The organism is Nocardioides zeae (assembly GCF_030818655.1).
GTDB lineage: Bacteria > Actinomycetota > Actinomycetes > Propionibacteriales > Nocardioidaceae > Nocardioides > Nocardioides zeae_A.
In genome coordinates this window covers 114,792-172,462 of sequence record NZ_JAUTAN010000001.1, presented here as the reverse complement: position 1 = coordinate 172,462, position 57,671 = coordinate 114,792, and the positions used below count along the sequence as shown (strand labels likewise).

The 57,671-nt window shown below is 68.5% G+C and carries 43 protein-coding genes, 1 other RNA gene and 1 pseudogene (1 of these 45 only partly in view); 8 read left to right on the top strand and 37 right to left on the bottom strand.

Annotated features, from left to right (window positions below; all coding sequences use genetic code 11):
* Positions 1–133: 133 nt before the first annotated feature.
* The 3 genes from QE405_RS00735 to QE405_RS00725 form a co-directional block, all read right to left on the bottom strand.
* A complete protein-coding gene (locus QE405_RS00735; RefSeq protein WP_307198317.1) occupies positions 134–2,485 on the bottom strand; it encodes an alpha/beta fold hydrolase in 2,352 nt (783 codons plus the stop codon).
* Positions 2,486–2,651: 166 nt separating this feature from the next.
* Positions 2,652–4,166, bottom strand: coding sequence for an amino acid adenylation domain-containing protein (locus QE405_RS00730; protein ID WP_307198316.1), 1,515 nt, complete (start codon positions 4,164–4,166; stop codon positions 2,652–2,654).
* Between the two features lie 112 nt (positions 4,167–4,278).
* Positions 4,279–4,587 carry a hypothetical protein gene (locus tag QE405_RS00725; RefSeq protein WP_307198315.1) on the bottom strand — a complete coding sequence of 103 codons (309 nt, stop codon included), beginning with the start codon at positions 4,585–4,587 and terminating at the stop codon, positions 4,279–4,281.
* A gap of 479 nt (positions 4,588–5,066) precedes the next feature.
* Between QE405_RS00725 and QE405_RS00720 the strand changes: the two genes are divergently transcribed.
* Positions 5,067–6,644 carry an amino acid adenylation domain-containing protein gene (locus tag QE405_RS00720; protein ID WP_307198314.1) on the top strand — a complete coding sequence of 526 codons (1,578 nt, stop codon included), beginning with the start codon at positions 5,067–5,069 and terminating at the stop codon, positions 6,642–6,644.
* Positions 6,645–7,258: 614 nt separating this feature from the next.
* Here QE405_RS00720 and QE405_RS20855 read toward each other — a convergent pair.
* The 7 genes from QE405_RS20855 to QE405_RS00690 all read right to left on the bottom strand — a co-directional run bounded on the left by QE405_RS20855 (position 7,259) and on the right by QE405_RS00690 (position 23,648).
* Entirely contained in the window at positions 7,259–7,384 is a 126-nt protein-coding gene (locus tag QE405_RS20855; RefSeq protein ID WP_373459477.1) for a transposase family protein, read from the bottom strand.
* 625 nt (positions 7,385–8,009) lie between these two features.
* Positions 8,010–10,145, bottom strand: a complete 2,136-nt coding sequence (locus QE405_RS00715) for a penicillin acylase family protein (protein WP_307198313.1) — start codon at positions 10,143–10,145, stop codon at positions 8,010–8,012.
* Between the two features lie 635 nt (positions 10,146–10,780).
* Positions 10,781–11,854, bottom strand: coding sequence for a class I SAM-dependent methyltransferase (locus tag QE405_RS00710; protein WP_307198312.1), 1,074 nt, complete (start codon positions 11,852–11,854; stop codon positions 10,781–10,783).
* Positions 11,851–13,533, bottom strand: coding sequence for a carbamoyltransferase N-terminal domain-containing protein (locus tag QE405_RS00705; protein ID WP_307198311.1), 1,683 nt, complete (start codon positions 13,531–13,533; stop codon positions 11,851–11,853). Before QE405_RS00705 ends, QE405_RS00710 begins: the two co-directional genes overlap by 4 nt.
* A 17-nt stretch (positions 13,534–13,550) precedes the next feature.
* The gene (locus QE405_RS00700; protein ID WP_307198310.1) at positions 13,551–16,814 is read right to left on the bottom strand and encodes a type I polyketide synthase; all 3,264 of its coding nucleotides are present in this window, start codon (positions 16,812–16,814) and stop codon (positions 13,551–13,553) included.
* A gap of 10 nt (positions 16,815–16,824) precedes the next feature.
* The gene (locus QE405_RS00695) at positions 16,825–22,080 is read right to left on the bottom strand and encodes a non-ribosomal peptide synthetase (protein WP_307198309.1); all 5,256 of its coding nucleotides are present in this window, start codon (positions 22,078–22,080) and stop codon (positions 16,825–16,827) included.
* Between the two features lie 260 nt (positions 22,081–22,340).
* Complete coding sequence (locus tag QE405_RS00690) at positions 22,341–23,648, bottom strand: condensation domain-containing protein (protein ID WP_307198308.1); 1,308 nt, start codon at positions 23,646–23,648, stop codon at positions 22,341–22,343.
* A 113-nt stretch (positions 23,649–23,761) separates the two neighbouring features.
* Between QE405_RS00690 and QE405_RS00685 the strand changes: the two genes are divergently transcribed.
* On the top strand, positions 23,762–24,502 hold the full coding sequence (locus tag QE405_RS00685) for a phytanoyl-CoA dioxygenase family protein (RefSeq protein ID WP_307198307.1): 741 nt from the start codon (positions 23,762–23,764) through the stop codon (positions 24,500–24,502).
* A gap of 354 nt (positions 24,503–24,856) precedes the next feature.
* On the opposite strand, the gene QE405_RS00680 is transcribed toward QE405_RS00685, so the two are convergent.
* The 9 genes from QE405_RS00680 to QE405_RS20850 all read right to left on the bottom strand — a co-directional run bounded on the left by QE405_RS00680 (position 24,857) and on the right by QE405_RS20850 (position 36,831).
* Complete coding sequence (locus QE405_RS00680) at positions 24,857–25,378, bottom strand: GNAT family N-acetyltransferase (RefSeq protein ID WP_307198306.1); 522 nt, start codon at positions 25,376–25,378, stop codon at positions 24,857–24,859.
* 11 nt (positions 25,379–25,389) lie between these two features.
* Positions 25,390–26,340: an aldo/keto reductase gene (locus tag QE405_RS00675; protein WP_307198305.1), complete on the bottom strand. Its 951-nt coding sequence runs from the start codon at positions 26,338–26,340 to the stop codon at positions 25,390–25,392.
* Positions 26,341–26,791: 451 nt separating this feature from the next.
* A complete protein-coding gene (locus QE405_RS00670; RefSeq protein WP_307198304.1) occupies positions 26,792–28,402 on the bottom strand; it encodes a condensation domain-containing protein in 1,611 nt (536 codons plus the stop codon).
* Entirely contained in the window at positions 28,399–30,258 is a 1,860-nt protein-coding gene (locus tag QE405_RS00665) for an ATP-binding cassette domain-containing protein (RefSeq protein WP_307198303.1), read from the bottom strand. Before QE405_RS00665 ends, QE405_RS00670 begins: the two co-directional genes overlap by 4 nt.
* Entirely contained in the window at positions 30,255–31,868 is a 1,614-nt protein-coding gene (locus QE405_RS00660) for an ABC transporter ATP-binding protein (protein WP_307198302.1), read from the bottom strand. The genes QE405_RS00665 and QE405_RS00660 overlap by 4 nt, the downstream gene beginning before the upstream one ends.
* Before the next feature lie 230 nt (positions 31,869–32,098).
* Positions 32,099–33,649 carry a condensation domain-containing protein gene (locus QE405_RS00655; protein WP_307198301.1) on the bottom strand — a complete coding sequence of 517 codons (1,551 nt, stop codon included), beginning with the start codon at positions 33,647–33,649 and terminating at the stop codon, positions 32,099–32,101.
* Between the two features lie 389 nt (positions 33,650–34,038).
* Entirely contained in the window at positions 34,039–35,250 is a 1,212-nt protein-coding gene (locus QE405_RS00650; protein ID WP_307198300.1) for a MupA/Atu3671 family FMN-dependent luciferase-like monooxygenase, read from the bottom strand.
* 166 nt (positions 35,251–35,416) lie between these two features.
* Positions 35,417–35,992 carry a thioesterase II family protein gene (locus QE405_RS00645; protein WP_307198299.1) on the bottom strand — a complete coding sequence of 192 codons (576 nt, stop codon included), beginning with the start codon at positions 35,990–35,992 and terminating at the stop codon, positions 35,417–35,419.
* A 149-nt stretch (positions 35,993–36,141) separates the two neighbouring features.
* Positions 36,142–36,831: a 4'-phosphopantetheinyl transferase superfamily protein gene (locus QE405_RS20850; RefSeq protein WP_373459432.1), complete on the bottom strand. Its 690-nt coding sequence runs from the start codon at positions 36,829–36,831 to the stop codon at positions 36,142–36,144.
* 482 nt (positions 36,832–37,313) lie between these two features.
* Between QE405_RS20850 and QE405_RS20845 the strand changes: the two are divergent.
* Positions 37,314–38,342: pseudogene (locus QE405_RS20845) on the top strand (recombinase family protein); the annotation flags it as partial.
* Between the two features lie 33 nt (positions 38,343–38,375).
* Here the strand turns inward: QE405_RS20845 and QE405_RS00640 are convergent.
* From QE405_RS00640 to QE405_RS00600, 9 genes are all read right to left on the bottom strand, one after another.
* On the bottom strand, positions 38,376–38,510 hold the full coding sequence (locus QE405_RS00640; protein WP_307198298.1) for a hypothetical protein: 135 nt from the start codon (positions 38,508–38,510) through the stop codon (positions 38,376–38,378).
* An 81-nt stretch (positions 38,511–38,591) separates the two neighbouring features.
* The gene (locus tag QE405_RS00635) at positions 38,592–38,807 is read right to left on the bottom strand and encodes a hypothetical protein (protein ID WP_307198297.1); all 216 of its coding nucleotides are present in this window, start codon (positions 38,805–38,807) and stop codon (positions 38,592–38,594) included.
* Between the two features lie 148 nt (positions 38,808–38,955).
* Positions 38,956–39,326: a transfer-messenger RNA gene (gene ssrA / locus QE405_RS00630) on the bottom strand.
* 75 nt (positions 39,327–39,401) lie between these two features.
* Positions 39,402–40,463, bottom strand: a complete 1,062-nt coding sequence (locus QE405_RS00625) for an alpha/beta hydrolase (protein ID WP_307198296.1) — start codon at positions 40,461–40,463, stop codon at positions 39,402–39,404.
* A 64-nt stretch (positions 40,464–40,527) separates the two neighbouring features.
* Positions 40,528–41,472 carry an NADP-dependent oxidoreductase gene (locus QE405_RS00620; RefSeq protein ID WP_307198295.1) on the bottom strand — a complete coding sequence of 315 codons (945 nt, stop codon included), beginning with the start codon at positions 41,470–41,472 and terminating at the stop codon, positions 40,528–40,530.
* 82 nt (positions 41,473–41,554) lie between these two features.
* A complete protein-coding gene (locus tag QE405_RS00615) occupies positions 41,555–42,340 on the bottom strand; it encodes an ABC transporter ATP-binding protein (protein ID WP_307198294.1) in 786 nt (261 codons plus the stop codon).
* Positions 42,341–42,347: 7 nt separating this feature from the next.
* Positions 42,348–43,400 carry a taurine ABC transporter substrate-binding protein gene (locus QE405_RS00610; RefSeq protein WP_307198293.1) on the bottom strand — a complete coding sequence of 351 codons (1,053 nt, stop codon included), beginning with the start codon at positions 43,398–43,400 and terminating at the stop codon, positions 42,348–42,350.
* A gap of 3 nt (positions 43,401–43,403) precedes the next feature.
* The gene (locus QE405_RS00605) at positions 43,404–44,225 is read right to left on the bottom strand and encodes an ABC transporter permease (protein ID WP_307198292.1); all 822 of its coding nucleotides are present in this window, start codon (positions 44,223–44,225) and stop codon (positions 43,404–43,406) included.
* A 52-nt stretch (positions 44,226–44,277) separates the two neighbouring features.
* Complete coding sequence (locus tag QE405_RS00600; protein ID WP_307198291.1) at positions 44,278–45,252, bottom strand: AraC family transcriptional regulator; 975 nt, start codon at positions 45,250–45,252, stop codon at positions 44,278–44,280.
* A gap of 141 nt (positions 45,253–45,393) precedes the next feature.
* Here QE405_RS00600 and QE405_RS00595 point away from each other — a divergent pair, with 141 nt between their 5' ends.
* The 4 genes from QE405_RS00595 (at position 45,394) to QE405_RS00580 (ending at position 49,532) form a co-directional block, all read left to right on the top strand.
* Positions 45,394–47,181, top strand: coding sequence for an FAD-dependent oxidoreductase (locus tag QE405_RS00595; RefSeq protein ID WP_307198290.1), 1,788 nt, complete (start codon positions 45,394–45,396; stop codon positions 47,179–47,181).
* Positions 47,178–48,227, top strand: a complete 1,050-nt coding sequence (locus QE405_RS00590; RefSeq protein WP_307198289.1) for a maleylacetate reductase — start codon at positions 47,178–47,180, stop codon at positions 48,225–48,227. The genes QE405_RS00595 and QE405_RS00590 overlap by 4 nt, the downstream gene beginning before the upstream one ends.
* Positions 48,224–49,129, top strand: coding sequence for an intradiol ring-cleavage dioxygenase (locus tag QE405_RS00585; RefSeq protein ID WP_307198288.1), 906 nt, complete (start codon positions 48,224–48,226; stop codon positions 49,127–49,129). The genes QE405_RS00590 and QE405_RS00585 overlap by 4 nt, the downstream gene beginning before the upstream one ends.
* A 253-nt stretch (positions 49,130–49,382) precedes the next feature.
* Positions 49,383–49,532 carry a hypothetical protein gene (locus QE405_RS00580; protein ID WP_307198287.1) on the top strand — a complete coding sequence of 50 codons (150 nt, stop codon included), beginning with the start codon at positions 49,383–49,385 and terminating at the stop codon, positions 49,530–49,532.
* 254 nt (positions 49,533–49,786) lie between these two features.
* Here QE405_RS00580 and QE405_RS00575 read toward each other — a convergent pair whose 3' ends face one another.
* From QE405_RS00575 to QE405_RS00550, 6 genes are all read right to left on the bottom strand, one after another.
* On the bottom strand, positions 49,787–50,548 hold the full coding sequence (locus tag QE405_RS00575) for a DUF6036 family nucleotidyltransferase (protein ID WP_307198286.1): 762 nt from the start codon (positions 50,546–50,548) through the stop codon (positions 49,787–49,789).
* A complete protein-coding gene (locus QE405_RS00570) occupies positions 50,548–51,054 on the bottom strand; it encodes a helix-turn-helix domain-containing protein (protein WP_307198285.1) in 507 nt (168 codons plus the stop codon). The genes QE405_RS00575 and QE405_RS00570 overlap by 1 nt, the downstream gene beginning before the upstream one ends.
* 221 nt (positions 51,055–51,275) lie before the next feature.
* Positions 51,276–52,142 carry a hypothetical protein gene (locus tag QE405_RS00565; RefSeq protein ID WP_307198284.1) on the bottom strand — a complete coding sequence of 289 codons (867 nt, stop codon included), beginning with the start codon at positions 52,140–52,142 and terminating at the stop codon, positions 51,276–51,278.
* Between the two features lie 385 nt (positions 52,143–52,527).
* Positions 52,528–52,809 carry a hypothetical protein gene (locus QE405_RS00560; protein ID WP_307198283.1) on the bottom strand — a complete coding sequence of 94 codons (282 nt, stop codon included), beginning with the start codon at positions 52,807–52,809 and terminating at the stop codon, positions 52,528–52,530.
* On the bottom strand, positions 52,806–53,597 hold the full coding sequence (locus tag QE405_RS00555) for a ParA family protein (RefSeq protein ID WP_307198282.1): 792 nt from the start codon (positions 53,595–53,597) through the stop codon (positions 52,806–52,808). The genes QE405_RS00560 and QE405_RS00555 overlap by 4 nt, the downstream gene beginning before the upstream one ends.
* Before the next feature lie 3 nt (positions 53,598–53,600).
* Positions 53,601–54,269, bottom strand: a complete 669-nt coding sequence (locus QE405_RS00550; protein WP_307198281.1) for a hypothetical protein — start codon at positions 54,267–54,269, stop codon at positions 53,601–53,603.
* On the opposite strand from QE405_RS00550, the gene QE405_RS00545 reads away from it, so the two are divergent.
* A complete protein-coding gene (locus tag QE405_RS00545) occupies positions 54,220–55,218 on the top strand; it encodes an isopenicillin N synthase family dioxygenase (RefSeq protein ID WP_307198280.1) in 999 nt (332 codons plus the stop codon). The genes QE405_RS00550 and QE405_RS00545 overlap by 50 nt on opposite strands.
* 25 nt (positions 55,219–55,243) lie before the next feature.
* On the opposite strand, the gene QE405_RS00540 is transcribed toward QE405_RS00545, so the two are convergent.
* The 3 genes in view from QE405_RS00540 to QE405_RS00530 are tightly spaced (at most 43 nt apart) and all read right to left on the bottom strand, a layout consistent with a single transcriptional unit that may run on beyond the window.
* Positions 55,244–56,206 (bottom strand): amidohydrolase family protein, encoded by a 963-nt coding sequence (locus QE405_RS00540; protein ID WP_307198279.1) that lies wholly within the window; start codon positions 56,204–56,206, stop codon positions 55,244–55,246.
* Complete coding sequence (gene smpB / locus QE405_RS00535; RefSeq protein ID WP_163772209.1) at positions 56,203–56,685, bottom strand: SsrA-binding protein SmpB; 483 nt, start codon at positions 56,683–56,685, stop codon at positions 56,203–56,205. The genes QE405_RS00540 and smpB overlap by 4 nt, the downstream gene beginning before the upstream one ends.
* Positions 56,686–56,728: 43 nt before the next feature.
* Positions 56,729–57,671, bottom strand: the 3' portion of a protein-coding gene (locus QE405_RS00530) for a M23 family metallopeptidase (protein WP_307198278.1). It continues 431 nt past the right edge of the window; 943 of the gene's 1,374 nt are visible here — the last part of the coding sequence; its start codon lies off the right edge, out of view — the gene reads right to left on this strand; the stop codon is at positions 56,729–56,731.

Below are 57,671 nucleotides of genomic sequence, written 5' to 3'. Positions count from 1 at the left end.
CGTCGGCGAGGAACGGGCGTGGCGGCGTCGTCACGCCACCGCAGTCGCCGGGTCGTCGGTATCCCATCCCACCCGGGGACCAGAATGTCCTCCAGGTGCGCATTAGCCTGAAGGTGTCCGGACTTGAGATGGACTACCCCCGCAGCAGTTTACGAAGGATAGGACCCGTAACGGCAACGGTGTTGGTGTCCATAACCTCCTCGTGCAGACAGTCGAGAGGGAAGAACTCGGTGTGGCCGGCTGTAAGGCTCGACCATCCCACCCCGACCTGCGCGCGGGTCAGACCAGAGTCCCTTGTCTCGAAGCTGACCACGTTGCCGCCGTAAGCCCGCGAGCTGTGTCGACTCAGAAGATCAAGACAATACTCGGCGACCTTGGTCTGGTCGCGCAAAACCGTTTCGTCCATATCCCGGGAGCCAATGCCGACGGAGCCCTGGATGGACTCCCGGATGGCATTGCTGGATTCGGACGCCGTCGCCGTGACAGTCATCCCGTCACACTTGGCCGGCACGGAGTCAAGCAGCACCAAGTGGCTGACTTCGCCTCCAGACTCCTCGGCCACCACGGCGACCTCCTGGGCAAGGACTCCGCCGAAGGACCAGCCCACGAGCGCGAGCGGTCCTTCGGGGCAGCGCTCGACAATCTGCTCCCAGAAGGTCCGCGCCAACTCTCCCAATGTGTTGGGGCGACCGGACGCGAACGTGAGCAACGTTGTCTGGAACGCATACACAGGGTGTCCCTTGGGAATGTAAGGCAGGAATCGAGCGTAGCTCCAGCCAAGCCCACCGATGGGTGGCAAGAAGAAGACCGGCTGTCGAGTGCCCCCAGCGCGCAGAGGCAGCAGTGGCGCGAAGGAGTCGCCTACGCGCCCCTGCAGCATCAAACCGGACAGCTCGGCGACCGTGGGCGCCTCGAAGACGTGATGAACGGCGCACTCAACACCCAGCACCGCGCGGATACGTGAGGCCATTCGGCCAGCGAGCATTGAGTGGCCGCCGAGTTCGAAGAAATCGTCGTCGATCGTGACGGTCTCGACTCCAATCACCTCACAGAAGAGCTGGCAAAGCACCTCCTCCATGGTGTTTCGCGGCTCGCGTCCGCGGAATGGGCCAACTTGCGCGGGCGGGGCCGGTGCGAATGCTTCGACTTCGCTCGCTCCAGCGTCGGATAGCTCCTTCCCGACCAGTGCATCCAACGCAAGGTCGGGGTCGGCGACGGCCCTGACGAGGATGTCAACGAAGTGCCGAGCCATCGCGGTAACGAAAGGGCGACCATACAGCGCCTCCCGGTAGACCATCGTCACTCCGACTGCTTCGTCAGACCACCAAGTCGAGACGGCCACATTGAACTGGGCGGTGACGGGCTCGGTGTCGATCAGGGTCACGTCAAGCCCGGGCCAGCCCTTGGGCCTGGATACCGCGAACTCGATTGACAGCACGCTGTCAAAGAAGGTCGAACGACGCCCCTCGATGCCCGGTCGGACCTTCGCTACAACTTGCGGGTATGGGTAATTCTGGTGTTCTAGTACATCGATCAACCCGCCCCGCACGCGGCGCAGCAGGTCCCGGAAGGTGACGTCGGCTGTGGAGTCGACACGAATCGCCACCATGTTGACAAAGTAGCCGATCGCGTCCTGCATTAGGCCCTCGCGGACCGCAGCCGGGCTGCCAACCACGGTGTCGCGCTGGCCAGACGAGGCGGCCAGAACCAGATGGTAGACGGCGTGCATCAGCATGAACGGCGTGACCCGCTCGGTGGTGAGCAGCTCCTGCAGCCCAGCGACCGCCGCGGCCGGCACCTCTCGGTCGACCCTCGCTGCCGCGATCGAGTTGCTGATCGCGCTACGGTGATCTGCCGGCAAGGCCGGTTGCTGAGCGCCAGCGAGGTTCTCGCGCCAGAACTCGAGGGCCTCGCCACCCTCGGTCGATTCCAGCCACTCCCACTCGGATCGGGCAAAGTCCTCGAACTGGCCGGCGGCCGGGGCCTCGTAATCGGGATCACGGTAGAAGTCGCCGATCTCCTGCAGGAGGACTTCGACAGAGTGCCCGTCGAAGACGATGTGGTGGGCCGCAAACAGCAGCACATGCTGCTCGGGCGCTACTCGCAATAGCGTGGTCCGAAGCATTGGGCCGCGCTCCAGGTCGAAGCCCAGTTCGTTCTCGGCGCGCAGCCTTTCGCGGAGTGCGGGCTCGCCCTCGGCGAGATCCTCCTGGCGCAGCGGCACGTCCAACCGGTCAAGCACTACGAGCCGGGGTCGACCGTCGGTCTCTATGAACTTCGATCGAAGGGCTCCGTGGCGGCCAACGACCTTATTGATGGCCCACTCTAGCGCCGTCGGATCGACAAGTCCCCGAAGGTCAAGTGCAAAGACCATGGAGTACTCGGTCGAACCACCGTTCAACTGGTCGATGAGCCAAAGGCCCTCCTGCCCCGCCGACGCTGGCCCCACCGATGCTGAGATGCCGTGGCCTACCTGCTCGCTCACCGGTCCCCCGTTGAAGTCGTGAACACCTGGTCCCCCCACAACACAAACGTCGCCCACATCGTAACCGGCCCGCGGAAACGCCGATCGCTCAGACAGCAGCCTCCTGGTGGAAGCCGGTGGCGATCGCGCTTGGCCCAACCTGGTTTGCGACGCCGCGTCCGCGGTGTTATTCAGCGTCGATAACTAGCCCCCCGACGGCCGCCCGATCGAGTTTGCCGGACGTCGTAAGTGGGAGCCGGCCCACTTGCACGATCCGCCGCGGGACCATGTGACCGGGCAGCGATTTCTGTAGCATCTGGCGGACCGCCACAATCGGGATATCCACCCCCCGGGTCGCAGGGGTCACGCACGCCACCAGTTCAGGGCCAACCGCCGTCTCCACGATGCTCACTGCGCTGGCGTGCACGAGAGGGTGGAGGTCGAGCGCGGCCTCAATCTCGGGCAGCTCGACTCGCGACCCCCGGAACTTCACCTGGGCGTCGTTGCGGCCGAGGTAGTCGAGCTCACCGTTGTCGAGTAGCCGCACGAGGTCACCAGTTCGGTAACAGCGCAGCGGCGCAGCGTCGGGTCCCAATGGCAGTACGACGAATCGCTCAGCGGTAAGCTCCGGACGGTTCCAGTACCCCCGGGCGAGACCGGTGCCGGAGAGCCACAACTCTCCGGTCTCTCCTACATTCACCGTCCTCAGCTCAGGGTTGAGGACGTGGGCGCGCAGGTGCGGCAGCGCCCGCCCAATGGGGGAGCCGACCGGACCCTCAAGTGCCGAACGATCGAGTAACTTGCCGGTAGCCATGACAGTCGACTCAGTCGGCCCGTACACGTTTATCACGCGGGGTGGGTTCGGGCCGGCGTGGTCCAAGTACTCCAACACCACGGAGCGGTTGACACCCTCACCGCCGACCAAAAGGCTCGTCAGATGCAAGCGCGGGTAGCCCTCGTCGGCTAACGCGTCGACCGTGTAGCGCAGAATCGAAGGAACTTGGAACAGGATCGTGATCTCCTGCACCCGTAAGAGATCCACGAGGTCCTCAGATGACATGACGCACGACCAGGGAACCACCACTGCGGTCGCACCGGACTCAAAAGTGCACCACAACTCCATGACCGACACGTCGAAGCACAGCGAGGCAAATAGCGCCCACCGGTCCTGCGAGGCCAGGCCATAGAGGTCGCGCATGCTGGCCACGAGCGCGAGCACGTTGGTGTGGGTGACGACGCAGCCCTTTGGTCGGCCCGTCGACCCACTTGTGTAAAGCACGTAGGCGGTGCTGTCGGGCGTTGGTTCAAACCCGGCGGGCCGACGTGGAGAAGATGGTCCGCGCCGGTCACCGGGGTTGATTAGGTGTCGATCGATCAGCCCGACGCGCGCGGCCGTGGTCCGATCGCCGACAACAATCGAGAGCCCCGCATCATCGGCGATGTATCTGACCCGGTCCTGAGGGTGGCTTGGATCGAGTGGCACATAGGCCGCCCCTGCCGCCAGGATCCCCAGCAGCCACACAAGGGTGTCAAGATCGCGATCTGCGAGTAGGCCGACGAGCTGGTTCGGTCGCACTCCGTGCGTTACTAGATGGTCGGCCGCTTGGTCGACAGCCACAGTCAGCTCGGCATAGGTCATACGGTTCGGGCCGTCGATGAGAGCGACGGCGTCGGGGTGCACCTGCGCACGCGAGTCGAGCAACTGGGATAGCGTTCTCAATGGCTCCTCCGAGGTTGCGTCACCGGATCCGCGGGGTCCAGCTTATCGCGAACGGCCGTCAAGGACGCGCGCGGTCGAGGGTTTGCGGAGGGTTTCAGCGGAACTCGGATCCGACCCCGTCACCGATCAATCGGGACCAGCTGCCTCGACTCGGTGAGCTCGCGGGCCTGTTCACCCGGCGGACCAGCATCATCCAAGCAGAACTGCCGATCTGGCGGGCGAGGGGTCTGCCGGCAAGGTCGACCAAGACTTCGACCGCGAGAATACAGCGATCCACCTTGTACCGGTTCTCGTTGCTCGTCTCGATCTTGGCGCGCAGGACCTCCTGCAGGCGCATGAGCGTCGCTAGGCCTTTACGAGGTCGCCCGACCTTCAGGTCTCGCGCCAACTCGATCTGGGTCACGTCGTGGTAACCCAAGAGCCGAGTATCGATCATCCTGGCCAGTCCGACGCCCTGTATGGTCGCTGTCAGAGCGATGGCTGGGGGCGTTGCTTGCCCGTGGATCACGCAGTTGCCGCAGAATCCGCTCACGATGTCCGTTTTGACCTGAACGAGGCACGACGCTCATCCTCCGACCGCCTCCCGAGAAGCGGAAAACCTAGTCGCGAGCGCACGAGACAGTACCTGTCTGCGGCCCTGACATAGTTGTCATTCAGTTTCCTTGTAGTCTTACTACGTGAAGGGCAGGTCGTGATCGGCAACGAACCGCTTGAAACCGACGTCCCGGCCACTACGGCCGTGATCGTGCACCGGCTAGCGCCAAAACTGGCCGCAGTCACAAGCATAGTGACCATCCGTCACGACCACGTCGTGCTTACCAGCCCGGCAGTTTCCTCTCCGCAGTCGCGGCGTGCCGTCGCAGTCGCATCGCAACTGGACCTATGAAAAGCGCAACTCCATCGCAACCGCCGTGGACCTCAGTCCGCACACTGCCTGAGCTGCTACTCGCACGAGCCGACCTCACTCCAAATGCTCCCGCGCTTCGCGCGCCCGGCATTGACCTCGACGCAAAAGCCCTGCTGGGTGTCGTACGCCGCTTGGCGGCCGAGTTTGCAAACCGAGGCGTGTCCCCAGGAGACCAAGTCGGCCTGTGCGTCCCGCGCGGCCACCTCCCTTTCCTCACCTCGGCGGCGCTGCTGTGGCTGGGAGCTTCCTATGTCCCCCTGGACCCGAGCCACCCGGCAGAGCGCTTGCAGTACGTCCTCCGCGATGTCGGTGTGCGTCGGATTTTCGTCGCCGACGCCGCCGCCGATGTCGTGGCACCTCACGGCCGCGACATCCAGCTCGTTCCCGACCTGACGCTGGATACCGCTCACGAGCACACGGAGGTTCCCATGAGCGCGATCGGCGACGGGCTCGCCTACGTCCTGCACACCTCAGGCTCCACCGGTCGGCCGAAGGGCGTGCCGATCCGGCATCGGAACGTCCTGGCCATGATCAGGGGTTTCTGCCCGCTCTTCACCTTCGATACAGACGAGGTGTGGCCGCTACTTCACGCCTACACCTTTGACGTGAGCGTCTGGGAGATGTGGGGAGGGGTGGCGGCGGGTGCCTGCCTCGTCACGGTCGACGACCGCCAGGCCCGTGATCCCTGGGCGCTGGCGATGCACCTCGCCAACGCCGGCGTCACCACGCTGCACATCGTCCCTAGTGTCTTCCGCCATGTCGCCGAGACCGTCGTCGAGGAGTCACTTGAGGTCCCCCTTCGCAAAGTGGTGTTTGCGGGCGAACGCCTCAACAGGGCCGCAGTGCGGACGTGGCGGAATCACGGATCAGGGTCGGCCACGTTCTGGTTCAACGTATATGGCATCACCGAAACTACGGTCTACAACTCCTTCCACGCGGTGAGGCCGGCGGATCTCGACACCGACCGGCCGACCACGCCAATCGGACGTCCTGCGCCCGGTTCCTCTATGCGCGTTGTCGGCGAGGACCTTCGTGAGCTGCCCCCGGGAGAAGCTGGCGAGCTGCTCATCAGTGGCCCGCAGCTGAGCGAAGGCTACGTCGGCCTGCCTGACTTAACGCGCGAGCGGTTCGTGACGGCGCCTGATGGCTCCGGCCCGTGGTATCGGACTGGCGACGTCACGGTCGCGGATGAAGCGGGCGTGCTCCACTTCGTTGGTCGGCTCGACGACCAGGTGAAGGTTCGGGGAGTGCGCATCGAGCTGGGCGAGATCGAGCACGCTCTCCGGTCGCTGCCGTGGCTGCGCGACGCCGCGGTAGTCACGACTGTCAGCAGGCGGGGCGAGGTGCAGCTCGCAGCTGCCATCGTCCCGACGCATGGCGTCGGAGGAGACATCGACCTGACTGAGCGGGACTGGGCGGCCAAGGTCCGGGAAGAGTTGGCGAACATCCTCCCGTGGGGCATGTTGCCCCAGCGAATCATCGCCGTCGACAGGCTTCCTCAGAACTCGAGCGGCAAATTGGACCGCCCGGAGGTCACACTCCTCTTTGGCTGAGTGAGTAACTCTCGACGGGTTGGTCCCAGAAAGGGTCGCGCCGCTCGTGGCGCAAATCGACGCGCTCAGCGACGGCGATAGATGCCCGGTTGCTGCCGGGCACGATCATCTCTGTCAGCTTCGGGACGGACCGGTCGAGGCTCGTAGCCAGGACGGGCACGCCTTCGCCGCCTCCGCCGTGAAGGCGCGCGCCCGCGCAGATTTCTGAGTGCCGACCCAGCCTCGGTCTCACCAGCGACGCCCATCTCGGACCAATAGCCGAAACGGCACCGTCCCAAGGATTGCTGCCTGGCGGTCTCAATGGCAAACCTCACGTACCCTAGCTCTGCCGGCTGCTCCTCAAACCGGCTCTTCGCAGATCAGCATGGTTCGGGCGTGATTCTTGGGCGTCGTCGGTAGGGGCGTGAGCCACCGATGGCGAGTAGGATCCAGATCTGGCACGCCGCCGGTAGCGAAGTACGCGAGGATCTCTTCGCACCAACGGCGCCAACCTTCGCCTGAGTCGCTTCACCTCGGCGATCGACCATCTCGTTGCGCGGATGGTTAGCTTGGCTCTGGCCGGCGCGTAGGGGTGGTCCTCGGTCCAAGTCGCCCGGCGGGCAGGGCGGCTCGGGTTAGCGCCAGGTCCGCTTGCGCCAACGCACCCGCACCGGACGGCCGAAGCACGGTAAGTCGCGCAGGACCTGAACCCGGCCGCCGTGGCCGATTGCGACCACCCCGCAGTCGGGGCAGCCAACCATGCCTGCGCCGGACTCGACGTCGGACTCGGCGTCGGGGACTATCGTGCCGTCGTCGCGGCCGGACATATCGAGAACGTGGACCTCGACACCGAAAAATTCATCAGCCGGAGGAAAGCACCGAGAAGAGGGCGACGCCACGCAGGCGCACGTAGAGCGTGTCAACTACAGGGTCCACTAGGAGAAGCAGCTTGGTCGCCCGCCACTGATCCTCCGGGGCCTGACGCCTTCCGCCCCTCCGCCTGACGGGCTACCCCTCAACGATTCTCACTTGCGAAGGGGCCTCAAACCGCCGTTGCATCATAATTGATGCAGCCAGCTGGGCTGGGAAAGCCAGCGTCGATACGACAGCTGGATGACGAGTTGCACCCCAACAAGGGGGTTGAGGGCACGTGGTCCGTCGCGGCCCTGCCTGCGAATTTGGTGTGCGGTCAGCAGGCCGACCCGGTCGGTTCGGAGCGCCCGTCGAGAAGCCTCGACACGGCACTGGACGAGCGTTCTGTGAGTGTGATGCCACAATCAGAACCAGCCGTTCGGCCAAACTAAGACTGGCTGTCAAAGCCGATTGCCAAGTCCCCAACCCCGATCTCGCTAACCACTGGGCCAGGCGCACCGAGGCGTCGATACCTCACGAGATGCCGCTCTCGAACAGTGGTGAGGTCTCGCCCCGCGCCCAGCGTCGCACCGCATGTCCCGTCTCCCGAATCGGGCGTTCGCTCGCCATGCCGGGGATCGAGATCGTCCCTCCCCGGGTGCCAGGTGCGGCCGTGATTCGGATCGAGGCGCCGAAGTCGGGCGCGGCCACAAGAACCGACTCCATGCAGCCAGCCAGCTCCACTGCGAGACCGTCGACTAGGGCGGGATGGCCCACCGCGACGTCGGGCGACCATCGGTTCACTGACCCCCATCTGACCGGCCCCGGACCGCCAGAGCGGCGGGCAAGGACGTCACGGGCCATGAGGAGGTGAGCACCGACGAAATGCCGTGCGTCCCGCCACGGCGGCGGGTGCAACCCCGCAGCCAGCCCTTCGCTCAAAAGCTGCCGCAGGACCGCCTCATGGCCGTGGTGAACGTATACGAACTCGGGGTCGTACGCCCTCGCGCGCACCGTCAGAGCTCGAAACAGCGACTCGCGCAGCACTTCTCGAAACGCTACCAGGAGGGCTAGTCCCACCTCGTCGCACTCTGCGGTCATCCGCCACGACCGCAGTTCGGACAACAATTCTGCGAAGACCCCGCGATCAGGGAGGTACCTCTGGGCTAAATCCCGATAGAAGCAGAAGAACCGGGCATCGGTGTCGAGCTGCAGGAGAGCATGTGAATCGACCGACCCGGGGGTCTCCACGCTGCGGAGCAGCCCGCTGATCCGCAGCGCCCGGCCGCTGGAGAACCAGTTCCATCCCAGCCCGGCATCGCGCGTCGACTCCGGGGCGTTGTTCGCATTCAAGACAAGACCGTCGCGACGCACCAAACGAGGCAGTTCCGATGCAGCTAGGCGGTCCGGCTCCGTCGCAGTGGCAGACGAGAAGCCGCGGGGCGCTCCGGACCGGCGCCGGTGTCGGCCACCAACCGTGACCCCGACCACGCCCGCCGCGTCAGCCAACACCACGTTGACAGGTGGAAGCCCGCTGTGCGTCACGACATCGATACCCTCCTCAACCGAACCAGCTTCCCCAAGACCAGCGCATCCGAAGTCGAGTGCCGACGGGTCGAGCAGGGACGAGCGGAAAGCCAAGGCCCGACCAGCCAGGGTGCCCACCACGGGGCCGTACATGGTGTCGCGCACGGTGAGCTGGACCGGCTCCGCGCCCAGGACGTGGATCGTCTCGATCCGCTCGGCATACTCGCCCGGGAGCGTAGGTCGTCCTGGCACCTCGCGGAGCTCGGCCGGCAGTTCGACGAGGTCAGCGTTGTCGCTGGCCAGACGGGTGAATCCCCACGCCAATCGATCATGCGTGCCGACGACCAAGAAGGGCAGGCCAGGCACGGTGGCGCCGGCCACAGCGCGACCCGCCACCTCGGCTTCGAACGGATACCAGATCGGCGGTTCGGTCAACGGAAGGTGCATATCGTTCGCGAGTACCGTTTGCCGACCGTCCGAAACCGCCCAGGCGTTGCTCCCCGCGGGTCGCGTATCGCGGACGACGAGGCGATGCCCGGAGGTCGCGATTGGAGCACTCTCAAATAGCGACCGCAGCTGGTCGAATGGCAGTTCAGGCCAGGGCCTATCGACCTCCTGCCCTGAGGCATCCACTCCCCCCGGATCAGCGCCGCACAGCAGAAACTCCACGACGCTCGGATGGAGCGTGCGTCTCAGCACCTCGGTCATACGAAGCTCAGACCCGTCGGAGCTCAGTTGCTCGAAGAACAGCTGCGCAACCGAGACGGAGTCCACTGGGGCCCAGTCGCGCAGGCTCGGCGGGCCAACGGCCTTGACCCCCCGTGCGAACGCCGCCGCGAGCTCCACCTGACTCGTGGGCAGCCCCTCTAGGACCTTTCGGCCCAGCCGGCCAAGACCGAGCCTTCGGTGGTAGACATCCGAGTCGACCGCAGACGAACCGCGCACCTCGGCCAGGCGCCCTTGAGTCGTCCTGCGGAGCACGTCGAGCTGACGCGGACGGTCAATAGCGACGCACCAGCCCAACGCATGGGCGAGGTCGACCCAGCTACGCACCCGTATGCGCCGGATCCCGTCGGACCGGGTTGTCACCTTCACTTCGCCGTGCTGACCCTCAAACCGGTGCGGATGGCTGGTAGCGCTCATCCGAGATCGGCTAAGTCGCGGAGTTCGTGCACAATCCCGTCGGCGAGCGCGGTGGCCTCAGGCGCCGCCTGGTAATCCAAGGCGACGTCCACCTCGCCACCCGCGCGGCGGCGGGCAGGACCTGCTGCACGAGGAACAGGACAGCTATAGCGCCCACGGCCCACCACACCCTGCTCGAGGCGAGACCCGAGCCACCTCCGGGAAGATCGGCGAACGCGTCGAACAGTCGGCCGCTGGCCAAGGCGATCCCGGGTGCGACAGCGCACGCCACCCCGACGGTCTTGGCCGTCATCGCGGCGGTCGTCCCGGCGACACACACGGCGGCGCCGGCGAGGCGTATCGCGGGCGGCACCGGACGGACGGACCGACGGGGCATTCGACGTGCGCCTCATCGTGCAACCTCCAGTGTGCGCTCTCCCAAACATCAGCGCGTGTCTCCGGCGGGCGGTGCCGCCTCGCTGCTTGCCGGAGACACGCCGCCAGCCATTTCGAGAGCTTGCACGGTCGAGGGGCAGCTCGGGGAGCACGGTGTCCTCTCCTCCGCGTCGAAATCTTCGTCAAGTGCCGCCAGCGACTCGATGTAGAGCGTGGCAACGTCCGGGAGCTCTTCCTCACTTGGGAACCGGGAGAACGAACTAGGCACCCTTCACTCCTGCTGCGGGGTTGGGTCCGGGGTGCGTCTGGTCGTGGGGCACAGCGAGCTGCGGCGTGCTCTTCGCGCCATCCGAGCCCACTAGGACGTTGTCGACAATGCGCTCGGCGCAGTCCCGTATGGAGTCGCCGCGCCCTGCGACGACGGTGACACCGGTGGGCTTGGTCATCAGCTCTATTACGCGCAGGCGGGCCACAGGGCCGAGGGTCTCGTAGCGCTCGCGCAACAGCCCATCTGGCAAGACGGCCGAGCCGGAGACCGCGAGGTCGCCAAGGGGATGGCGGCCGGTCAGGTCGACCAGCCGGCTGGAACCGTCGTTGTTGATGCTCACGACGGAGAGCCAGTCGACGCACTGCCCCGCGAACAGCTCGATGATGTCGTCGAATCGGACGGCGTTCACGATCGGGTTGAGGTAGGCGTCAGCGTCCACCGACGCGACCGCAGCCGTCGAGGCGGCATCCCCACGCGACGTGTCGCCGTACTGAGCGCTCGGCAGCGAGAGACCCAGCTCGCGCACGATGGCCAATCCCCCGGCGTCAGTGTCGGGTCCAGCCAGCTCGCGCACCAGCTCGCGATCAAGCAGGCGGTCGTGCTCGCCGAGCGCGCCGTACATCCACACGTATATGAGGCCGTCGTCAGCCAGCTGGTCGATGGCCCAGCGCAACGCGGCCTTCGGCTCGGGTAGGTGGTGCAGCACTCCTGTCGACACGACGAGGTCGAAGTCCGTCGTGAGCTCTGCGTCGGGGACGGACCCGTGCACAAGCTCGACGTTCGAAACACCGTGACGCGCTACCAGCTCCGTTGCGACCTCGATCGACCGCGCACTCGCGTCCAGGCCGACGAAGTCGGCCTCCGGATGCTGCAGAGCGGTCGCGACGAGGCGATGGCCCGTGCCGCACCCCAGGTCGAGGACCCGCCATCCGGTCAACTCCGACCCACCGAAGACCGCCGCCAGCCCGAGCGCGGTGTCGGAGATCAACGGCCCGGCGGGATCCGGCGACGGGTAGGGGAACGACTCGTAGAGCGCGGACGTGCTGCCCGCGGTGGGTGCGGTCACGAGACCTCCTTCTCGTAGAGCACCCCGTCGCTCCAGAGCCGCGAGACGGCGCCCCACTCGGCAGCCGACCTCACGTCCGGGAAGAACCCGCGGCCGTTGTAGTTGGCGCTGGTGTTACACAGCACCGGAACTCCGCTCGCCTGTTCGTATGCGCGAAGTAGTTCGGCCAGCACCGGATCGTCGTTGCCGTCAACAGTCTGCAGCCTCGCCGTTCCGTCGAGGTGCAGAATCGCCGGGATCCGCTCCACCCACTCCTCGCGTACGACGTGGTCGAAGAGCATATACGGGTCCGGAACCCCAGGGTCGAAGATCTGGGGAGCGCGGTCCACCATGCAGATGGGGGCCACGGGGCGGTAGTGCTCACGCTTCTTGATGTCGTTGAGCAACTGCTTGGTGCCAGGGTTCGTGGCGGGCGCGATGATGCTCCGCCCGCCCAGGGCTCGCGGGCCTAGCTCGGCGCGACCGTAGAGAACCACAACCGGCTCACCGGTCTCGTGAAGAAGTCGGCCGAGCTCTGCAGGGGTGACCGGACCGGACCTGGTCCAGCCGGGCGGGATATCACTCGGGACGACTGCCGGACCGCTGCGCACATGCCAGGCGACGGCCGAGGTCTCCCCCCGCGCCGCGCGGTGCGCGCACGCCGCGCCAAACGCCGATCCGGAGTCGTTGGGGAACGGCGGCACCCAGACGTCACGGAAGATCGACTGGGCACGGAGCTGGCTGTTCCACTTGATGTTGAGCGCGCACCCGCCGACGAAGCAGAGGTTCCACGGACCCTCCCCCGCTTGGGCGGTGTCCCAGCCGCGCACAGCCTGCGACACCCTCTCGACTAGAAGGTCGCCGAGAAACTCGTGCACGGTCGCCAGCACATCCTCGTCAGTGGCCTCAACCGCGCCCCGGAGGTCCCGGTAGAAGGCGTGGACGAACCTCAAGGACGGCTCGGCGTTGGACCCGACGCCGTTGATCGTGCTCCGGTATGCCTGGGCCTGCTCACCCGAACCCTCGAAGTGGCGGCCGAACAGCTCTGCGAGCACAACACGGACCGCGGGGTCAGGCGTCCCGAGCGCAATATAGGCCATGAGCTTGCCTGCCACGGAGAGGTCGTCGACCGTTGTGGCTTCGTTGTCGCGGCGAAACGGACCGAAGTGGTGCGCGGCGGACGCGTAGGCGTGCCCGATCAGGGGGAACATCGCGCCGCCCAGCGAGACCCGACCGTCGGACCCAACGTGATACAGCCTCGGGAACAGTCCGCCGTCCCAGATCAGCACAAAGGCGGGCTCGCCCACGAAGGGGCTGGTCCAGTAGGCACTCGCGAGGTGGCCGGCTACATGCACGTAGCTCACAAACGGAACCTCCGTCGCCCCCAGGGCGAGCGTTCCACGAGCACCGGGCTCGAGCAGATTGGTGATGGTGTCGTTCTCCCGGTAGGGCGCCACGACGAACTCCTGCTCCCGCCCGTCGTTGACGATCCTCACCGAGCCATGTTCGTGACCGTCCCACCCGTCGACGACCCACTCATCGACATCACCGGGCTTGTAGCCGAAGGCTGCCAGGATCTCGACGATCGTCTTGGTGTCCTCGATCTCGGAGTAGCGAATGCCGTTGGCCACCTTCTCCACTTCAACGCTAAACACGAGTCGCCCGTCCTCGAGCAGCGCGACCGCGCCGTCGTGGGTCAACTTGAGACCACAAGTGATCATCGCGACTCCTGGTCGATCTCGTCGAAGATGCTCTGCAACTCCTCAGGGTCCATCTGTGACAACAACTCGTCGAGCTCCTGGTCTGCCGACACGGTCCCTTGTTCTCCCGTGTCCCCTGTTACGGGCGGTGCGAGCGACGACGAAGGGTGAGTGCCATTGGTCTCGGTCGCCCCACCCTTCTGGCGGACCTCCTCCTCCACGACGACGCACAGCTCCGCGGCCGTCGGGTTCTCGAAGACCTGGGCCACCGGCAGGTCGATGCCATACCGCTCCCGCAACTGCACGACGAGTTGAAGGGCCATCAGAGAGTCGGTGTGGAGCTCGAAGAAGTTGTCGTTGACCCCGATCTTCTGCAGACCGAGAATTGCAGCGACGACCTCGACGACCGTCGCCTCAGCATCGGTCCGCGGCGCGGCGTAGGGCGTGCTGAGGTCAGGCCGAGGGTGCCTGTCCTCGTTGCCCTGGACACCGATCGGGGGCACAGCTTGCACGCTGGCGGCCGGCTGGGTCGCAGCAAGGGGCTCGACGAAGGGCGGCGCGACCTGTGCGGTGGACGTCCCCTGGGCAATCTGGGCAGGTTGGGATGCCGGATGAGCCGGCCGCGGGGTCAACCAGAAACGCTGGTGCTCGAACGGATACAGCGGCATTGAGAGGCGGCGCGGCGTAGCGTCCGAACGCAGCTGCTCGAAGTCGATGTCGATGCCGGCGGTCCACGCCGAACCCAGCGCTTGGAGGAACGTCAGAGCGGTGTCGGAGCCCCTCTGCCGCGGGTCCGCGCACAGCGCCACGGCCAGTGGCTTGGTCTGCAGGGTCGCCGACCCGAGCTCGACCAATGGGAGCAACGTCCTACCCGGTCCGATGTCGACCAGCACCAGGGAGGGGTCTTCGAGGAGCGTGGCGACACCTCGCGCGAACTGCACTGGCTGCCGCATGTGCTGTACCCAGTAGTCCGGGTCGGTGGCCTGGGCCTCAGTGATCCAGGTCCCGGTCAGGTTGGAGACCCAGGGCACGCGCGGTGCCGCGAAACTCACCGAGCGGCATACCTGGGCGAACTCCTCCAACACACCGTCGAGATGGGCGGAGTGGAATGCCCGGGAGACTGGCAGTCGACGGGCCCGGACGCCGTCCGCGTCCAGACGGGCGACGACTTCGTCGAGCTCGGCCTCACCGCCGGAAATGGTGACGAAGGAGTCGGAGTTCACCGCAGCGACCGTGACACCCTCGGTGAGGTAGTCCGCGACCTTCTCCCCTGACAGGCTCACCGAGGCCATCGCGCCCGGAGGGGTCGACGCCATCAGACGGGCCCGCTCGCTGACCAGACGTGCACCGTCAGAGACGCTCAGAACCCCCGAGACCACGGCGGCGACGTATTCGCCGATGCTGTGCCCGAGCATTGCTCGGGGCGTGATGCCGAACTCCTCGAGCAGGCGTGCGGCGGCGTACTCGAAGGCGAAGATGGCGGGCTGTGTCCACTCGGTCCCGGCGAGCAGCGCCGCAGCGTCGGCGTCGTGAGGCGCAGCCTCGACCAACGCGCGGCGCAGCTCGTCGCCGGCCGGGTGGTCCGCGAGCGCCTCGTCCAACGCTCGACGGAACGCCGGATAGGTCTGGTGCAGCCGCGCGGCCATGCCGGGGTGCTGGGAGCCCTGGCCCGGGAGGAGGAGCGCCACCCCCGACGCCACCGGGTCGCATCGACGCGTCAACACCCGCGACGAGCCGGAGGTCCCGAGCGCGTAGCCGGCATCCTCGGCATCGCGCACGACTACCGCACGTCGGTGACGCAGCTGTCGACGACCGACCTGCAGCGTGTAGGCGACATCGTCGAAGCTTGCCGCCGGATGGGCGACGAGCCACTGGCCCAAGTTGGCGCTCATCCGGTCCAGTGCGGGCCGGGTGTGCGCTGAGAGCAGCAGCAGCTGGGGCTGCCCGGAGCTCGTGCCTGTCTCTTGGGCAGGGGGCTGCTCAATGATTACGTGAGCGTTGCTGCCACCCATGCCCAGCGAGTTCACCCCGGCGCGGCGGGGCTCGCTCCCGGGCCACGGGATCAGCTCGTTGTTCACAAAGAACGGGCTTTGCTCGAGGTGCAGGTGCGGGTTCGGCTCGCGGAAATGCAGCACCGGTGGCAGCAGTCCGTTCTTCAGCACCAGCATGGCCTTGATGAAACTGGCCACTCCCGCGCCGGCATCGAGGTGACCAATGTTGGGCTTGACCGAACCAAGCGCGACGGTGCCCACCGTGTCGGTTGACTCACGGAAGGCCTGGGTCAGCGCGGCGACCTCGATCGGGTCACCCAGCTGGGTTCCGGTGCCGTGGGCCTCGACGTACCCGATATCCTCGGCCGTCATCTCGGCGGCGAGCAATGCGCCGGCCACAGCTCGCGCCTGCCCGTCCACGCTGGGCGCCGTGAAGCTGACCTTGCGGGAGCCGTCGTTGTTGATGGAGGTGCCCTTGATGACTCCGTAAATGTGGTCCCCGTCCGCCAGCGCCTCCGTGAGATGCTTGAGCATGACGACGCCTGCTCCGTTGCCGATGATGCTGCCGACAGAGTCAACGTCGAAGGCACGGCAGCGCCCGTCGGGCGAAGTGGTGCCACCCGGCACGTGCATGTACCCCTCGGCCCACGGCATCCGCACCGAGACCCCGCCAGCGAGTGCCATGTCGCACTCGTCGTTGAGGATGGCCTGACAGGCGACATGGATAGCGGTCAACGAGCTGCTGCAGGCGGTCTGCACCGCCATGCTCGGTCCGCGAAGGTCGAGCTTGTAGGAGACGCGCGCGGGCAGGTACTCTTTGTCGCCGCCAAGCATGATGTGCAGGTCACTCATCACGTTGACCACCCCGCCGTTTGGGATGATGTTCATCGGCAGGTAGGTGTTCATCGTGCAACCGGCATACACGCCGATCCGTCCCGGGTAGCGCGTTGGGTCGTAGCCCGCCTCCTCCAAGCCGTGGTAGGCGACCTCGAGGAAGTGGCGGTGCTGGGGGTCCATGATCTCGGCTTCGCGCGCGGTGTAGCCGAAGAAGTCCGCATCGAAGCCTTCGCCGTCCTCGAAGACGGCAGCGGCACGGACGTAGTTGGGGTTGGCCAGCAGACTCGGGGAGACGCCTCGGGCTCTGAGTTCCTCGTCGGTGTAGAAGGTGGCCGACTCGACGCCCTCGCGCAGGTTGCGCCAGTACTGGTCGAGGTCGTTAGCGCCCGGCAGCCGCACCGCGGCCCCGATGACTGCGACGTCTGCTGGTGACGTCGATCCGTCGATGCCCATTCGCCTCTCCTTATCGCTGACGCTGACGCCCGCGGGCGCGCCGCGGGCGCGCCAGCTGGCTGGTCGTTGGTGTGGTGTCTGCTGAGAGCTGTTCGAGGTGGGCCGCCATGGTCCGCACGGTCGGATACTGGAAAAAGCGGGGCACCGCCACATCCAGCCCTGTGCTTTGGCGAACAGCGACGGCGGCCTGCGCCAGCACGAGCGAGCTGCCGCCTATCTCGAAGAAGTTCGCGTCGATGTCTTCGACCGGACGGCCGAGGAGCGAGCTCCATACCTCGGAGAGCACGGCGACCATCGGCCGCGGTGCCCCGGTGGCGTCCATCGACGGCTGGCTGACCAGGCGGGCGGTGTCGAGCTTGCCGTTGCGCGTGCGGGGCAGCGACTCGACCGCGCTGATACTCGAAGGCAACATGTAGTGCGGCAGCCGCTCGCTCAACGCGAGGTGAATCTGCCCGGGGTCCAGCTCGCCGCCGGAAACGAACGCGAGGAGGCGGGGCGCACCGGAGGCCGGCCGATCGACCACGACAACGCAGTCCGTTCCGAGCGCTCGGATTTGCGCCTCTACCTCGAGGGGTTCGACACGGTACCCGCGGAGCTTGAGCTGGTCATCGAAGCGCCCGAGGATCATCAGGGTACCGTCGGCCAACACACGTCCACGGTCACCCGTGCGATACATGGCCCCCTCGCCGGACACGACGTTAGGCACAAAGCGGGTCGCAGTCTCCTCGGGCCGGTTGACGTAGCCGGGCCCCACACCGGGACCCCCGATGTACACCTCACCGGCCATCCCAATGGGGAGGGGCCGCTGCTGCGGGTCGAGCACGTACAGATGGGCCAGCCCGGTCGGCGTTCCGACGGGCAACGCGCCCTCCGTGGCCGTGTCCGAGGTGAGGTGCATCGCGCAGTTGATGGCCGTCTCGGTCGGTCCATAACCGTTGAAGATGCGGCACCTGGGCGCGAACAGGGGACGGACCCCGCGCACGACGGCACCCGTTAGGAGCTCGCCAGCGATCTGGATGACCTCGATCGTGGGCATCGGCACGCGCCGAGCGATGAGGTCTCGCACGAAGGTCGGCGTTGCGTACATGGCGTTGGCGCGGTCCCTCGCTAGGAAGGCGCCGTAGTCGTCGGAGGAGTACCGCTCGGCCGGGAGCGGTATGCAGATGGCTCCTCCGAACATGAGAACGGTGAGCAGCTCCTGGAGGCCAACGTCGAACGACAGCGCACACGTCTGCGCCATGCGCATCCCGGGCCCGGCGCCGAAGGTGTGGTGTTGCCACCACAACAGTGGCAACACGTTGCGGTCGCGAATCATGACGCCCTTGGGGTGGCCCGTCGTGCCGGAGGTGTAGACGACGTAGGCGAGGTCGTCGACCTGCCGCAGCGGCAGAGTCTGCGACGACGCGAGGTCCTCGCCGACGACACGGCCGTCCTCATCGACTGCGACAACCTCGACGGGGTTTGCACACGCGGCCACCATTGAACGCAACCGCTCGGCCTGGTCCGCTAGCGCGAACGCGACGTCCACCTCCGCATCGTCGAACAGGAACACGACACGGGAGGAGGGCAGGTCCGGGCTCACAGGGAGGAACGCATGCCCGGCACGTAAGGCGCCGAGCATGCCGACCACGAAGCACGGACTGCCCTCCGCGAAGACCGCGACCACGCCCCGTCGTCGCAACGGCGCGCTGTCAGCACCGGGCGAGACCGTACGCGACAGGACAGCGCGGCCTGCTTCCTCGGTGCGGTAGGCGAGCTCGGAATAGGTCAGGACCTGTTCGCCATAGACTACCGCCGGCTCGTCCGGAAACGCCGTGCTCGCGCGAAGGAAGAGGGCTGCAAGGCTTTCCTGCGGAACCTCCAGCGCGTCTGGGATCAGCACTGATCCCCCACCGCTGGTCATGGGCAGTTCTTCTAGGTCCGCATCCGGGTCGCGCAATGCTGACCCGACGAGGGTCTGCAGGCTCTCGGCGAGTTGCACAGCCGTGGTCTCGTCGAAGGCCTCGGAGCTGTAGTTGATCCTGACGAACAGCCGGGAGTCGACGACACCGAATGTCACGTCCAGGTCCGAGACGGCGCTGTTGCACGGCAGCGGTCGCGTCATCCCCTCGAGCGGCCCAATCCGGACCGCGGCTCCGGGAACCTCCAGTGCGAGTCCGGCCAGCTGCTCCTGCCCGGGTGCCGCGTCGTCGTAGAAGCCGCAGCTGACCTGGAACAACGGGGAGGGATCGGACGCGAGCCCGAGTCGCTCGACGAGCAGGGCCAGCGGCACGTTCGCGCGGCCGAGCGCCGCGCGAACAGCAGACGACGCCCGACGTACGCGGTCCGCGACGCTGCGGTCACCGGACCCGGACACGCGGATCGGCGCAGTGTTGATCAGATAGCCGACAGAACGCGCAGAGCCCGGAGCGGCTCGCAGGGCGATGGGGACTCCGATGACAATGTCGTCCTGGCCGCTCAGCCGTTCGAGCCAGGCGTGATACGCCGCGAACAGGACCGCGAAGCGGCTCGTGCGGAGCTGGCGCGCTGCCGCGTCGAGCGCGGGCACCGAGCCGGCCTCGAACTCGAGCAGCAGCGTGTCGCCCTCGAGACGGGTGCCGACGCCGCGCGAACGGTCGCGGGGCAGGTCGACGTCAAGCACCCCGCGCAGCTCGTCGAGCCACGCCTCGGTGTCGCGGCGTCCCTGTGGCGACGCAAGATAGGCCGACTCGTCGGCGGCAGTGGTAGCGGCACTGTCATATCCGGCGGTGCCGGGGACCGGTAAGCCACCCAGCAGCGCGCCGAGGTCGTCGAGGACGACCCCGAAAGAGTGAAGATCCGTGACTGTATGCGACGCGACCACGAGGAGCACTGGCAGCGCCTTGGCCCGGCGGAACAGCACGATGCGAAAGAGCGGGTCCTTCGACAGGTCCGGAACGCGGACGGCGTGCTCGCGCAACGCGTCGTCGATTTCGTCGTCGCCGACCTCGACTACCTCGAACCACGAGTGGCCGGCCACAGCCCACTCCCCGCGTGTGAGCCTGGTGCCATCGTGCTCGAAGCGGCTCCTCAGCTGCGGGTGCCTGTCGACGACTGCCGTGACCGCGTCTCGGAGGCGTTCGTCCGTAACGTCGTGCATCAGGTCGATGGCCCGCGAGATCAGGTAGGCGCGCGCCGCGCCGTCGTTCCACTGGCTGAGCCACCACAACGCCTGCTGCCCGCGGGTGACTGTAGTCGGGGGCGACTCGGCTGACGACCCGTGTCGCACGATCCCTGCCGACGGGGCGAGTGCCAGCAGCTCCCGGAGCGTGGGACCGGAGAAGATCAGCTCTAGTCCGGGGTCGATGCCGCATTCTTCGACCAGCAGCTGCTGCACCGCCATGGCCCGGAGCGAGTCCATGCCCTGCACGTCGAGGGGGACACCTTCCTGAAGCTGGCCGGGCGCGAGTTCCATGATCTCGGCGACTAGCCCGGCGATTCGCTCCTCGCTGGCCCGGTCCGGCTGGCTGTCGGCGTCGCCGAGGCCGCCCGCAGACGGCGCAGACTCAAGGTCTTGGTGGACAACCGGCAGACGGCCGGCGAGATAGCGTTGGCGGCATTCGTTGCGGCGCACCTTGCCGCTCGTCGTCCGCGGAACGCCGCCGGGGCGCACTAGGAACACTTCGCTTGGGGTCACGCCGTGGCGCACCGAGACGGCGCGGCGCACTTTCGCGGTCAGGTCGGCCAGGTCGAGGGCGTCGCCGCCCGCAGCAGACCCGCGGATCGCCTGGACCAGGATCAGCCGCTCGGGTTGCCCGACCGAGAAGGCAGCACCGCTGCCCGCGACGAAGCGCGACGAGACTGATATGACGGTCTGCTCGATGTCCTGTGGGTGGTGGTTACGGCCGCGCATGATGATGAGGTCTTTGAGGCGGCCAGTAACGAATAGCTCGCCATTGCTGAGGCGTCCGAGATCTCCGGTGGCGAGAAACGGATCCGGCTCACCGGGCAGCCGCGCCCCGAAGGTCCCCTCAGTGGCCGCGTCGTCGCCCCAGTAGCCGCAGGCGACGTTCGCGCCCTGGATCCACAGCTCACCCTCCTCACCCTCCTCGCACATCCGGCCGTCGCGGACTGCGATTACGCGGCTCACCGGCGTCCCGCAGGAGACGACCCCGTCGACGTGGACCGGAAGCCCGACGCTGCCGCTGACAAGTAGCGTCGCCTCCGCAAGGCCGTAACACGGGGCAAACGAGGTGTTCCCAAAGCCGACAGGGCCGAAGCGCTGCTGAAAGGCGGCGACGACGGCCGGCACGACCGGCTCGCTCCCATTGAAAGCGATCGTCCAGCTCGAGAGGTCCAGACGGGCGAACTCGGCGTCGGAGACGCGACGCGCACACAGGTCGTAGGCGAAGTTGGGTGCGGGCGACATACTCCCCCGATAGCGGCTGATCGCTTCCAGCCACCGCGCCGGCCGACGCAGAAACGCCTGGGGCGGCATAATCACGGCCGCGCCTCCCAGGTACAACGGGTGGAGCACCCCTCCGATGAGGCCCATGTCGTGAAACTGCGGCAGCCAGCTCACCACCACCGCGTCCTCGCCCGACCCGAAGAGCTCCTTCATCTGCTCCTGGTTGGACACGAGGTTCGCATGACTGACCACAACCCCTCGCGGGCGCCCAGTGGACCCAGAGGTGTACTGGAGGAAGGCTACGTCGTGGGGCGAGGGGTGGACGCCGAGGGATGGCGCCGCGCCGTCGCATCTGCTCAGCACGTCAGACATTGACACAATCGGGCAACAAGCCGATGCCCATCCACCGAACGACTCGTCAGGCAGGTTGGTCAGCACCAATCTGGGTTTGGCGTCATTCAAAATCGCACCCACCGTGTCCAACGCCTCGGCGCCCGCCGGCGGGGCGACCGGCACGGCCGTGCATCCGGCGCGCAGAACAGCGAGAAAGCTGACGACAAAGTCCAGCGACGGCGTGAACAGCACCACCACCCGGTCACGGGCCGTCACATAAGCGGCCAAACCAGCGGCTAGCGCATCGACCTCGTCGCGCAGCTCGGCATACGTGAGCGTGCCGACCTCGGATTCCCCGTCAGGAAGGAATCGGTAGGCGACCTTATCGGGCAGAGTGCTGCCCCAGTGGTCGAGGCGGTCGAGGAGCGTGGCCGTCACAAGAAGGCTGTCCGTCGCCAGATCGCGGGTCCACTGGCGGAACGCAGATCCGCTACCACCGGCGTAAGGAAAGCAAATAAGGCGTGCCCCGGCGTTCTCGCGCGCGGGCGACAGCCAGGTTCCCGACATTAGCGCGGACCCCAGCACGGTGTGCAGGTCGCCTGCTGCGCGCGCGCAGCACGAAAAACTTCCGAGATCATGCTGAACCCCCGAGGATCGAGCCGTCGACGCAGTATTGCACATTGGGCCCGGGGTATCAGCCCCCGACGACCAGAGCCTCACGCCTCCAGCGTCGTCAATGCCACGACCCGGGGAGGCCCGTATGCAGCCACCGCGCAATGAACGCCGTCTCCCAAGTCCAAATCGCGCACAAAAACATCGAGCGCGTCCTAGCGAGTTCGGGTAATGCGGTCTGCGATGCTCATTGCGAACTCATCGAGCATGGCCAAATCCCACCGGGACCGCGGAACGAGGAGTTGGGGCGGCGTCCGGTCGTGGAACACAGTCAGAGTGAGGTCGTGCCGCACGCGCAGGTGGCTGCGGGGGCGCGGGATGACCCGCAGCCCCGCGACGTCTCGTGGCGACATGTCAACGTTGAACTGCTCGACGGCCACGTTCGTAACCGGGTCGTCAGTGCGGCCCGTTCTTGAGGAGAGCAACCGCGCTATCTCGCGGTACGGAACGTCGAACCCTTCGAGGGCCTGGGTCCAGGCCGTTTGGCCGACTGCGATGTCGTCCGACCCGCCCTCAACGATGGTCGGGAGCAGGTCGACCATGCAGCCGGCGAGATCGGCGCCCTCGGACTGCCGCCACCGTTGGGATAGCGGCACCGCGAGAGTGACCGGGGCGCCGGTGCGTTCGGCAAGCTCGACGCCGAAAAGGCCGAGCAGCGCTGAGAACAGCGTGACCCCGCCGCCCGATGCGCGGGCCAAGAACGCCTCCCAGTCATCGGCGGCGACGGGCACCGGCACGACATGCGCACGCCGGTCGCCGTCGTCGGCGCCACAGCCCGGCAGATCGAGCCGGCGCGGAGACTGTGCCGCTCGATCCGCGACCTTCTGGGCGCGCGCAACGGCCGCATCCTCCTGGGCAACACGAGTGCGCAACCAGTCGCCGTAGCCTGTGACCGCAGGCAGCAGCGGGTCGGCGTAGCCTCGCAGGAGGTCGCGCCAGACCAGGTTGTGGGACTCACCGTCACCGATTAGGTGGTGCACCACCAGCACGAGTAGGTGGCGACGCTCGTCCAGGCGGATGAGGAGTCCACGCCATAGCGGCCCCACGTCAAGCGCGAAGGGCTCGGTCGCAGCGATACCCACCAGCCGGTCGACGTGGCGTTCCTGTCGATCTGCGGCCCGTCCGCAGAGGTCCACCGTCTCGATCGCGGGAATCTGGCGATCGAAGATCTGCATCGGCACATCGTCGTCGGTCTCAATCCTGGCCCGCAGCGCCTCGTGGCGGCGCATGACGGCTGCTAGCGCCCGCCGCAGCCGTCCCGTGTCCAGGTGCCCTTGCAGCTCGACCTGGGCGACGTCGTGGTAGCCCGATATCCCGGGGTTCAAGGTGTCGGCGAGCCAGATGCCCTGTTGGGTTGCGGAGAGAGGATAGCTATGGGCGGCATTGCGCGCCTGTCTTTCGCGCAGCAGTTGACGAACCCGAGCATGGCGGGCTTCATGACCCCACCCTTCGACGAGGCACATCCTGACCCCTCCCGAGACGTGTGGATCAGAGACCGGGGTGATTGTATCTGTCGCGGGCCCTCTGACATGATGGGGGTCCAGTCCATCTCCTGGCCACGACGCAAAGGGCGGGCATGAACGGCAGCGAATCCCTCGGAATCACGCGCGCCCTCCACGATCCAGCGCACCTCGAGCAGATCGCCCACCTCGACCCTAGGGACCCGCTGGTCCCCGAGGTATTCGAGCGCGACGGGGTCGTCGTTCTCGACGGTGTGCTCACCGAGCGAGAGGTCGCCCGCATCGAGCGGAACGTGGAGCGTTACCGCAAGCACATGCTGGCGGCCCTGCCGGAGGACTGGGTACGTCGTGTCGGGGACGATGTCGTTAGCGGCATGTACTTCATGGAGCGGGTGGATCCCTTCTTCAAGGGTCTCGGCGAGGACCCCGTGCTGCGAGCCTTGGTCGAGGTCGTCACCGGTGCTCGGGCTCACCCGATGGGAGTCGAGACGTTCGACAAGCCCGCCCAGGTCGGTAGCCCGGCGCTCCCCCACCAGGACGGGGTGTACTTCGCCGAAACCTCCACCCGGATCGCCCACGTCTGGCTACCGCTGGATCCGACCGATGCCGGTAACGGCGCCATGTGGTACTGGCCGGGCTCGCATCGAGGCGAGATTCTTCCCCACGTGCCGACGGACGACCCGTGGCTGGTCCAGGTCGACCCGGACACGGTCGCCATGTTGCCGGCGCCGCGGCTGGCCGCCCTCCGCCCGGGATCGGTGATCATCCATCACGACCGCATTGTCCACGCCAGCCCGCCGAATGCCTCCCCGCAGTCGCGTCGTGCCGTCGCGATCGCGTGGCAGCTCGACCTGTGACGGGGACGGCCACACAGCCACCTCTGCAGCACCTCACCTCGGCCTCCGCGCTGCCAGAGCTGCTGCAGGCCCGTGCTTCCCTGACCCCACATGATCCGGTGCCGCATGCTCAGGGCATCACTCTGGACGCACAGGAACTCCTGTCCGACCTGACCCACGAACGATTGGTCGACGCCCCGAACGACTCCGGTCCGTGGTCCCGGCGCCTTGCCACCAGCAGTGCCGACTTCACCGCACGGACTGGCCCGCAAACGTCCAGCGGGCGTTGGCGGAGCCACTGCTGCGGGGGATGGCGCCTTAACGGGTCACCGTCGTTGTTGGTCTTCCGCAGAATCCCCGCGACAAGCTCGACCGTCAGCGGGCAAAACTGCTCTTCCGAGTGACCGAGTAGACCTCGATGGGGTTGCCCCGGAACACATCACTTCGCTCATGGCGCAGGCCGACGCTCTCGGCGACCGCAACCGATGCCTGATTGCCGGGCGCGATCATGGCTGTGACCTTCTCGACTGTCCGGTCTCGAGCCCAGAACCACGACAGGCAGGCCCTCGCCGCCTCGGTAGCGAAGCCGCGCCCGACCCACGCGGATCCGAGCGCCCAGCCGATCTCGGTCTCGCCAGAGTCGCCCATCTCCGGCCAGTGGACAAAGCCGCACCGACCCATAAATTGCCGGTCAACGCTCTCGACCGCGAACATCCCGTAGCCGAACTCGGCCCACTGCTGCTCGAACCTCTCGAGACGCGCCGACGCTGCTGTCAGGTCGAAGGTGCCCAGCCAGGCCTGGACATGCGCCTCCGCGTGCAGGTGAACGAGCCGGGCCGCGTCCTTGACGGTGAGCGCACGGAGCCGTAGTCGCGGCGTGGTCAGCGTGACGGGCAAACGAACCACCTTCAAACCGTCGCGACGATGTCGTCGTTGATGCAGCCAGCGAAGATGCGGTCCACGAGCTCCCATGTTCGGTCAGAGACCATCATGCCCTCAGCGGCTCCGACATTCTCGAGGACCTGCTCGCTGGTGGACGCCCCGACCACGGTGGCGGATACCACCGGCCGCGACAGCACCCAGGCGAGCGCCAGCTGGGCTGGAGAGACGCCGCGACGGCGCGCCAGCTCGACGAAGAGCTGAACCCGGTCCAGAACGGGGTCAAGCAGGAGGTAGTCCATCGTGGCCCGCCCGGATCCCGCCGCCCGGCTGCGCGGGGGCGGGCAAGCGCGTCGAAGGTACTTGCCGCTCAAGATCCCCTGCGCCAGGGACCAGAACGCGACCTCGCCGATACCGTGCTCGACGCACATAGCGGCCACCTCGGACTCCGGGACCCGCCACAGGATGCTGTGCTGGCATTGGTTGGACACCGGTCGGTCGACGCCGAGGGCATCACTCATCGCCACGGCTTCGTTGAGCTGCGACGACGTCCACTCGCTAACGCCCCAGTGCAACACCGTCCCAGCGGCGATCTGCTCACCCATGGCCCGGACGACGTCCTCGAGAGGCGTCGCCGGGTCATAACGATGGGCACTCAGCAGGTCAACCCGGTCGGTGCGAAGGGCCCGCAGGCTCGACTCGACGCTGCGCCGAATGGAGGCTGGGGTTAGCGCACCGGCGTACGACGGTGCGTCCTCGCCCTGCCAGGGTTGCACAGGGGCCACCTTGGTCGACAGGACACAACGATCGCGATCGGCCGGGCGCAGGACTCGTCCGAGCGCCTCGGGTGCCGTGCCGTAGGATTCCGCGGTGTCGATCAGGGTGACGCCGGAGTCCAGCGCGGTCAGCACGAGCCGCTCAGCCGTTCCCAGGCTGGCGGTAGCCACGGACTGCCACGTGCCAAGCCCGATCTCGCTCACCACCGGCCCGCGTGCGCCAAGCTGTCGGTATCTCACCGGGCATCACCCGCGGCCGGACCGACCTCGGTTCCCGCGCTTGCGAACATAGGTGACGTCCGAGCCGAGCGCACGGCTCGGGCGGTAAGGGTTGCCGATTGCTCGCGCACTGCTCCGGGTACCGCGATCGTTCCTTTGCGGGTACCGGGCACGGCGATCATGCGAAGAGAGGCACCGAAGTCGGGCGTGGCCACGAGGACTGGCTCCATGCAGCCGGCAAGCTCGACCGGGTCTTCGGCGGACCGCGTGAAACGGGCAGCCACTGATTGTGTCGACCACCGGTTCACGGAGCCCCTTGTGGCTAGCTGCGCGGAGGTGGCGCGTCGGGCGATGACGTCGTCGCGGGCCATGAGCTGGTGGGCGCTGACGAAGTGCCGCGGTCCCTCGAGACGACAGGGGTCAGTGGTCGCGCTCATCACAGCCCGGCGAGGACGTACAGCTCGTTGACAACCCCGTCAGCTAGTCGATCGGCGAACGAGGCCGCCGCGGGGGCAGCGCGGTGGTCCACCACGACGTCCACCGCGCCGCTTGGCGACACGACGGCCATCACGGTCGGCGGCCGGCTCAGCGCGGCTCCGGCCACCGGGCGCTCGGTGTCGAAGAGCCGGCGCATCCCCAGCGAGCCGACCCCAATGCTTGCCTCACCCTGCTCGACGGTGACGATCGCATCAACCAGTGCGTCGACAGAGTCGACCCCGGCTTCGTCGGCGGCCGGTGCGACGGCGACGGGCAAGGGGAGGTGGGCAAACCGTCGGCTAGCCGCGACCCCCTCCACCACCGAGCGAAGCAGCTGCAAGTCGCTGTCGGGACCGCTTACATCCCAGCCGAGCGCCAGGACACTGCTGGTCGCAAAGGCGCCGACGACGCGCTCGAACCCTGCCACGTCTCGGTTGTCGAAGTGGACACCGAGGCCAACGAGGTCGCGCCCGGTTGCGCGACCGACGGCTCGCGCTGTCGCACCGGCCACCAGTGCGAAATCGGTCACCGCGAACTGGGCGAAGCGAGAACGGCCTGCGTGGAGTACCTCCGCAGGCAGCTGACGGTGCAGCCTGGCGACCGGCGACACCGTGTGTGCCGAGTCGTCGGTGTCCAGCCCCGCACCGGATCGAATCAGTCTGCGTACCACGTCACGCCAGTAGACCCTCGCCTCCGCACCGACGGCCCGCTGGTGCTCGCCCTGCCACACCGCGTAGTCGACGTAGGTCGCATGCTCCTCGGGGGGCAGCGCCTCCCCTGCCGCGGCGCGGTCGAGCTCGTCCAGCACGATCTCGGCGGAGACCCCGTCGAACACTGCGTGGTGCGCATGCAGCGCCAAGATGTCTGGATCGTCGGTTCTCTGCACCCATTGCACGCGCAGCAAGGGACCTGAGCCGAGGTCGAACGGCGTAAGCGCGCCGCGCGCGACCCGCGCGCGGACCCGGTCTACGTCGCTTAGGGCGCACACCTCGACCGGGATGGTCCGCTGGTCGCCGTCCACGGCCTGCTCGCCCGGCAGGCGCATCTGCTTGAGGCCGTCGTCGAACACTGCGACCAGAGCAGGATGTCGCGCAACGACAGCGTCGATCGCGACCCGCAAGACGGCCTCGTCGACGTCCTTCGTGATTTCGACGGCGGCGACAGCGTTGTTGATCGGCGAGGGGCCCAACGCGCGGTCCACACTCAGAAGCTCTTCCTGCTGCAGCGAGACCGGTCCGAGGCGAGCAGCCGCCGGGGCAGGGGCGGGCTTGTGTCCCGCGACGATCGGCGTCTCATCGTCTGCCAGGGCTTCGCGGTAACGGAGAACAGCCTCGACCCACGCGCCGAATGTTGGGCTGTCGAACACCAGGTCCGGTGGCACCTCGGCTCCGATGGCGCGGGTGGCTCGCATCCCGAGCCGTGCAGCGAGCATCGAGTGGCCCCCGAGCACGAAGAAGCTGTCGTCGGGCCTGACCTCGTCGATCCCAAGCAGCGACGACCAGACGTCGCGTAGCGCCGCAGTCACGGTCTCGGTCTCGGTCTCGGTCTCGGTCTCGGAGGATCCCATCATCTCACGTCCTCCGACATGGACCTGATGGTCCGGGCACCGCCGTCCCGGTCCGCCCCGAAGGGTCCAACCCCGTAGCTGAGGGCCTGTCGCCGGAACATCTCGCGGTAGTGCCCATCGGGCATTGACATCAGCGTGTCGTGGTCGCCGTGCTCGACGACCTTCCCACCGTCGAGCACGACGACGATATCGGCGCGCCTGGTGGTCGAGAGGCGGTGGGACGAGAACAGGGTGATTCCTCCGGCTCTCTCTGAGGTCTGGCGCGCGGTGGCGACGTAGCTGTGCAGCAGTTGCTCTTCCGCCAATGGGTCGATGGCCGAGGAAGGCTCGTCGAGCACCAACAAGAGCGGCGCTGGCCGCATCCGCGCCCGCGCGAGTGCCACTCGCTGCCATTGACCGCCCGACAGCTCCACTCCGTCTTCTAACGACTTGCCCAGGCCGGTCTGGAGCCCCTGGGGCAATCGCTTCGGAAGGTCCTCTGCCCCGCTCTGGGCGAGCGCGCCCTCCACGGCGGACCGGTCGTCGACTCGCGCGAGGTCACCGTGCCCGACACTCTGCTGGAGGTCGAACTCGAGTCGGCTGAAGTCCTGGAAGCAGGCGCTGGTCGCGGCGTGCCACTGGTCGACGTCCATCTCCACGAGCGGTCGCCCGTCCACGAGGACGGCTCCCGAGGACGGCTGGTACAGCCCGGCCAACAACTTGATGAGCGTGGACTTGCCCGACCCGTTGTTGCCCACCACCGCAACGATGGCACCGGCTGGCAGTTCGAGAGACACCTCGCGCAGCGCATCCTGCTCGGCGCCGGGGTATCTGAAAGTCACGTCCTCCAATCTCACGCCGTGCTGAAGCTCCCGGTCCGGCGACTGCTCGCCCCGCCAACGTTGTGCCTCGGCGCGGCACAGCTCCTCAAGGTCGAGCAGCTTTGACGACGACGACCTGGTCTGCTGCAAGAACGCCGAGAAGGCGATGGCGGACGCTACCTGGACGTTCAGACTGGTGACCAGGGCTAGGGTCAACATGATCTCACCCACGCCCGAACTTCCGACGCCGTACCCGTGCACGACCACCCCGAGCGAGAAAACAAATCCAGCGGCGAAAATTGCCGCGCCAACCAGAGTGCCGACAAGCGACGCGGCTGTCGCGGCGACGACTGCTCGGTTAGCTCGAGTGCGGAGCTCCCGGGTACGGACTCTCAGCTCCTCGGCGAGACCAAAGAGTCGGATCTCGCTGGCGCCGTTACCGATCGCGGTGCGCAGCAACGCATCGGCCCTGCGAGTATCCGACGCCGCGGCACTGACTGCGGAGCTCCGGCGCTGTTGTTCCCGTCGCGACGCCAGCACCGCCGGCACGGCAAGCGCCAGGGTGAAAAGGAGCAACGGGTTAATCATCGCGAGCAGGACCACCGTGAGGCCGCCACGAACGACGACGCCGAGGATCAATGACAGGGCGTCAGCGCCCTCGGCGAGGTAGACCCGCTCTTGGTCGAGGACCTCGAGGCGGTCTAGGAGTTCAGGGTCTTCGAGCCGGTCGATGCCATGCAGACCTCCGACTAGCGACATCAGCCGCTCGTCAACGCGCACGGAGGTCGCCTCGATCATCCGAGCGCTGATCTCCACGGCAAGCGGCGCCGTCACAGCGTGGAGTGCAGTCAAGAGCGCAGCAACCGCCGCTACCGTCCACATCACGCTCCGGTCGCCGGACGCAGCCGCATCGATCACCAGCGCTAGCATCCAGGTGGCGATCACGACCGCCGCCGGGCGTAACGCAAAGTTCGCGAGCGTGATGATCGTGGACCGGCGGTCCGCCTCCAGTGACAGCAGCAGGGCGGCGCGCAGCGCGCCGGGGTGTCGATCTGTCACGAGAGCTCCTGGCGCAGCGCGTATCGGTCGGCCTGGGTGCGGAACATGCCGTGGTAAAGCTTGCCCAGTGTCATCAGTTCGTCGTGCGTACCGCTTTCCACGACGGCCCCGCAGTCGATCACGTGGATCTCGTCGGCGTGGCGCACGGCAGCCAAGCGGTGGGAGACCAAGACGACTGTCCGCCCTTCAGCCGCCGAAAGCAGTCGTTCGTTGAGCTCGGTCTCGCCCTTGACGTCGAGCGCCGACGTGGGCTCGTCAAGGACCAGGATCCCGTCGTCGTTGCTGGCGAATAGGGCCCGTGAGATACCGACACGCTGCCACTGGCCGCCCGACAAATCGACGCCGTTGAAGGCACGGCTCAGTTGGGTGTCCCATGCCTGGGGCAGCTGTTCCACCACCTCGTCCAGCCCCGTGCGGTGCGCCGCATCGTTGAGGCGCACCACGTCGTCTGCCATGTCCGGCGCTCCCCACGTGACGTTGTCACGCACGGTCATTGGCCAACGAACCCAGTCCTGCCCCAGCAGCGCGCAGCGTCGCTGCCACGCCGCTTGGCCGACAGATGCCAGGTCCACACCGTCGACGGTGATGCGTCCGGAGTCGGGCCGGTACAGGCCGCACAACAGCTTGATGAGAGTTGACTTCCCGGCTCCGTTCGGCCCGACGATCGCCGAAGACATCCCGGCGCGCAAGGTGAGGGAGAAGTCCCGCAGGACCGGCTCGCTAGCACCGGGATAGGTAAAGGTGACCCGGTCGAAGACCAGTTCCTTGCGCAACTCGAGGGCTGGCCGCGGCGAGACTCGCGCCGCTCGGCCGGAGGTGGCGCAGACTTCCCCCTCAAGCTGCGTCATCTGAGCAAGCCGGGTGCCGGCGACCGTGAGGTTCAGGAGTTCGGGACTAAGGCTCAGCGCTGCGGACAGACCTACGATCGCCACGGCGCAGGTGGTGAACTGACCGGCGGTAAGGCGGCCGGCGACAAGGTCGGCGGTTAGGACCCATAGCGCAATGCCCTGGACAAGGATGACAATCGCGCCGCTGCTTGCCGCTGTTCGGACGACACCGCCACGTCCGCCGCGGCGCAGCTCGGTGAGCGCGCGTCCGGACTCCAAGCTATAGGCCTTGCGGAGATGCTCGAGTAGGCCGAAGACACGCACGTCCTTCGCGTCCTTCGACGTAGCCGCGAGGTCTCTTAGGTAGCCCGCGCGCCGGAGCAGGGTTGGCGACCCCTCTGACGACAAGAGCCCGGCCTGGTAGATCGACGAGATCTGCGTGATCGCGACGACGTAGCCAGCAATCACGAGAACGGCCAGCCACCAATGGTGAGGCACCAGCACCACGACCCCGATCAGGGCGCCCCCTCGAACGATGGCCACGTTCACGAGGCCGGTCACGCCGTCCCTCATCGAGGCCGAGCCCGGCCGCCCGATCACTTCGGCGACGAGATCTCGCACCAAGGGCTTCTCCAGAACGTCGATCGTTTCAGGCTCGCACATTGTCACCAGGAGCCGCTCCGAGATCTCAAGGTCAAGTCGGCGCCCCACCGCCTCAGCCATTACCCGCGCGGCGGCGGGCACGACCTGCTGGGCCAGAAAGAGCACACCGATTGCACCCACGGCCCATCGAACCTCGGCGGACCCGAGAGCAGAACCACCTAGGGGAAGGTCTGCGAGTCCGTCAACGAGATGACCGCTGGCCAAGGCAATCCCCGGAGCGGCTGCGCAAGCCAGCGCGACCGCCACCGCGGTCACCGCGGCCGGGACACCCCCGATACGGACGGCAACGCCGGCGAGCAGCAGCGCCGGGGGCCTCGGGCGGGTCGTAGACGGCTTCCACCGCCAAGTCACTAGGCCACCCCGATCGTGCTCGTCGGGAAACTCTCCAAGACCTTGAGCAACCGGGTCCGCGCGTGGTCGTAGTTTTCATCGGTCCAATGATCACGCGCGCGGCGCACGACGCCCGAGCCGGACTCGGTCAGCTCGACAACGAGGGGGTAGGTCGTGGGGTCGATCCCGTCGATCGGTTGTTCGACGGGCCGCGGCCGCATCGAGCAACCGGGCAGTGCGACCGATCCGGCCGGCACTGGCTGGATCGAGAAAGCCAGGCCTGGCAGGTTGCCCATTATGGACTTGCCGCGCCCCTCCAGCTGCCGGAGCGCATGATCGAATGGGAGCTCGTCGTGGGATACAGCGGCAGCAAGGCTCACCCCAACCTCCTGCAAGAGGTCCTGCAGGTCGCCATGTTCACCGGTGGTCGCGACATGCACGACGTTGGAGAAGCACCCGATCAAGTCCTGACTCCCCGGCCAACTCCGGTTGGCGCTCTGGATGCTAAGCAGTTGGCGCGAGGAACCGGTCAGCTCTTGGGCGAAGCTGAGCACAGCCGCAGCAAGAGTGACGAACCGTGTGGTGCCCGTCCGCAGCGCGAGGTCGCTGTAACGGTCCATCACCTCTGACGAGAGCCGCACGCGGTCGATCCCGGTACGGTAGGATGGCCTCGCTGGCGGTGCGGAGCCAATTCGTGGCGAGCGAGTCGCGAAGACCCGGGTGAGATGGTCGAGGTGCTCTTCGAGCCTCTCCCCGACAAGGGTGTTTCGCTGCCAGTGAGCGAAGTCGAGATACTCACCGGCGCTTGGTAATGGTTCCTGTCCCGTCACCCGTCGGCGGTAACTTTCGGCCAGGTCCTGGGCCAGGACTAGAGTCGACCAGCCGTCGGTGGCGAGGTGGTGCAAGGTGACCACGACCGACCAGACTCTCGACCCGAGCCGAAGAATCGTGATTCGGACCGGCGGCGCGCTCGCCACGTCGAAACCCGTGCGGTGCTCGCGTAGCAGAAACCGATTGAAGCTGCTCGTGGATGCTGCGCCGCGCAGGTCGAACTGGCGGACGGGGTGCGGCTCGTCACAGACCCGTTGCACAGGGCCGGCCGGAGTCTCGTAATAGGTGGTGCGCAGCACCGGCTGGCGCTCAACGACGTCGTGGACGGCTCCATGAAGAGCTTCTACGTCGACCTCGCCGTCGAACTGGAAGTCCATGACGGTGTTGAAAAGCCCCGCGCCGCCGGTAGCTCGGTCCATCTCCCAGAACGGCAGCTGGCTGAGCGACAGCGGACCGTACCGGAGGGGCCGTCTCGGCTGCTGAGGCGGGGACACCTCCCCAGCCTCGGCCTCAAGAACCCGGGTCGCGAGCTTGCGCGGCGTGTCGTGCCGGAACATGTCGCCCATAGAAATCCGCACGGCATAGGTTTGCCGAACCCGGGCCAGGACCCGCGCGGCCTTGAGGGAGTCGATCCCGACGGAGAAGAATGTGTCGTCGAGCCCGCAGTGCACCCCCGCCAGCTCAGCGGTCACCAACTCCGCGACGTGTAAAGCGATCTCGTCCGCGGTTCCCGCCGGCATCAGCGGGACTCTGCAGCAGGAGGTGCCGCGTCGCTGCCAACCCCTCCGGAGCCGCTATCCGTTGACGGCGAGGGGGGCGCAGGCTCAGGCTCCGCGTCTAGCCACTCGTCCTCGTCCAGAGCCGCCAGCGACTCCTCATAGAGCTTCGCGACGTCTGCGAGTTCCTCCTCGCTCAAGAATCGGGAGAACGAACTAGGCACCTGACACTCCTTCAGTGGTGTGATTGTGCTCAGGATGGTCGAGAGCAAGGCCCTTTTGCAGCGCGGCGTCGCTTGAATAAGCACGCACGAGGGCGTTGTCGGCGATCCGATCGGCGCAGTTCTGCAGAGAGTCGCCGCGACCGGCGACCACGGTGATGCCGAGCCTGGCCGTCAAAAGAGACTGTCCTTTCACCTTGCACCCTTTCCGCTATCAGGGCCAGCGGTACGGCTCGGCACTTCCCGATCGGCCATGTCCTTTAATGCGGCCAGGTGTTTGAGGTGCTCGAGTACGCGGCTCGGCGGCAGACCGAAGTCGACCAGACACCCGACCTCGTCGACACCCGCATCGACCAGACGGTGCACCATCTCGAGCGCGTCCTCGGGCGCACCGAATAGCCCGTGCGTCGCGAAGTATCGGGTGAAGGCAATGTCCGCGAGCGCGTCCTTGTCCGCGTCGGTGACCTTGTCCGCATCCAGGTTCAGGTCCGCGCTACGCACCAGCTTCTCGTAGAGCCCGATGTGGGCACGCAGGTAGGCAGTGAGAGGAGCCCGCACCTCCTCGCGCACCGACTCGAGGTCGCTGCCGATGAAGGTGTGGACCATCGCCGTGACGGTATGAGCCTGCGGCTCGCGCCCCGCGGCCGCCAGGGACTCGCGGTACATCTCGACACGGTCGCGCACGTCCTCGACGCTCTGCTCGACCAGTCCGGTCAGGACGTTGAGCCCGAGGTCAGCACCCGTGCGCCACGTCTGCTCGGACGAAGAACTCGTGATCCACATAGGCAGCTCGCCGCGGCGCGGGAGGGGATAGGTGCGCAACGACACCTCGTTACCTGCCCCGTCGGTGCGGGTAATGTCGCCACCGCGCCATAGCGTGCGGATGGTCGCCAGATCGTCCACCAGGGCCTGCTTGCGGCCCTCGAAGCGGTCGGGCGCTAGCACGAAGTCGTTCGCGTGCCAGCCAGAAGCGAGCGCCAGCCCGGCGCGCCCGCCGGAGATGCCGTCGACAACTGCCCAGTCCTCCGCCACTCGCACCGGGTCGTGCAGCGGGACCACCACGCTGCCGGCACGAACCTGCAAGCGTCGGGTGGCCGCCGCCAGAGCGGCTACGAGAACAGCGGGGCTTGGATACGGCGCGCCGAAGACGTCGAAGTGCCGTTCCGGCACCCATACCGCCTCGAAGCCATTCTCATCGGCGAAGCGCGCGCAGTCGAACACCAATCGGTAGTGATCCTCGATCTCGCGCCCCTCCCCCGTGCCGAAAAAGAAGAGGCTGAAGCGCAGGCGCCCACGGCCCTCCGCACCTCGCGGGCGCTCGGCGCGGCGAGCCCGAACTCGCTCAAGTAGCCGCTGTCGCTCGGAACTATCGAGGGCAGCAACTCGGTCGGACAATTGATCCATCTCGGGCCTCCTCCTCCGTGGTGCTGGCTGGCATATGAGGTCAAGGACGACCGGTGGGAGCTCGTGCACGAAGAAGTGACCACCCTCGACCTGCACCAAGTTGAATGCGGCCCGGGTGCGCCCCGACCAACGTCTCATGTCGTCGAATTGCACCGTCGGGTCGCTTTCACCGTGCAGGGCGGTGATTGGCGTTGACTCGAGCACGTAAACCTGAGTCGACGTGACTGGCAGTCGCATCGAAGTCGGCGCGAAGGCTGGGCATCAGCATCGCCACCATCTGCGGATCATCGGAGATCCCCGGTGGCGTCGCCCCCAGACTGCGGATGAGCTGAAGGAACTCGTGGTCGGACAAGCTCGATGTAACCGCTCGCGCGCTGGCCCGCTCGGGCGAGGGGAACGACGCAACGTACAGATGGTCAGGAGGATGACCCAGCTCTGTCAGCGCCACGGCCGTCTCGAAAGCAACGAGCGCGCCCATGCTGACCCCGAAGAGCGAGAACGGGCGCCCGACCAAAGGGAGAATTGCCTGCACTGAGCCGTCGACGATCTCGCTGAGGCTCGAGAGCGCAGGCTCGCGTAACCGCCCCACGTGACCGGGCAGCCGGACCGGGAGGACATCAATCTCGGGCGCCAGATCGCGGGTCCACTGGCGGAACGCAGATCCGCTACCACCGGCGTAAGGAAAGCAAATAAGGCGTGCCCCGGCGTTCTCGCGCGCGGGCGACAGCCAGGTTCCCGACATTAGCGCGGACCCCAGCACGGTGTGCAGGTCGCCTGCTGCGCGCGCGCAGCACGAAAAACTTCCGAGATCATGCTGAACCCCCGAGGATCGAGCCGTCGACGCAGTATTGCACATTGGGCCCGGGGTATCAGCCCCCGACGACCAGAGCCTCACGCCTCCAGCGTCGTCAATGCCACGACCCGGGGAGGCCCGTATGCAGCCACCGCGCAATGAACGCCGTCTCCCAAGTCCAAATCGCGCACGACAGCACCTTTAAGGGCGCCCGGGCCGACGAGGGGAGCGCTCTCGCCATGCTCCTCACCACGCCCCTGACGCGAGGACTGAAACGAAAGAGCAAGAGAGGACATCTGTCGACGCAGCCCTTCGCCGGACAACTTCAACAACGCTTCCTTGCGGGTCCAGATCCGCAAGAACCCGTCCCGGCTAATGGGCCGGGGCTCAACCCCGCCGACGACCTGCCCCAAGAGGTCTTGCCAGTACTCGACGCGCCTGCCCGCGTCCTCCAGGTCGAGCCCGACGGCACCGCTGTCGGCTAGCGCTAGTGCCACATGCGCTCCCGAGTGCGACAATGAGCAGGTGAGGGAGGTACCGCGAAGGAGCGGGCGCCCGTGGTCCGAGCCGCACCCGGCGCAGGTGCGGTCGACCTCAACCTCCGACGGTGGGAGACCGAGGCGGGCGCCGACCGCAAGGCGTACAAGAGCGGCACCCACAACGAACCGGACACGGTCCTCGGCTCGTACGTACCGCTCACTGCGCCGCCGCTCGTCGTCATCGACGAGGTCATGGGCCCAGCTGCCGTCGCAACGGACAACGACGTGGTAGATGCTGATGCCGCCCACCGCAGGTCACCGTCCTTGCCGCGGTCCATACCATTGTTGCCCTGCTGACGGCGACAACGATACGGCTTGACTCACGAAAGCCGCGGGCCCAAGGTCTCGGTCACGATCGCACGATGGGCCTACTCGCGAGGACGCCCCGACCGCGGCAGATCGCCCAACCCACGCAGGCCGCGTTCCTCGTAGCGGCGAATGCCTTCCACTCTGTCGCTCGGCTTTCCTGTTGAGTTCCTAGGGGCAGGTTTGTCGCCCCGCTGCTCACATTCGATGACCCGATCTCAGCTTCGTCGCGGCGGGCGGTTGTTGAGCTTCTCCGCCGGTGGAGGCAGCGGACGTCCCCGCGACGGGCACGAGCGGCTGCCGATACCGCCTCGTGCACGAGCATCGAGCGTGTGACCGCGCGACCGCCTTCTCTGCCATCGACGAGCAACGCGTCCTCGAGCTGCCGCGCCTTGAAGGCAGGCATCGGATGTCCCCGGCTCGTCATGTACCTGCGGGTGTCCACCACAGAGCAGGCGACCCGCGGGGGACGTGAGGAGGGGTTCTCGATCCCCGCCCAGCGGGACGCTAACCGCCGCAGGGCAGACACGCTCGACGCCGACGTCGTCCACGAGTTTGTGGATGCAGGCGAGACCGGAACGTCGATCGCCAAGCGACCCGAGTTGCAGCGTATGCTCGCCTACATCCGCGACAATCCCGTCGACTACTGCATCGTGCACAAGATCGACCGCCTCGCGCGTTCGCGTGCCGACGACGTGGCAATCAATCTCGCTCTCAAGCAAGCAGGCGTCACCCTCGTCTCCACCAGCGAGAACATCGACGAGACACCGTCCGGCATGCTCATGCACGGGATCATGAGCAGCATTGCAGAGTTCTACTCGCGCAATCTCGCCAACGAGGTCACCAAGGGGATGACCCAGAAAGCCAGCCTCGGCGGCACAGTCGGTCGCGCTCCCCTGGGCTATCGAAACGTCCACCGAGCGGACGAGCTCGGACGCATCAACCGCACCGTCGAAATCGACCCTGAGCGGGCGCCGCACATCGCCTGGGCCTTCTACCGCTACGCCGAAGGGGACTACTCGCTCTCGCTGCTGCTGGAAGAACTCACCGACCGCGGGCTGGTCACTCGGCCAACGCCGAAGCAGGCAAGCAAGGCGCTGACGATCAGTACCTTGCACAACATCCTCAAGAGCCCCTACTACAAAGGCGAGGTCAGCTACCGCGGCGTCACCTACCCCGGGGCACACCAACCGCTTGTCGACGCCGCAACCTGGCAGCAGGTGCAAGACCTCCTCGCGGCCAACAACAACGCGGCCGTCTTCGAGCGAAGGAACCTCTCCTACCTGCGCGGCAGCGTCTTCTGCGGCGACTGCGACTCCCGCCTGCTCGTGGTCTATGCCAAGAATCGCCACGGGACCACGTACCAGTACCTCATGTGCTCTGGTCGGAAGCGGCGCGTGACGGACTGCACCCGCCAGGCCATGCGTTACGACATCGTTGAGCAGTTGATCGAGGACGAGTACCGCACGATTGCGCTCTCGCCAGAACTACGCGACCGCGTCGAGGAACTGACCCTCGTAGAGTTCGACGAGCTCCAGGCCGCCGACGAAACCAAGCGCGCGATCATGCTCAGGCAGCAGGGCGACCTCACCGCGAAGAGGCAGAAACTCCTCGAGGCGCACTATGCCGGTGCCATCCCGCTCGACCTCCTAAAGACCGAACAGGACCGCATCGCCACACAGCTCCAGCGTGTGCAGGACCAGCTAGCCAGGGCAGAGACCACCCACGAGGAAGGTCGCCAGCGCCTCGCCGCTGTGCTCGATCTGGCACGCGACTGTCACGCCGCCTACCTCGAAGCGCCCGAGCCCGTACGCAGACTTTTCAATCTCGCCTTCTTCACGAGGATCTACATCGACGAGGCCCACGACGACGCCCGTGAACTCACCGTCCGAGTCGACTACAACGAGCCGTTCGACCACCTGCTCTCACGCCTCGTGCCTGCCCATGTCCACCGGGACCTGACAGAAAAGACGAGGGAAAACAACACTGCCCGCCCGGGGATCCGGGCGGGCAGTGACGTGACGAACTCAGAAGCGACCGAGGGGCAGGGTTGCCCTCCGAGCACTTTGGTGGAGCTGCGGGGAATCGAACCCCGGTCCTCGAGCGCAGTGTCAGGTCTTCTCCGGGTGCAGTCTGTGCTGTCGCTTTTCTCAGCCCCGCTGCTCGCACAGACACGTCAGCGACAGGCTCAGTCAGGAAAAAGTCCCGCTCACCCCTCCTGACAGGAGGTGAGCAGCAAGTCTCCTAGTCGACGCCAGGGTCCGGGACGGAGACGGATGCCCGGTCTGACGCTTCGATCACCGCTCAGGCGGCGAGAGCGAAGGAACTGCGCTTGTTGTCGGCAGTTATTGGTTTCCAGCGATCGTTTACGAGATGACGCTGGCTTCTCGACCCGCTTCCCCTGAGACGTACGTCCCAAGTCGAAACCGATCAGCCCCTCTTGAGTTGTCCTGCATCCGCAGCACCGCCGCGGATGCCCCAGACTACCTGCTCCAACGAGCCGGCACGACCGACTATTCCGGCCCCACGATCCCGCGCCGCAGCGCGACGGCGGCGCGCAGGGTGGCGTCGTACGCGCTCCGGCTCACGGCGGTGACGTTGATGAACGCGTGGATGAGGTCCCCCTCGCGGGCCAGCTCCACCGGCACGCCCGCCTCCCGCAGGCGCTCGGCGTACGCGATGCCCTCGTCGCGGAGCGGGTCGAAACCGGCGACCGCGACGTACGCCGGCGGTGCGCCCGCGAGGTCCGGGGCGAGCAGCGGGGAGACCCGCGGGTCGGTCGCGGCGGCGGGTGAGGGCAGGTAGCGCTCGGCGTACCAGTCCATCTGCGCCTCCGTGAGGAAGAAGCCGTCGCGGAACTCCGCGTAGGACGCGCTCTTCGCCGACAGGTCGGTGACGGGGAAGAACAGCAGCTGGAAGCACGGCCGCACGTCCTCCGAGCGCAGGTCCAGCGAGAGCACGGCGGAGATGTTGCCGCCCGCGCTGTCACCCGCCACGGCGATCCGCGCCGGGTCGATGCCCCAGCCCGGGGCCTGCGCGACGGCGAAGTCCCAGGCGGCCCGCGCGTCCTCGAGCGCGGCCGGGAACGGGTGCTCCGGCGCCAACCGGTAGTCGACGCTGAGGACGTCGCAGCCCGTGTGCTGCGCGAGGAACCGCACCGGCGAGACCGTGGAGTGCCGGCTGCCCAACACCCACCCGCCGCCGTGGAAGTAGATGACCAGACCGGCGGGCTCCCCCGCCCGGAAGCGGTACCGCGTCGCCGGCACCGGCCCGCCCGGCCCCGGCAGCTCGAGGTCCTCCTCGAGGTGGAAGGGCGGGTACGACGCGCCGAACACCGCCGCCTCGGCCTCGATCTGGTGGCGGGCCCGGTCGAGGGGCTGGGTGGAGAAGTCGCTGCCCGGCAGACGGTTCAGCGCGGCGAGCGCCAGCGCGATCTCCGGCGCCAGGCGCTCCCCGTCGCGGTTGACCGCCCGGCGCACGACCACCCGCTCGAGCACCCGCGGCGGCACCTTCGCGAGTCCACGGACGACGAGGCGCTCGGCCTTCTCGGGCAACGACAGGCGGGGTGCGTTCACCCGCGTCATGCCAGCAGTCGCGGCCGGCCCTGTCGAGGGGCGACGGACGACGTGGCCGGGATCCTCAAGGCAGGAGCACGATCTTGCCGCGCGTGTGCCCCGCCTCGCTCTCCTTCGCCGCGGCCACGACGTCGTCGAGCGCGAAGCGCCGCGAGACCTCCACCTCGAACACGCCGCGGACGAACAGGTCGGCGACGACCGGGATGGCGTCCTCCCGCAGCCGCAGCTGCTCGGGCGTCAAGGGCCACGGCGCACCGCCCGACCACGCCTGGATGCCCAGCTCCGGGGCCTTCGGACCCACGACGATCGTGCCCACGTGCTGCGGGTCGTCGACCAGCGCCAGGGAGGCGGCGAGCGCCTCGTCGGTGCCGGCCGCATCGAGCACGCGGTCGACGCCCTCGGGCGCCAGCTCCTGGATCCGCTCGAGCAGGCCGTCGCCGTAGGCCACCGGCTCGGCCCCCAGCTCCCGCAGCCGGTCGTGGTTGGCGGGGCTGGCGGTGGCGATCACCCGGGCGCCGAGGTGCCGACCGAGCTGGATCGCGGCCTGGCCGACCCCGCCGCTACCGCCGTGGACGACGAGGGTGTGCCCGCGGCGTACGTCGAGGGAGGCGAGCGCCTGGTGGGCCGTGGCGACGGGGATGCCGAGGGCCGCGGCCTGCTCGAAGTCGAGGGCGGCGGGCTTGGCGACGAGGTTCTGGCGGGGTACGACGACGTGGGTCCCGTAGGTGCCGGTGGCGCCGCTCACGATCACCTCGTCACCGACGGCCCAGTCGTCGACGTTCTCCCCCACGGCCGCCACGACCCCGGCACCGTCGGCACCGAGCCGGCGCGGCTCTATGATCGGCGGCGACGGCCGGAGGCCGGACCGCAGCTTCCACTCGATGGGGTTCACGCCGGCGGCGCGCACCTCGACGAGCACCTCGCCGGGGCCGGGCACCGGGTCCGGCACCTCGACGACCTCGAGCACCTCGGCGGGTCCGGTCTCGGCGTACTGCACCACGCGGGCCATGCGTCACTCCTCCGGGACGGGGTCAGGGTCCTCCAGTACGACGCCCCCGGGCCCGGCCGCATTCCCGGCGGCCGGGACCGGGTCAGGACGCCGTGGGCTCCACGTGCTGGATCGCTCCCCGCACGGTGGCCGCCAACGCGACGAACTCCGGCAGCTCGCGGAGCTCCTCGGGCGGGACCTCGTGGCTGCGCGAGGAGAACTGCGCGGGCTCGTCCAGGACGATCCGCCCGGGGCGGGGACTCATCACGAGCACGCGGGAGCCGAGGAAGACCGCCTCGTCGACGCTGTGGGTGATGAAGAGGACCGTCTTGCGCGTCTCGCGCCAGATCGTCAGCAGCTCGTTCTGGAGCCGCTCCCGCGTGAGGGCGTCGAGCGCACCGAAGGGCTCGTCCATCAGCACGATGTCGGGGTCGTTGGCCAGCACGCGGGCGATCTGCGCGCGCTGCTGCATGCCGCCGGACAGCTCGTAGGGCCGCAGGTGGGCGACGTCGCTCAGCCCGACCAGCTCGAGGTACCGGTCCGCCGCGCGCCGCCGCTCCACCTTCGCCGCCCCGCGCAGGCGCGGTCCGAACGCGACGTTCGCCCGCACGTCGAGCCAGGGGTAGAGCGTCGGCTGCTGGAAGACGACGCCCCGTTCGGCGGCCGGGCCGCGAACCGGCGTGCCGCCGACCGTGATGGAACCGGTCGACGGCGCGCCGAAGCCGGCGAGCAACCGCAGCAGCGTCGTCTTGCCGCACCCCGACGGGCCCGCGAGCGTGACGAAGCTGCCCGGCTCGATCGTGAGGTCGATGGGTCCGAGGGCGTGCACGTCCCCGAAGCGCTGCTCGAGGCCGGTGACGACGACCCTGCGGTCACCCTCCGTGGTCATGGCCGGGTCACTCCGCGTCCGCGGCGGCCTGCGCCGGGGCGGCGTTCACGCCGTCCGCGTAGACCGACTCGTCGGCGACGGCCGCGATGCTGTCCTGGGTGAGCAGGAACTGCGCGGTGCTGAACAGGTCGGTGCCGAGCTTGCCGCCGAGGTAGTCCGGGCCGACCTGCTCCGAGGCCCGCAGGTAGACGTAGCCCGCCAGCTGCGCCTTCGCCTCGTCGGTGGAGATGCCCACCTCGACGGCGATCGACTCGGCAGCTTTGTCGGGGTCGTCGGTGATCTGCTGGACCGCGTAGTCCTGCGCCCGCGCCCACGCGTCCATCACGGCCTCGTTGTCGGCCACGAAGTCGCGGTCGGCGATGGCCAGGTCGAAGGTCGGCTTGCCCGCGGCCGCCGTGTCCTCGCTCGTGAGGATGACCTGGCCGCCGTCGGCCTTGAGCTCGCTGAGCGTCGGGTCCCAGATCCACGCGGCGTCGATGTCGCCGCGGCTCCACGCCGGGGCGATCTGCTCCGGCTCGGAGTTGACCAGGTTGTAGTCCGCAGGGTCCTCGCCCGCGTCGGCGATCGCCTGGAGCAGCGAGAAGTGGGCCGTGGAGCCGAAGGGCGTCGCGATGGTCTTGCCCTTGAGGCCCGCGATGTCGGTCGCGGCGCCGTCGCGCACGACGAGCGACTCGGCCGCGCCGATGACGTCGTGGATCCAGACGACCTGGACCGGGAGGTTGAGCGGCTCCGACAGGGCGCGGGTCGCCGGCGAGCTGCCGACGAGACCGATGTCGAGGCTGTCGCCACCGAAGGCCTGGATGACGTCGCCACCCGAGGCGAAGTTGCTCCACTCGATGGTCGCGTTGGGCAGGCAGTCCTCGAGGATGCCCTGGTCCTTCACCACGACGTCGCCGTTCGGGATCTTCTGGTAGCCGATGCGCACCGTCGTGTCGACCGACTCGTCGGCCTCCCACGGGCAGGCCGACGCGTCGCCCTCGGTGTCACCGCCGCCGACGCAACCCGCGAGGGCGAGCGGGGCGAGCAGCGCGGCGCCGAGCAGGGGCGAGAGCTTCTTCATGGGTCAGGCCTTTCCTCGCCACGGGGCGAGCTTCTTCTCGAGGGTGCGGAGGACGACGTCGAGGGCCACAGCGGTGAGGCCGATGACGAGGATGCAGGCGATCGACAGGGCGATCTTGTTCTGGGTTCCCGAGAGGTAGGCGAGGCCGCCGATGCCCGGCAGGCCGTTGACGAGCTCCGCCGCGACGACCGTCGTCCAGGCGAACCCGACGGCGACGCGGAGGCCCGAGATGATGTCGGGCAGGGTCGCGGGACCGAGCACGAACAGCAGGGTCTGCCGGCGCGTGGCGCCGAGCGAGAGGGCCGCGTTGACGTGGTCCTCCCGCACGCCGCGCACCCCGTTCAGGGTCGCGAGCGCGATGGGCGGGAAGGCCGCGAGCACGAGCAGCCAGATCTTCGACGTGTCGTAGAAGCCGAACCACGCGATGAGGAAGCCGATGTAGGCCAGCGGCGGGATGGAGCGCAGGAAGTCGACGTAGGGCCCCACGAGCCGGCCGAAGCCGCGGAAGTACCCCATCGCCAACCCGAGCGGTACGCCGATGACGAGCGCGATCGCAAGGCTCAGCCCGATCCGGCGGAGGCTGACGACGAGGTGCTCCCAGAGGAAGTAGTTCTCCTCGCCGCGCACCACGCGGTCCACGCCCCCGCCCACCGGGTGGTAGGTGTTGGCGCGCACGAAGGCGTCCCACACCTCGAGCGGCGACGGCGTCAGGTAGGCCGGCGACACGATGCCGGAGGCCGCCACCGCGGTCCACGCCGCGAGCAGCAGCCCGAGCACGAGCACGTGGGGCAGCGCGCCGCGGACGACGGACGAGACTCGGTTCACGTCGCGTGAACCTAGTGTCTCGATGCACTTTGTGTGAACTCGTCTCACGAATTCACCCCTGGTACGTCACGACCTCCGGCTCGTGCCGCACCTGGGCGGGCGTCGCGCCGTACCGCTTGCGGAAGGCCTGGCTGAAGTGGGGCACCGAGGTGAAGCCGCAGCGGGCCGCGACGTCGGCGACCCGGACCCCGACGAGGTCGGGGTGGCGGAGCAGGGCGTGCGCCCGGGCCAGCCGCCGGGCGAGCACGTAGCGCGGCACGCTGGTGCCGCTCTCGGCGAAGAGACGGGACAGGGTCCGCTCGGAGACCCCGGCGCCCGCCGCGACGGCCCCGGCGGAGAGCGTGGGGTCGGCGAGGTGGTCGTCGATCCAGGCCCGCGCGGCCGCCCGGTGGGCCACCGGGGACGCCGCGCGGCCCCCGCTCGCCAGCACGGCCACCAGGTCGAGCAGCGCCTGCTCGTCGGCCGGCACCGGGACGGGGGCGTGCACCGCGCGTCCCACGGCGCGCACGAGCGCCCGCGCGACGGCGTCGTCGCCCGGACCGCGGGCGTCGACGACGACGGGGGCCACCAGGCTCAGCCGACCCGTCCGGGCGGCGAGCGCGGCCACCGGAACCCGGACGGCGAGCTCCTCGACACCGTGGTCGAAACCGCGCGCGAAGGGGCGGTCGGCGTCGCACACGACGACCTGGCCGGGGCGCACCACGCGGCGTCCCCCCGCGTGCTCCAGGACCGCCTCGCCGCGGAGCGCGGCGTACACGACGACCGCGTCGACCGGGCGGCTCGCGATGAGCGCGCCGTCGCGCACCACCCGGTGCGGGGTGGCCCGCACGTGCGCGAGGTGGACGTCCTCGAGCTGGAAGTTGACCTCGCGCGCGCTGAACCCGGTCCGGTCGCGCACGCCGCACCGGAGACCGAGCAGCGTCGCGTCGTTGTGCCGCTCCCAGGCGTCGACCTGCTGCCGCACCGCGAAGGCGCGCGGACGGGCCGATCCCGCGTCCACCACCTGGTCCACCACCTGGCCCGCCACCGGCACCTCCTCGCCCTCGGCATGGTGGCACACCGGGTGTGACGGGCGACATACGCATTTCCGCCATCCCGGCTCCGGAGCCTTCCGGGACCGCCGCCGGCGATCGAGACTCGCGGCACGCCGTACAGGAAGGAAGCGCACATGCCCGTGTTCGACGACGGTCTGCAGGAGACCGAGGTGCCCCGGGGGTCGGTCGTGGAGACCGACGTGCTGATCGTGGGGTCGGGTCCGGCCGGCGCGGCCGCTGCGCTCTGCCTCGCGGAGCTGGGCGTGGCCACGACGATGATCACGAAGTACCGCTGGACCGCGAACACGCCCCGCGCGCACATCACGAACCAGCGCGCGATGGAGATCTTCCGCGACCTCGGGATCGAGGACCAGGTGCTCGCCGACGCGACGCCGCACGAGCTCGTCGGCGACACCGTGTTCTGCACGAGCATCGCCGGGGAGGAGATCGGGCGCATCCACACGTGGGGCACCCGTCCCGACCGGGAGGGTGACTACCGGCTCGCCTCCCCCTGCCTGACCGTCGACATCCCGCAGACCTACCTCGAGCCGATCCTCGTGCGGAACGCGGCCCAGCGGGGCGCGCACGTCCGCTTCTCGACGGAGTACCTCGGTCTCGTGCAGGACGACGACGGCGTGACCATCGACGTGCGGGACCGGCTGACCGGGCACGAGTACCAGATCCGCGCGAAGTACGTCATCGGCGCCGACGGCGCTCGCTCGAAGGTGGCCGCGGACATCGGGCTCACCTACGAGGGCGCCATGGACATCGCCGGCTCGATGAATATCACCTTCAAGGCTGACATCGCGGCGCTCGTCGACCACCGCCCCTCGGTCCTCTACTGGGTGATCCAGCCCGGCTCGAACGTCGGCGGCATCGGCACCGGCCTCGTGCGCATGGTGCGCCCGTGGGACGAGTGGCTCATCGTGTGGGGCTACGACATCGCCGGCCCGCCGCCCGTGCTCGACGAGGAGATGGCGAAGGACATCGTGCGGGACCTGCTGGGCATGCCCGACCTGGAGCCCGAGATCACCGGGTTCTCGCTCTGGGGCGTCAACGAGATGTATGCGACCACCCTCCAGCAGGGCCGCGTCTTCGCCGCGGGCGACGCGATCCACCGCCACCCGCCGTCGAACGGCCTCGGCTCCAACACGTCCGTCCAGGACGCCTACAACCTGGCGTGGAAGCTCGCGGCCGTCCTGCAGGGGTACGCCGCGCCCTCGCTCCTCGACTCCTACGAGGCCGAGCGGGCCCCGGTCGCGCAGCGCATCGTGACGCGCGCCAACCGCTCCGCCCGCGAGTTCGGCGACCTCTTCGAGGCCCTCGGCGTCGTGGGGCTCCAGGGCGAGGAGATGGCAGCGGCGCTCGAGGAGCGGAAGGCGGCGACGCCGGAGGGCGCGCGGAAGCGGGCCGCCCTCGTGAAGGCGATGGAGACCAAGAACTACGAGTTCAACGCCCACGGGGTGGAGCTCGGGCAGTTCTACGAGTCGAGCGCGATCCTGTCCGACGGCACCCGGCCCGCGCCGAGCCGCGACGCGGACCTCTACCACGTCATGTCGACCTCGCCCGGCGCCCACCTGCCGCACGCGTGGGTCGGCGACAACGTCACCAAGCACGCCCTCATGGACCTCGCGCCCTACGCGCGCTGGACACTGCTGACGGGCATCACCGGCGAGGCGTGGAGCGACGCCGCCGCCGCGGTCGCGTCCGACCTCGGGATCCCGCTCGCGACCGTCGTGATCGGCCCGGGCCGTGCGGTGGAGGACCTCTACTTCGACTGGGCCAAGCTGCGCGAGGTGGAGGAGTCCGGGGCGGTCCTGGTGCGACCCGACAAGCACGTCGCCTGGCGCGCCACGAACCTCCCCGACGACCCGACGGCCGTGCTGCGCGAGGCCGTCGCGACCCTCCTGGGGCGGCTGTGAGGTTCACCCACGAGACGCTCCCGCAGCGGGTCGTCTTCGCCCCGGGCGCCGCCGCCGAGGCGGTGGCGGCCGAGGTCGACGCCCTGGACGGCCGTCGCGTCATGCTCGTCGCCTCGAAGCGCGAGGCGGCCCTGGCGGACCCGATCGCGGCCGGGCTGCCCGTCGTCCTGCGCCACGAGGAGGTGGTCATGCACGTGCCGGTCCCGGTCGCGGAGCGCGCGCGGCAGGCGGCCGCCGAGGCCGACGTCGACGTGGTCGTCACCGTCGGCGGGGGCTCGACCACCGGGCTCGGCAAGGCGGTGGCGCTCACGACGGGACTGCCGCTCGTGGCCGTGCCCACGACGTACGCCGGCTCCGAGGCCACCGACGTCTGGGGCCTCACGGAGGACGGCACGAAGACGACGGGGGTCGACCGCCGGGTGCTCCCGCGGTCGGTGGTCTACGACGCGACGCTCCTCACCTCGCTGCCCGCCGGGATGGCAGTGGCGTCCGGCCTCAACGCGCTCGCCCACTGCGTCGACGCGATGTGGGGGCCGCGGGTGGACCCCATCGACCAAGCGCTGGCGGGCGAGGGCATCCGGGGCCTGGCGGCCGGGCTGCCCGCCGTCGCCCGCGGCGAGGACGCCGGCGTCGAGCAGACCCTGTACGGCGCGTACCTCGCCGCCGTCTCCTTCGCGAGCGCCGGCTCGGGGATGCACCACAAGATCTGCCACGTCCTGGGCGGCATGTTCGACCTGCCCCACGCGCAGACCCACGCCGTCGTCCTGCCGCACGTCCTGGCGTTCAACGCCCCGCACGCGCCCGAGGCCGAGCGCCGGATCGCCGCGGCGTTCGACGCACCGAGCGCGGTCGCGGGGCTCGCCGCCCTGCGCCGGGCCGTCGACGCCCCCGTCGCGCTGCGCGACCACGGCATGCCGGAGGACGGCATCGCCGCCGCCGTGCCGGCCGTCCTGGCCGCGATCCCCGCGGACAACCCCACGCCCGTCACCATCGACAACCTCACCGCGCTGCTCCGAGCGGCGTGGGCCGGAGAGGAGCCAGCATGAACCCTGAGACCAGCCCCGGGACCAGCCCTGAGCAGGCCGCCCGCGAGGAGGAGCTCGTCGCCCGCGTCGTGGCGTCGTTCGACGGGTGCGAGGACGACCGGCTGCGGACCCTCATGCAGGCGCTGACGCGGCACCTGCACGCGTTCGTGCGGGAGGTGCGGCTCACCGAGGACGAGTGGGGCGCGGCCATCGCGTTCCTCACGGCCGCCGGCCACATCACCGACGACAAGCGGCAGGAGTTCATCCTGCTCTCCGACGTGCTGGGCGCCTCGATGCAGACCATCGCGATCAACAACGAGGCCGACGGCGACGCCACCGAGGCCACCGTCTGGGGCCCCTTCTTCGTCGAGGGCTCCCCCGAGATCGAGCTGGGCGGCGACATGTCCTTCGGCGCGCCCGGGCAGCCCTGCTGGGTCGAGGGCACGGTGACGAGCACGGACGGCACGCCGTTGGCGGGCGCGCTGGTGGAGGTCTGGGAGGCGGACGAGGACGGCTTCTACGACGTGCAGTACAGCGACGGGCGGACGTCGGCACGGGCGCACCTGCACACCGACGCCGACGGGGCGTTCCGGTTCTGGGGAATCACGCCGACGCCGTACCCCATCCCCCACGACGGTCCCGTCGGTCGGCTGCTCGCCGCGACGGGACGCTCGCCGATGCGGGCCTCCCACCTGCACTTCCTGGTGCGGGCACCGGAGCACCGCCAGCTGGTCACCCACATCTTCGTGGAGGGCGACGAGCTGCTCGAGAGCGACAGCGTGTTCGGCGTGAAGGACTCCCTCGTCAAGGAGTTCGTCGAGCAGCCGGCGGGCACGCCGACGCCGGACGGGCGCGCCGTCGAGGGCACGTGGGCGCGGACGCGCTTCGACGTCGTGCTGGCCCGGGAGCCGCAGACCGACTGAGGCGCCATCCATCGACGCGGCGTTGCGGGGAAACTTCCCCGAAACGCCGCGTCGCTACGCTCGGCGCGCCCGAGTTCAACGGACAGCGGGACCCGCGCAGTCGTGCGGGTCGGGAAAGCGGACACCTCCGGGCGGAACCGTCCACCGCATCCCAGGAGCGCACCATGCCCCCCTTCGAGGTCCCCGTCGTCGACATCAGCCCCTACCTGCGGCGTTCGCTGGCAGCGAGGCGCAGGGGGACGTCGCCATCGCCGTGTTCGAGGCGCTCCGTGACGGGAACCTGCTCGACGAGGCGGACAACGTCTTCGTTGCCGAGATCGCGGGCGCGGTCGCGCGTAACGTGCTCACCACCCCGGATGCCTTGCCGGGCTCCGCTCAGGAACCCCCGAGCGAACGGGGATGACGCTGCCGGGGTCGACCCACAAGGGCGGGGTCCCCAGGCTACCGAGCGTTGAGCGTCAGGCAGCAGAGTCGGCGATGCGCTGGATGTCCGCCGGCGTATCGCGCTTCAGGTCCCGGTCGAGCGCGACGCGGAGCTTGGCGGCGCGCACCTGAAGGGCCGTGTAGCGCCGGCCCTCGGGACGCGTCGAGGTGGCAATCAGGTGTCAGGTCTCCCAGCGGTGCCGGACTGTCGGTCGCTGGGGTGATTCCACGGAATCACCCCAGCGTCGGCCCCCGTCCTTGCCCCGGCCTGCGGGCGGGAGACGGGTGTGGGTGGGGCAGTGGTTCTACGGAATCACCCTGCTCGCTCGAGGCGGTCCGCACAGACCCCGGGCCCCGGTCGAGTCGTTCGCGCAAGGCGACGTGCTCGCTGCGGAAACGATCGCGGGCATCCGCGTCATCAGTTGTTGAACATCCGACGCGCTTCCGCGCGGCCCGGGCCAGCGACTCCACTGCGGCACCAACGCTCGCGCGCGTCCGTGGGTCCACGCTCGGCTCCAGCATCCGGGCCCGCTCGCGCAAGGCGTCGGCGTCGAGCAGCCCGTGCTCGAGAAGCGCTCCTACGAACTCAAGATCTTTCGGGCGGTGCGCGGCAAGCTTCGCGACGGCCAAGTCGTGCTTGTCGAGGAACTTGGGACGGGCCGGCTCCGACGACCTCAGATCCCACGTCGTCAACCGCGACTCCCAGCCCTCCGGCAGCACCGCAGTCTCGATCGAGATGCCCTCGCCGTAGTAACCGAAGGTGTCGTCGAACTGCGACAGCTCGCCGATGGAGCCGTTGACCCGCTCAGCCCGTTCCCGATCGGGCCCGTCTGCCAGCCACGCGAGGTCCGCCTCAACCGACGCGGTAGCAAGAGCCGGCAGGGCGTCCTCGTCGTAGGCCCCCAAGATCGCCTGCGAACCCAGCACCACGATCTCGGGGTCCTGGCTCACCTCGCACGCGGCCCGCAGAATGTGCGCGAGGTCCTGGCGGCGCATCAGTCACCGACCAGCGGGTCGTCGTGGTGACTGCGCCAGTGCTCTCGGAACGCCTCCAGCACTCGCAGACGGTCATCGGGCTCGAGGGCCCCGGCGAATGGCGAGTTCTGACGCAACTCGCACGCCGCGGGGGCGCGACTCAACAGAGTCTCGACCACAGCGTCCACGCCACGATCGAGCGTCTCGCTCCACACGTCGAAGTACGCCTGCGCCACCGCTCCACGGTGGACCTCGCGCCGGCGCAGGAGGTTGTCCCGCGCCCGCGAGAGCACCCCGTCAGGGTCCAACATCATCTGACCCACCACCGCGCGGTGCAGCCACAACGATCGCTCCTGCTCACGGGTCAGCGTCTGCACCCGACGCGTCACCTCACGGCGCGGAATGCGGCGGTGCTTGCCCGTCCGGACCACCTCGACCTCGCCTCGGTCGCACAGATCGACGACGTGTTGTCGCGACACCCCGAGCATGCGGGCCACCTCCCCCGAGGTCAGCAGGTCATCGTCCATGGCTTCATTCTCCCAAAACACCAAAAACACCACAACCGCGTTGTTCGCGCTGTTGTGATTCGACGGAATCACTGCAGCCGGGGCCCGTGATCGACTCGGTCGGCGGGCCGGATTTGCGTGCGGGCGGGGCGGTGATTTCGTGGAATCGCGGCTGGCCTTGATGCCCGTCTCGCGTCTGTCTGGCACGGGTCCTGTCGTGTTGCTCCGTAGTCCTCGTGATTTCACATGGCCGGTGTCTCGTTGTTGGCGACGAGGACGATGGGCCAGCCCACGGATTCCTGGAGAGCACCTACTGCAGCGGGGTCGGTGTTGAAGGTGGTGGGGTCGTAGTCGACGACGATGCCGGCGCCGTCGTTGCGGGGACTTGCGCTGAGGACACCTTCGACGTCGGTGATCCCCGATGCGTCGATTGCTGCGGTGAGTGTGGGGCGATCTGTCACGGACACATGGACTTCGACGGTCACCTCCGGGGCATCCCGGGCGATCGCGGCCAGCAGTTCGTCCGGCGCAGCCCCGTCGACCCACCAGATGTGCAGCGTCATCGTGGCTGCTACGGGCCAGGCGCCCCCGAGTCCCGGCTGCGAACGACGAAGACCGTGGGTTTCCATCAGGAGAGACAACGCAGCGGAGTTGTCCCAGAGGGTCCCTTCATCCACGGCCTCGAGTTCCTCTTGCGTTGCCTCTACTCCGTCCGGGCCGACCGCCTCCGCGAAATCGTTACCGGCATCGGTGACGGGAGGAAGCTCCAGGGCCGGTGAGGCCGACGACGATGATGAGGTGGACGACGCCGCCCTCTGGTCCTTCTCGGGGTTTCCGAGAACCTGCACACCCGTGGCGACACCAGCAACCGTGGCCGCCGTAACGAGGACCACCGCGCCCAATCGCGAACGTCCGCGCCACGCCCCCGAGGGACGTGACCGACGGACTGCACCCTCAGCGGATCGGCTCTGCGCGACGAACGACAGATCCGGCTTCCAACCGCGAGCGTCATCGTGGGCGACTCTCTTGAGCAGAGCGATGGCCTCGAGATCTTCGGGGTTGCGCCCCGCGAGGTCGGCGTGTGGCGGTCGAGGACTGGACGTGTTCATGACGGCTCCACTCGGTGTGGTCGCGGTGGGATGGGGTCGGTAGCGAGAGGCATGGGTTTCTCCAGCCGCTCACGTACGCGATGTGGTTCGCGGCTGGAGGAGTCAGGCGCGATGAGGTCATGTGCGTCCCGCAGCCGTTGCAGCGCATCAGCCGTGGCCCGTTTGCCGGCAGCTCGAATCGAGACCGCCAGGGGGCTCGCTGCGGTCCTCATCGCCCCCCCATACGGGCTGCGATGCTCTGCCCAGCTTCGGACGATCCATGCCGCCCAGTCGGACGAGCCGCCGACCGGTGGGGGTGATTCCACGGAATCACCCCCTGGCCCTCGCGGCGCGCGGCTTCGTCCGTGGCGTGGTCCGTGGCGAGGTGCGTGGCCGTGGCGACCGTTCACGTGCCCTCGCCCAACCGCCTCCCGCGCGGAAGGCTCACGTGCGCGACCTGGAAGGGCTTGCCGGCGTTGTGCTCGTCCTGAGCCGCCTGCACGGCGGCTCGCAGTGCCTCGGTCGTGAACGCGCCAAGCGTGATCTGAGGACCCACCAGCCGCTGGAGGGCAGCGACCGTGGCGCGAACGTCGTCCTGGACGGCCTCGTCGACCTGCGTCGAGAACCGGACCTTCCGGCTGCCCTCCGTGGGGCCATCAGCGGGCGCGGGGGTGCTGGCCGCGGTCACAGGACGCCGGCCTTCTCCAGCGAGGCCAGGACCGCGCGGTAGTCCTCGGTCACCGGGTCACGTGGCGCGTACGCAGGCAGCGTCTCGTGGTGCGACATGGCCTCCGGTGCCCGGACCGTCTTGCGCACCGTCGGCGTCACCAGATCGCCATAGGCCTCCTGCAGCGCCGCGAGAGCATCGGTGTAAAGACGCCCGGCCGTGGCGGGCGGCACGATGCACGGCACGATTGCCCCAAGTTCCAGATCAGGGTTGTGCGCCTCGGCGACCTCCTCGATCAACGCCTCCATCTTCGGGATGCCCTCCAGCTCCTTGCTCGAGGGGGCGGTCACGGTCACGACCGAGGTGGCCACGACCAACGCTGACACCGTCAGCACGCTCATCGAGCCGGGGCAGTCGATGATGATCACGTCGACGTCGTCGGGGCAGGCCCGCAGCGCGAGCTTCAGCCGCATCTCCCGGCCCGTCTCGCTCAGCAGCGCGATCGCGTCACCATCCAGGCCCGGCGTCGCCGGCACCAGCCGCAGCCGCGGTGTGCTCGTCTCCACGATCGCCTCCTCCAGGCGCGCGCGCTTGAGGAGCACGTCGCCGCTGGAGATCTCCACGTCGTCAGGGTCGATGCCCAGCCACGATGTCGCGTTGCTCTGCGCGTCGACATCGACCAGCAGCACCTCCCGGCCTGACTCGGCCAGCAGCGCCGCCAGGGTCACCGCCGCTGTGGTCTTGCCTGCGGAGCCGGCCATGTTCGCGACCGGCACCACCGGGCGCCAGGCGCTCGTCTTGTTCGTCATCGCTCAGCCCTCCCGGCCGTCGGTCTGCTCGTTGGGCTGCTCGTCGGGGTCGTCTGCGGCGTCGTCGGCCCGCGCCTGCTCGACGCTGGAGGAGACGAGTGATTCCGTGGAATCACCCACGGGCGCGTCCTCGCCGCCGTCCTCGTCAGCAAGCCGCTCACGGCCTGCCTCGAGGCGGGTCACCTCCCACGGAGTGGGTTCGTAGCCCTGCACCATCAGCCAGTCGAGGTACTCCACGACGCTGCGCTCGCCCCACGAGCCGTGGGTCCACGCGGCCCGGTCCTCCAGGCCACCAATTGCCAGCAGCACGGCGACCGACCGCTTCGCGGTTGCGCTCGCGAGCGAGCCTGCGGCGCCAGCCCCAGGTCTCCCCAGTGGTCGGTTCGGGCCGATGCCGGAGGTGCCCCGCACCTTGATCGCGACCTGAGCTGCGGTGTCGCCGAGGTTGACGCCGCCCACCACGCACAGGGCGATCAGTTGCCGCGCTGCGCGGATGAAGCCCGGGTCAGCCAGGCGAGCCGCGAGAAAGTCGCGCCTGGCCGTCATCGCCTGCTTGCGGAACCGCTGCTGCTCGCGCTGCTCCTGCTCGTACGGCGAGAGCCTCTTCGTCGCAGTGTCGCGCTTGGACTCCGGCCACGCCGACCGCGCCGCCGTCGCCGACCAGATCGACACCGCGTGCCGCGAGGTCGGCTTCGTCCAGATCACCGGACACGGCGTCCCCGACGCGACGGCCGGGGGTCTCGCCGACGCGATGGACGCCTTCTTCGGCCAGCCGATCGAGGAGAAGCGACGCTGGATCCGTCCGGCGCACGAGAACCGCGGGTACACCCCGCCACGCTCGGAGTCGCTCGCGCTCAGCGCGGGCGTCGTCTCCGAGACCCGGATGAAGGACTTCTTCGAGGCGTTCAACGTCGGGTCCAGCACCACCGACCACCCCGGCGTCGCGCTGCCGGAGGACCACCACGCGGCGAACACCTGGCCCGAGGTCGCGGGCTTCCGCGCGGCGGTCGACGCCTGGCGGGCGGAGGCCGGGCGGGTGGCGCGCACGATGGTCCGCGTGTTCGAGGACGCCCTCGACCTGCCGTCGGGCACCTTGGCCGACCTGGCCCGGCACCCGATCGAGGTGCTGCGGATGAACAACTACGCGTCGCCCGAGGGCGTCGTCGTCGAGCTCGACGAGGACCTCGTCGGCATGGGCGAGCACACCGACTACGGCATCGTGACGATCCTGTGGGCCGACCGGGTGAAGGGGCTGCAGGTGCTGCACGACGGGGTCTGGCACGACGTCAGCCCGGCCGACGGCGCCCTGCTGGTCAACCTCGGCGACCTCACGACGCGGCTGACGAACGAGCGGTGGCTGTCCACGCTGCACCGCGTCCGGCCGCCGGTCGTCGACGGCACCATCCGTCGACGCCGCTCCGCCGCGTTCTTCTTCGACGCCGACGCCGACGCCGACGCCGTCGTGGGCCCGCTGGCACCGTTCGTCGACGCCGACCACCCGCCGCTGTACGCACCCGTGACCGTCGACGCGCACATCCGCGCCAAGCTGGCCGGGTCCCGCGCGGGCGTGCTCAACACCGACGCCGCCCGCGAGGCGGAACGGCTGCGGATCGCGGGGTGACGGGGCGCGTCCGGCTGAGGCTGGCTCAGCCCGCCCCGAACAACCGCGTCGCGTTGTGCCACAGCACCCCGGCGAGCCAGGCGTCGTCGAGCGCCGGGTGCCGATCGCGGAGCGCCTCGAGCACCTCGACCTGGTGCGCGTAGGCGTAGGGGATGTTCGGGAAGTCGGAGCCGAACAGCACCTTCTCCCCCACCGCCGCGAACCGGTCGAGGAGCTCGTCGGGGTAGTCGCCGGCGTGCCGGCACACCCCGGCGACCTCGCCGAACCGGTCGGTCGTGTCGGCGAAGAACCGGGTGAACGTCATCGTCGTGTCGAGGTGCACCCGCTCGTAGGTCTCGGCCATGGCGAGGAACTCGTCGTACTCCGGCGCCCCCATGTGCGCCATGACGAGGGTCAGCCGCGGGAACCGGGCGAGCACCTCGGCCACGGGGCCCGGTCCGGTGAACTCGGTCGGCACGGGGCCGGACCCCGCGTGGATGACCACCGGGGTGCCGGCCTCCTCGAGCGCGGCCCAGACCGGCACCAGGTGCGCGTCGCGGACGTCGAAGGCGCCCACCTGCACGTGGACCTTGAAGACCTGCACGCCGGAGGTGATCCGCGCGGCGACGTACTCCCCCGCCTCCGGCTCGGGGAAGAAGGTGCCGCAGTGCAGGGCCTCGGGGGTGCGCCGCGCGAAGTCGGCGGCCCAGTCGTTGAGGAACTCGGCCATGCCGGGCCGGTGGGGGTAGGGCAGGGCGGTGAAGCGGCGTACGCCGAGGGAGCGGAGCAGCGCGACGTTCACGTCGTCCGGGTTGAGGTACCGGATCGGCCACTCCCGCCCGATGAGCGGGCCGGCCGACGCGAACACGGCGCGCACCTTCTCCGTCACCCGCGGTGGGAGGAAGTGGGTGTGGACGTCGAAGATGCCCGGGACCCCGAGGCGCTCGGTGGTGGCCCGCAGCCAGTCCGCCCGCTCGTCCGGGTCGTGGGCGAGCGCCCCCTCCGTCACACCCGGTCCATGCCCTTGAGCTGGCGGCCGAGGGCCTGCTCCTTCTCGCGGTCGGCCTGGCGCTCCGCCATCGCGTGCCGCTTGTCCCACGACTTCTTGCCCTTGGCGAGCGCGATCTCGATCTTGGCGCGGCCGTCGGAGAAGTAGAGCGCCAGCGGGACGATCGTGTAGCCCTTCTGGCTCACCTTCGTCTCGATCTTCTCGATCTCGGCGCGGTGCAGCAGGAGCTTGCGCTTGCGGCGGGCGGCGTGGTTGGTCCAGGTGCCCTGCGCGTACTCCGGGATGTGCACCGCGTGCAGCCACACCTCGTCGTTCTCGATGTCGACGAACCCGTCCGCGAGGTTGGCCCGACCGGCGCGCAGCGCCTTCACCTCGGTGCCCTGCAGCACCATCCCCGCCTCGAAGGTGTCCTCGATGTGGAAATCGTGCCGCGCCTTGCGGTTCTGCGCGATCATCTTGCGCCCCTGCTCCCTGGCCATCCCGCCATTCTCGCAGGGACGCGCAACGGGTTTGCGGCGCGACCTAGAAGTAGTTCATCGGGTTCGTCGGCGACCCGTTCCGGTAGACGGTGAAGTGCAGGTGGCAGCCGGTCGACCAGCCGGTCGTGCCGACGTACCCGACGAGCTGGCCCCGGCGCACGTGCTGGCCGACGCTCACGACGTAGCGCGTCGCGTGGTTGTAGATCGTCGAGATGCCCGCGCCGCGCATGTAGCCGTTGTCGATGATGAGACGGTTGCCCCAGGCCGACTGGTAGTAGCGCTCGACGACCTCGCCGTCGGCCGCGGCGTACATCGGGGTGCCGCAGGCCGCGCCGAAGTCGACGCCGTCGTGCAGCGAGTAGTAGCCGTAGATCGGGTGCACGCGCATGCCGTACGGCGAGGTGACGCGCCCGTTGACCGGGTAGCTCAGCCCGCTGCTGCTCCCGCCGCCGCCCCCGCCGCCACCGCCGGAGGAACCGCCGCCGCCGGACGAGCCCCCGCCGGAGCCGCCGCCGGCGTTGTTGCGTGCCTCCTCGGCGGCTGCCGCGGCTGCCGCGGCTGCTGCCGCCTGCCGGGCCGCCTCCGCGCGGGCGGCGAGCACGCCGGCGATGCGGTCGTTCTCGGCCTCGAGCGCGTTGAGCTCGGCGCGGTCGGCGTTGCGGGCCTCCTCGGCCGTCGCCTCCGCCTGCTCGTTGCTGCTGACCAGCTGGGCGACCTGGGCCTCGGCGGCCGACGCCTCGGCCTCGAGCGAGGCCATCACCTCGAGGTTGGCGGCCGCCTCGGCGCGCTCGTCGGCGACGAGGTCGCGGGCGGCCTCCACCTGCTGCTCGTTGACGTCGAGCATGACCTCCGAGGCCCGGAGGTCGTCGTAGGCCCGCGTCTCGGTGCCGAGCACGGTCTGGCGGGAGTTCTGCGCGCGGGTCAGGTCGGAGAGGTCGTCGGCGCCCAGGACGGCACCCAGCGCCTCGAGCTCGGGGCCCGGTCCC

Bases quoted from the DNA above. Each gene is read 5' to 3' on its own strand.
- QE405_RS00720 (WP_307198314.1), top strand. From the start codon at position 5,067: ATGAAAAGCGCAACTCCATCGCAACCGCCGTGGACCTCAGTCCGCACA.
- QE405_RS20855 (WP_373459477.1), bottom strand. From the start codon at position 7,384: ATGGTTGGCTGCCCCGACTGCGGGGTGGTCGCAATCGGCCACGGCGGC.
- QE405_RS00715 (WP_307198313.1), bottom strand. From the start codon at position 10,145: ATGAGCGCTACCAGCCATCCGCACCGGTTTGAGGGTCAGCACGGCGAA.
- QE405_RS00700 (WP_307198310.1), bottom strand. From the start codon at position 16,814: ATGGGCATCGACGGATCGACGTCACCAGCAGACGTCGCAGTCATCGGG.
- QE405_RS00695 (WP_307198309.1), bottom strand. From the start codon at position 22,080: ATGTCGGGAACCTGGCTGTCGCCCGCGCGCGAGAACGCCGGGGCACGC.
- QE405_RS00690 (WP_307198308.1), bottom strand. From the start codon at position 23,648: ATGTGCCTCGTCGAAGGGTGGGGTCATGAAGCCCGCCATGCTCGGGTT.
- QE405_RS00685 (WP_307198307.1), top strand. From the start codon at position 23,762: ATGAACGGCAGCGAATCCCTCGGAATCACGCGCGCCCTCCACGATCCA.
- QE405_RS00670 (WP_307198304.1), bottom strand. From the start codon at position 28,402: ATGATGGGATCCTCCGAGACCGAGACCGAGACCGAGACCGAGACCGTG.
- QE405_RS00655 (WP_307198301.1), bottom strand. From the start codon at position 33,649: ATGCCGGCGGGAACCGCGGACGAGATCGCTTTACACGTCGCGGAGTTG.
- QE405_RS00650 (WP_307198300.1), bottom strand. From the start codon at position 35,250: ATGGATCAATTGTCCGACCGAGTTGCTGCCCTCGATAGTTCCGAGCGA.
- QE405_RS00645 (WP_307198299.1), bottom strand. From the start codon at position 35,992: ATGTCGGGAACCTGGCTGTCGCCCGCGCGCGAGAACGCCGGGGCACGC.
- QE405_RS00620 (WP_307198295.1), bottom strand. From the start codon at position 41,472: ATGGCCCGCGTGGTGCAGTACGCCGAGACCGGACCCGCCGAGGTGCTC.
- QE405_RS00615 (WP_307198294.1), bottom strand. From the start codon at position 42,340: ATGACCACGGAGGGTGACCGCAGGGTCGTCGTCACCGGCCTCGAGCAG.
- QE405_RS00610 (WP_307198293.1), bottom strand. From the start codon at position 43,400: ATGAAGAAGCTCTCGCCCCTGCTCGGCGCCGCGCTGCTCGCCCCGCTC.
- QE405_RS00595 (WP_307198290.1), top strand. From the start codon at position 45,394: ATGCCCGTGTTCGACGACGGTCTGCAGGAGACCGAGGTGCCCCGGGGG.
- QE405_RS00585 (WP_307198288.1), top strand. From the start codon at position 48,224: ATGAACCCTGAGACCAGCCCCGGGACCAGCCCTGAGCAGGCCGCCCGC.
- QE405_RS00575 (WP_307198286.1), bottom strand. From the start codon at position 50,548: ATGCGCCGCCAGGACCTCGCGCACATTCTGCGGGCCGCGTGCGAGGTG.
- QE405_RS00570 (WP_307198285.1), bottom strand. From the start codon at position 51,054: ATGGACGATGACCTGCTGACCTCGGGGGAGGTGGCCCGCATGCTCGGG.
- QE405_RS00565 (WP_307198284.1), bottom strand. From the start codon at position 52,142: ATGAACACGTCCAGTCCTCGACCGCCACACGCCGACCTCGCGGGGCGC.
- QE405_RS00555 (WP_307198282.1), bottom strand. From the start codon at position 53,597: ATGACGAACAAGACGAGCGCCTGGCGCCCGGTGGTGCCGGTCGCGAAC.
- smpB (WP_163772209.1), bottom strand. From the start codon at position 56,685: ATGGCCAGGGAGCAGGGGCGCAAGATGATCGCGCAGAACCGCAAGGCG.